Source organism: Pseudoalteromonas sp. CST2 (genome assembly GCF_028599385.1).
Classification (GTDB): Bacteria; Pseudomonadota; Gammaproteobacteria; order Enterobacterales; family Alteromonadaceae; genus Pseudoalteromonas; species Pseudoalteromonas atlantica.
This window is the reverse complement of record NZ_JAQREO010000003.1, coordinates 173015-230685: the sequence shown is the minus strand read 5'-3', so window position 1 is coordinate 230685 and position 57671 is coordinate 173015. Positions and strand designations below refer to the sequence as shown.

The following is a 57671-nucleotide window of genomic DNA, read 5'->3' as shown; positions in this document are numbered from 1 at the left end:
CGTGTTGTATTTCGAAGCGCGAGTGAGTTATTTACATCATTCAGACCAAGTCATGGTGATAATTCGCGACATAACAGAGCAGCATGAGTCAGACAAACTTATACGTAAACAAGCCTATTACGATAGCTTAACGCTACTTCCTAATCGTTTTTATTCTTTAAAACGACTTACTCAGCTGATTAGCACTGCGAGCGAAAAAAATACTTTAGCCGCTGTTATTTTTATCGACTTAGATGACTTTAAAAAAGTAAACGACACACTCGGGCATGAAATTGGCGATTCATTACTTATCAGCGCCGCAAATAAACTGAGCCAAATAGTTAATGAAAACGCGACCGTAGGCAGGTTAGGGGGAGATGAATTTATTATTCTACAATCAGAGCTTCGCAGTAAAAAACAGCTAGATGCGATTGTTACACGCTTACTTAAAAGCTTTAGAACTCCTTTTGAAATAGATGGTCGCGAATTGTTATTAACGTTAAGTATTGGCGTGGCTTTGTACCCTGATAATGGGGTAACAGCCTCTGATTTATTACGCCATGCAGACACAGCAATGTACCAAGCAAAAGCGCTTGGCAGAAACACCTACGCCTGCTTTACCAGCGAAATGAATACCGCCATAAAAAGGCGGTTAGCAATAGAAGCGCAGATGCATGTTGCTCTTGAAAAAAACGAATTTGAATTGTATTTCCAACCTAAATGCGATGCTAAAACACTTAAAATAATTGGGGCTGAGGCGCTATTACGCTGGAACAATAGTGTGCTTGGTAAGGTTATGCCAGATGAGTTTATTCCGTTAGCAGAGCAAACAGGTTTAATTATTCCTATTGGAAAGTTTGTTATTGAGCAGGCATTAGCATTTTTAACGCAGTGGCAGGCAAGCTCTCAACAAAACTACAGCATGGCAATTAATTTATCACCAAGCCAATTTAGAGATTCAGAGCTGCTAAGTTTTATAGCAAGCACGTTAGAAAAAACCGGAGTAAGTGCTAAAAATGTCGAGCTTGAAATAACCGAAGGCGTGTTAATGAGCGTACAAACCAATATAACAGAGTCGTTGCATGCACTTAATAAGCTCGGTATTAAACTATCTATGGATGACTTTGGCACAGGCTACTCATCGCTTAGCTATTTAAGGCAATATCCGTTTAAGGTATTAAAAATAGATCGCAGCTTTATTTGTGGTATTACCGAAAACCAAGAAGACTACAGCTTAGTTAAAGCCACAATTGCAATGTCGCATAGCTTAGGATTAAGTGTGGTAGCTGAGGGCGTAGAAACATCAGCACAACAAAAATTACTAGCCGAGCTAAATTGCGATTTGATTCAAGGTTACTACTTTAGTAAACCGCTGCCTGCGCTACAGTTACTTGATTTTAAAGCGTTATAAGTACATTTATTATAAGTGTTAACCTAAAACTCATTGAGCTTTAAATAGCGTAAATTGAGCCGCCCACCGCATTTAGTATTTAAACCCTTTAGCCAAATAACGCTACGCATTAATATGATAGGCTTTACTGCTACTGCTTTGGTATTTTGATAAAACAAAACCTACGTAGTTAAATAAAACACCCACTAGATTGAGTAAAACTCATCCCGCAAACTTTAATTCCGCTGACACTCATAATTCATTAATTTAATTCATGTGCATTTTATAAGCTAATGATGCTAGGTTTAATCATCACAATATTGAAGGAAATAATTATGAAATTAGAGTCATTAGCACTGCACCATGGTTACGAGTCTGAAGAAACCACTAAATCAGCAGCAGTGTCTATTTATAATACCTCATCTTACACGTTTGATAACACGCAACACGGCGCTGATTTATTCGACTTAAAAGTACCAGGCAATATTTATACCCGCATAATGAACCCAACCAATGCCGTGCTTGAACAGCGTATTGCTGCAATGGAAGGGGGCATTGGCGCGCTAGCGGTAGCCTCGGGCATGGCAGCTATTACCTATGCTATTCAATGCTTGTGTGAAGTAGGCACTAATATTGTGAGCACCAGCCAAGTATATGGCGGTACATATAACTTATTTGCTCATACGTTACCGCGCCAAGGTATTGAAGCACGCATGATTAAGGCTGATGATTTTAGCGCCTTTGAAGACGCGATTGATGATAATACCCGCGCAGTATTTTGTGAGTCCATTGGTAACCCGGCAGGTAATATTGTCGATATTGAGCGTTTAGCTAATATTGCTCATAGTAAAGGGGTGCCACTAATTGTTGATAATACTGTGGCTACCCCGTATTTATGCCGCCCATTTGAGCTAGGTGCCGATATAGTGGTTCATTCACTGACAAAGTATATAAACGGACACGGTACAGCTATTGGCGGTATGATTGTTGATTCAGGTAAATTTGATTGGAAAGCCAATGCCACATGCTTTGCAATGATGAATGAGCCCGATCCGTCTTATCACAATGTGGTCTATACCGATGCCTTTGCAGAAGCAGCCTTTATTGGTCGTTGTAGAGTAGTGCCACTTAGAAATACCGGTGCAGCACTTGCGCCCAAAAACGCATCTGACATTTTAATTGGCCTAGAAACCCTAGGCTTGCGAATGGATCGCCACTGCGAAAACGCGCAGCAACTAGCTGAATACTTAGAAAATCACCCTAAAGTTCTTTGGGTTAACTACGCTGGTTTAACATCAAGCCCATATAATGCAATGAGCCAAAAAATCACCAGTGGTAAAGCCTCAGGCATTTTAAGCTTTGGTATCGCGGGCGGCCTTGAAGCAGGCACGCGCTTTATTGATGCGCTTAATATGATCTTGCGTTTAGTTAATATTGGCGATGCTAAATCGCTGGCTTGTCACCCAGCGTCAACCACGCACCGCCAATTAAATGATGAAGAGCTTGCAAACGCAGGTGTGAGCCGTGATTTAATTCGCCTATCGGTCGGCATTGAAAACATTGCCGATATTATTGCCGATGTAAGCCAAGCGCTCGATAAAGCATAGTTATAAAATTAAGAACCTTGCGTGAGTAAAGAAGGTGCTTTTGTAGCGCCTTTTTTATAAGGTTTAATTTGCTTGGTTTGTTTTATAAATGCATTTGTATAAAGTTTATTTAAAACGCCGCTGTGTAATTGTTGAAACTTACGTTTAAAAAAAGCTTTTTTAACCTTGGTTTTACTAGCGCAGCTTGCAATATCGCTCTGTATGTCTGTATTTTGCGAAACAGGGTATGGCATAAGCGAAAAACCATTTACGTGGGTTTCCCAAATATGCTGTAAGTCGCAATCTACAGGGCGGCCAAATTGAGCTGTGGCTTTAAGTAATTGCTTAGCCCCTTCATAGCTTATTGCCGTAGCACAACAGCCAGTCATTAGCTTTTTATGTATGACTAATTGCTGGTGGTTATTTAGGTTTTGCTGATAGGCAATAGGGCGAGTGCGGTTTTCATAAGCGGCGAGTTTAATAAGCTGCCAGGGCTGCTGTAGCTGCTCAATATTTTTTATCGCGTCATGAATGCTGTCATCAATATAAAAGTCATCCTCGAGCACAATCGCGTAATCTAGTTTTTCATCAACTATTTTTTGCCATGCTTTACGGTGGCTTAAATAGCAGCCGATTTGACCATTGCTAAGCGGATAGTGATACTGCTGTTTATTCAATTGCGGGCTGTAATGTAGGAACTTTTGTTGTGTACTTAATTGTGCGCCATCTACGGCATCAATCCGTTCAAATGGCAAGTTAACACGTGCCAGTTGCGCTTGAGTATTTGCGAGTCGCTGCGCGGAGCGCGCTAAGTTTATTACAAATAATGCTGCCATGATGTTCACCCCCTACCGTTTTTAGTAATACTAAAGGGGGGCTGTTACACGCAAGTGGCAAATTTATGGCTTTTTTAAGTCAGCTCGCGGCTGCGCTAATATGGCGTTTTTTTCTTCTTGGCTGAGGATGATCCAATCAAATATTTCTTCGTTAGTTCGCCCGCAGCCAGTGCAATAACCGCTGCGGCGCTCACATATGCCTAAACAGTCTGTTTTTAACTTAGTGTTTGAGTGTGTGGGTTTTTGCATTTAATTTCCTAGCGGTGGAGCAATTTCAAAACGGGTAATATAGCGCGTTCTGCTTTGAGAGGTAAATAAGGTGATAACTGGGTGAGCTTCATCCAAAACAAAGTTACTACTCATTGAGGTTGCTGACTCTTTCGTATTTTCGTACCAGCCTTGTGACGCTACACATTGACGTATTTTATCCACTGTTTGTATATGTAGATTTGTGGCATGGGCTTGTTTGTTTTCACTCGTGCATTGATAACTAAACTGCTTATTATGTTGAGTAATGGTGCAGGTATTGCCTATAAAATGGGTATTAGCATGCCACTGGTTTATAAAATCATTCCCCACTTTATTTGCTTTTACTGCATTAAAGCCATTAGCGTGCGCCTTAAGTAATGTGTTTAGTGGGCTACACGTGTTTTGCGTTTTTACTATTTTGGGCGCAGGGGCTTTTTGGCTTACACAACCTGTTAATACCAATAAGGATAAGGCTGTGATAATTGATTTATTCATAAGCAACGCTAAAAGAATTAGATAAGCTGCACCATACGCAACCTATGTAAAAAAATAAATACCATAACGTAAAAAGGCCCATAAAATATGGGCCTGTAAATGCGCTAAAACAAAGCAGCTGTATTATTTATGGCGACCTTGTAGGCATTTTACAACGTCTTCAAGGGCTAAGCCTTGGCGTTGTAGCAATACAGTAAGGTGATAAATTAAATCAGCCGATTCGTTAGTAAGTTCATCGTTATCGTGTTTCATTGCAGCAAGCGCTACTTCTACGCCTTCTTCACCTACTTTTTGACAGCTACGGCTTAAGTCGTTAGCAAACAATGAAGCTGTGTAGCTTTTTGATGGGTCGTCGTTTTTACGCTCAACAATCACATCTTCTAATTGCGCTAAAAAGCTTAGGCTAGGTTTTGCGTCATCACCAAAGCAGCTTTGTGTGCCTAAGTGGCATGTTGGGCCTTCTGGATTAGCCAGTACTAAAATTGAGTCGAAGTCACAATCGGTATGCACCGATACTACGTTTAAGTAGTTTTCTGATGACTCACCTTTGGTCCATAAACGTGACTTTGAACGCGAGTAAAAGGTTACTTTGTTACTTTCAAGCGTTACCTTTAGTGCTTCGCTGTTCATGAAGCCTTGCATTAAAATAACACCAGAGCGAGCATCTTGAACAATCGCAGGGATCATTTCGCTTTTAGCAAAATCTACTTGAGTTTGGTTTTGTTGTGTTATTTGCATAGTCTTGCTGCCACTTGGTTATCAGTTAAAAATTGTTTTAATTCGCCAATGTTAATCACATTTTTGTGAAAAACGCTTGCTGCTAATGCGCCATCGACTTCGCTTTGTTTAAATACATCAACAAAGTCTTGCATACTGCCTGCACCGCCTGATGCGATTAAAGGAATATTACATAATGCGCGCATTTTACTTAGCTGCTCATTGTCGTAACCGTTTCGTACGCCATCTTGGTTCATACAGTTTAAAACAATTTCGCCTGCGCCTAAGTCTTGTACTCGTTTAACCCATTCCTCGGTTTTGTAACGTGTACGGCTTGATGCATTAGGATCGCCGGTTAATTGATACACTAAATACTCGCCGGTCACTTCATCGTAAAAGCTATCAATACCTACAACAACACATTGCTTACCAAATTCATCGTGTAGCTCTTTTATAAGCTCAGGGCGGGCAATAGCAGGGCTGTTAATACTTATTTTGTCAGCGCCACGCTCTAGTACACGTGCTGCATCGGCTACCGATTTAATACCGCCAGCCACACAAAATGGAATATCGATGTGGCGGGCAATGCTCTCTACCCAATTTACATCAAGTAGGCGTTTTTCAACACTTGCGCTGATTTCATAAAAAACCAGTTCATCGGCGCCGGCATCGCTGTATGCTTTTGCCATTGTTAAAATATCGCCCACTATTTCGTGGCCTTTAAATTTAACGCCTTTTACTACTTGGCCGTCTTTTACATCTAAACACGGGATTATGCGTTTTGATAACATGCCAACGCCTCCTCAACACTAAATGCGCCATCAAGTAGTGACTTACCTAAAATAACGCCACCTACACCAAGCTCTTTAAGCTTTTTAATGTCATCAAGTGAACTTACGCCACCCGAAGCTTGCACTTTAATGCTGCTGTTATGGCGAGTTAAATCTTCGTAAAGCTCAAACGATGGGCCAGTCATGGTGCCATCTTTACTGATGTCCGTACATAAAAAGTCAATAACGCCCAAGCTTACATAAAAATCAACAAGCTCAAGTAAACCAAACTCAGATTCGCTCAACCAACCGTGCGTAGCAGGTGCCCAGCCAGTGGCTGTTTTATTTACATCAAGAGCAATAACAAAGTGCTCGGCGCCAAATTGTTGAATCCAGGCTTTTACTTGCTCGCGTTTTTCTACCGCCATAGAACCAATAACAACTTGGTTAGCACCGGCTTTTAGCCAATCGCTTACATCTTGCTCTGAGCGAATACCGCCGCCCACTTGATACGGTACGTTAAGCGCTTTAGTTGCAGCTTGAATATGTTGCCACTGTTTTTTACTTGGATCGCGTGCGCCTTCTAAATCTACAAGGTGCAATTTACCTGCGCCGCTGTCGGCGTATTCTTTTAAACGTGCGCCAAGCTCAAAAGGGTAAAACTGAGCGGTGTCGTACTTACCTTGGTATAAACGAACAATTTGATTTTGTAATACGTCTAATGCTGGAATAATCACAAATAATCTCTTTATTGTTGGTTAATGGGCCGTTTATAACTGCCAATCAACAAAATTTTGTAATAAACGTGTGCCTACTTTTGCACTGCGCTCTGGGTGAAATTGCATGCCAGCGTAGTTGTCTTTTGCAACAATGGCTGAAAAGGTTTGGCCGTATTCGCCGCTTACAAGTGTTGCATCGTTTACGGTGTGCGCAAAGCTATGTACAAAGTACACTTGCTCGTCTTGTGTTAAGCCTTTGGTAAGTGCATGCTCTTTATTAATGCTTAAGTTATTCCAACCCATATGCGGCGATGTTAAATTGCCAACATCAAGGGCTTTTACTTGGCCTGGTATTTTACCTAAGCATTGTACGTTACCTTCTTCGGTGCTTTCGCACAGTAACTGCATACCTAAGCAAATTCCCATAAGTGGGCGCTGGTATTCGTTTATAGCTTGTTGCCAGCCGTTATCTACTAGACGCTTCATGGCAACAGATGCATGGCCAACGCCTGGTAATATAGCACGCTCAAAGCCGGCTAATTGCTCTGGCGAGGTAATGACTGTTGGCGTTTGACCTAAACGTTCAAAGGCAAAACGAACTGAATTTATATTGGCACACCCGGTATTAATTATGGCAATCATAAACATCCCTTAGAGCTGGCTGTTTGTTGGGTCGTGTCTTGTGCTACTGCCATACGAAGGGCACGTGAAAACGCTTTAAATAAGCCTTCTACTTGGTGATGACAGTTACCGTCGCTCACCGATAAAATAAGGCTAATAGCGGCATTATCGCTTAAGCTTTTGAAAAAGTGCTCAACCATTTGTACGTCTAAATCGCCGGCTTTTTCACGGCTAAAGTTAGCGTTTAATACAAATGAAGCGCGGCCCGATAAATCGATTTGTGCTTCAGCTTTACACTCATCCATTGGCAGTGCAAAACCATAGCGCGCTATTTGCGATTTAGTACCCAGCGCTTGTTTAAGCGCAATACCTAGGGCAATACCAATGTCTTCAACAAGGTGGTGCTCGTCTATGTGTAAATCGCCTTTCGCTTTAATATTTAAACCAATGTTGGCGTGGGTGCGAATTTGATCAAGCATATGATCAAAAAAGCCAAGGCCGGTTTCAATGCTACCGTTTTTAGTTTGATCTAGGTTTATGGCTACATCAATTTGGGTTTCTTTGGTGTTACGCGTAACACGGCCTTCGCGATTGGCAGTTGTAAGCTTTGTAACAATGGCAGGCCAGCTGCCATCATACAAAATGCCTTCACAACATAAGTTTTGAGCAAGGCCAATATCTGTTTGGCGATCGCCAATCACGTATGAGCGAGCTAAATCAACCTTGCCTGAGCGCATAAGCTCAGTTAATAAGCCTGTTTTAGGTTTACGGCAATCACAGTTTTGCTCGTCAAAGTGTGGACAAATTAATACCTCGTCAAAGCTAATGCCTTGGCTTTGCAGTATGTCCATCATTTTATCTTGTGCTATATCAAAGTCAGCAGTCGGGAAGCTGTCTGTGCCTAAGCCATCTTGGTTAGATACCATTACTAAGCGGTACCCTGCGGCTTGTAATTGTAATAAAGCCGGGATAACACCAGGTAAAAACGCTAATTTTTCTAGGCTGTCTACCTGTTTGTCGGTGATAGGCTCTTCAATTATGGTGCCGTCCCGGTCAATAAATAAATAGGGGTTACTCATGATACTTCTTGTCCTGATAAAAGAGGTGAGGTTGCTGGCTTATCAAGGCCATCTAACCAAATTTTTACTTGCTCAAGTTCTTGCTCATTACCAATGGAGATACGTAGCCAATCGTCTTCACCGTATAGGGTAAACGCGCGCATCACTAAACCTTGTTCAAGTGCTACTTTAAAGTAGTTTTTGTCGGCTAATTTTAAGGTAACAAAGTTACCTTCACCAGTGAGAATTTTTAATGCAGCTGGGGATGCGTTTAACCACTGTACAAGTTTAGCTTTTAAACTATTTAAAATAGTCACTTGTCGGCGCATTGATGTAATTGCATCAGGCGCTATGGCTTGTGCTGCAATACTTGCTACCACACCCGATACCGGATACGGCGCAATCACTTTACGAATAGGTGCAAGTACAGTTTCTTGTGCAAGTGTAAAACCGGTTCTTAGCCCTGCAAGCGCAAACGCTTTAGATAAAGTGCGCAGTACCACTACATTACTATATTCGTTAATCAGCGCTGTAGCACTTTGCTCAGGGCAAAACTCAATGTAGGCTTCATCAACAATAACTAAAGCTTTACCGGCAAGCGCTGTTGCTATTGCTTTTACTTTTTCAAGGGGGGTTATGCTACCGGTTGGGTTATTTGGATTACAAATAAACACCAATTTTGAGCTGCCCACTGCCTCAACTATTTCATCAACACTGCCATCAAGTAATAACGCTTGGGTTAAGCCATTGATTGCAACGTTGTGCGTATCAGCGGTTACTTTGTACATACCGTAGGTTGGCAAAAATAACGCGATACTGTCTTTTGCAGGTTCGCAGTAGGTACGTACTAAAAGCTCAATGCCTTCATCGGCGCCGCGCGTCATTAATACGTTTTCGCTTTCAAGCTCTGCATACGCAGCATAGCGGTCAATAACCAGTTGCGGTTGTGGATCTGGGTAGCGATTTAAATCTTCAATACTCAGTTCAATATTTTTAGCGTACGGGCTTTCATTGGCATTTAACCACGTTGACCCTGTTAGCTTTTCACTTTTAGCAGAGCTATAGGCAGCAAGTGCTGCAATATTTTGTGGTAATAAGCTAGTCGCTTGTGCGCTCTCATTGCTCATTTTTAATTGCCTCTAAACGAATTGAAACCGCATTTGCGTGTGCATCAAGGCCTTCTGCATCTGCTAGTGGCAAAATAGCTTTTGACAGCTGTGTTAGGCCACTTTTACTTATAGTTTGTACTGTGTAAGTGCGGAAAAAATCAAGCAAGTTTAAGCTTGAATAGGTTGCACTGTAACCGTAGGTAGGTAACACGTGGTTAGTACCCGATGCGTAATCGCCCGCTGATTCTGGCGTGTAGTCGCCAACAAATACCGAGCCTGCATTTTTTACTTTATCTAAGTAAGGTGTTGAATCTGCTAATTGCAAAATTAAGTGCTCAGGGCCATATTGCGCTGATACGTCAAATGCTTGCTCAACAGAGTCGACTAAAATAAGTGATGAATTAGCCAAAGCTTGCTCGGCTGTATCTTTGCGGCTTAATTTAGCAAGCTGGCGTGTAAGTGCCTGCTGCGTTTGCTCAATGATACTTTCGCTGTTACACAATAAAATTACTTGCGAGTCTGCGCCGTGCTCAGCTTGCGAGAGTAAATCTGCGGCTATAAATTCTGGATTTGCACGCTCATCTGCAATCACTAATACTTCAGAGGGGCCTGCTGGCATATCGATTGCCATTCCAGGAATTGTTTGCGCAACAAGCTGTTTGGCCATCGTTACAAAGCTATTACCTGGGCCAAAAATTTTGTTCACTTTAGGCACTGATTCGGTGCCGTAGGCCATTGCGGCTATAGCACCTGCGCCACCACTTTCAATTAAAGTTGTAATGCCACATAACTTAGCTGCATATAATATCGCAGGGTTAATGCTTTCATCACCTTGCACAGGTGTTGCAAGTACGACGGTTTTTGCACCACTTAATTGTGCAAGTACACCTTGCATAATAACCGATGATGGCAGTGGAGCACTGCCACCTGGTACATAAATACCCACAGCTTCGATGGCCTGATATTTCAGTTCACATTCAACGCCAGGTTGGGTTGATAACTTAATATCTTTAGGCAATTGCGCTTCGTGAAAACGTTTAACGTTTGCATAAGCGGTGTCAATTGCGTATTTAAGCTCTGCGCTTAGTGCTTGCTCTGATGCGTTTATTTCATCAAGCGGTACACGTAAACGAGGGTTAGCTCTATTATCAAACTTTTTAGCCATATCAAGTAAGGCTTTATCACCTTGCTCTTTCACATCGCTCATAATTGTTTGGCATATAGCTTCAACCTTTGCGCTGGCAGAAACCGCAGGGCGCATTAGCGCCGCTGCTTGTACTTGTGAAGATTCCTCATTCCAACGAAGCATGGTACTTACTCCATCATTTTTTCAATTGGCATTACTAAAATAGAGTTAGCGCCTAGGGTTTTAAGCTGCTCCATTGTTTCCCAAAATAATGTTTCGCTGCTTACCATGTGTAGCGCTACGTACTCTTCGTTACCAGCAAGTGCAAGTAGAGTAGGTTGGCCAGAGCCCGGTAAAATTTCGCAAATTTCATCAAGTTTAGTTTTTGGCGCGTGTAGCATAATGTATTTGCTTTCTTTAGCTTGTTTAACACCACGAAGGCGCGGCATAAGCTTATTGATTAGTGCTAGTTTGTCTTCATCTTGCAGGTCTTTATTTTGAATTAAACACGCGTTTGATTCTAAAATTGTATCACCTTGAATCAAGCCGTTCGCTTCAAGCGTTGCACCGGTAGAAACTAAATCACAAATTGCATCTGAAAGACCGGCACGTGGGGCTACTTCTACTGAGCCTGTAAGCATTACAGTGCTTGCATTAATGCCTTCGCGCTTTAACCATTGCGTTAATATTTCTGGGTAGGTTGTTGCAATACGTTTGCCTTCAAACCAGCTTTTATCACGTGGGCCAAGCTCTTGTGGCCATGCAAGTGCAAGGCGGCAGTAACCAAAGTCTAGTTTTGCTAGTTTGCTAACTTCGCTTGGTACACCTTGGCGTTCGCGTTCGGCTTGTACTTCTACTAGTACGTTTTCGCCAACAATACCTAAATCACAAACACCGTCCATTACTAAGCCCGGAATATCGTCATCGCGCACACGAAGTACGTCAATTGGCATATTGGTTGAGTGTGCAATTAAGCGTTGCTCACGTAGGTTTAATTTAACACCTAGTTGCTTTAGTAAATCTTGACAATCTTTAGACAGGCGACCGCCTTTTTGGATGGCGATACGTAGACGATTTGTGTTACTCATTATTCATTTTCCTTTAATTTAAAAACTAAAAACCCCGAGGGGAACCTCAGGGCGAAAATGAATCAATGTGTTTTGAATCGCCAGAGGTTCCTTTTAGGAATAACCTCTCAGCGAAAGACCTGACAGGTTATTCCGGTGAATGGTGGTGATGATGTACTGTTGTCAGGTTTAAGCGCATTTTTGTATCCTATTTTGCTTACCGCTATTTAGTGAGCGTTAAGCTTTAATCTGTTTCAATAAATTTCGCATTCATAAAAACATAAACCGCCTAGCTAAGGCAAGTTTTTTTTTACCAAATTAAAGCATATCTTATAACTGCCGATAATATTGAGAGCTAATCAGTATTTTTAGTTGTTTTAATGTTTGAATTGTAGGCAAATTGGGCTTTGTTGGTCAATTTATCTAATTTTTAATAAACAGGTTAAGGAGGGGAGTATGGATATAATGATCCCTTTTTTAGGGAAAATTTCACGGTTAGAGCTTGAGCCTAAAAGTACATTTCATATTGCAGGTGTGCAAAATATGCCGCAAGCGCAAAAAATTAAGCTTGAAAATGAAAAAAAGCAGACGCTCAACAAAAAAAGATTAGCGCAGGCGCAGGGCAAAAAAAGTGCAAGTGCAGCTAATGAAAAAGCAATCACCGTAGATGACGAAGGGAATAAACATTTAGATACGTGGGCATGAGCTAAACCCTTAATAGTAAAAAGCCACGTACAACTTTTTACTATTAAGGATGTGTTTGCTAGCGTTTTTTAGCTTTAATAATGTAAAAGCTAAATATAACAGCTACGGTAAGTTGCGCTATAAAGCCTTGCCACGTAGATTTTAAACCCAGTAGTGCAATATCAAAGTTTATCGGCATTACACTAATTGCGACTATATCAGCCTCTTGTAATGCAATGACAGCTTTACCCATTAATACAAAGGCAAGTGCAAATAATAGGTAAGTTGTATACGCAAAAAACTTAGCAATAGGTAATTTAATCGAATATTTAACTAACACCCATGCAATAAGCGCTAATAAAACCACACCCAATGCAAACCCAATAGCCACCGATGAATACTGTGCTTGCGAGCTTTGCGTTAATAACGACTGATAAAATAATACCGTCTCGAACACTTCACGATATACCGCTATAAACGAGAGGCCCGCGAGCCCCCACAGTGTGCCAGACTCTAAACGCGTATTAATATTTTGCTGAATATATGCCTGCCACTGCTGAGCACTGGTTTTACTGTGCATCCATACCCCAACATATAGCAAAATAATAGCTGCAAATAGGGCGCCTATCCCTTCCATTACTTCGCGGCTTGCACCACTTATTTGTATTAATGTTTGCGCTGCTGCCCATGTTAAGCTACCTGCTATGAGGGCCATTCCCCAGCCAATATGAACGTATTTAAGCGCATCTTGGCGTTTGGTTTTTATAAGTACGGTCATTAGCGCTATAACAACTAATAGTGCCTCTAGACCTTCGCGCAGCAAAATAACTAAACTGGCTGATAGCAAGGCGCCATCACTAAGTGTGGTGTCATTAAGTAGGTTGTTTGCTTTTGTTAATTGTGCAAGTACAGCGTTAACTTGCGCACTGACAAGCTCGGTGTTTTTTTCATTTTTGAATGTGTTACGTAAGTTCATCAATTGTACTTCAATGCTTTTACGCAAGCTTTCATCGTATGCATTTAAGTTATTTTCTATCAGCTCAAAACCATCTAAATAGGCACTGATAGCCAGTTCGCTGGCTTTTGCATATTCACCATTAGCATGTGCATTTTGCGCTGCAATAAGTTGCGAGCGTGCAACGCTAAGTGGCTGAGCTTTGTTTTTAAATAAGTGTTCTGGATTACCGCGCAGCCACTTAATAAATTGAACTTGGGCAGGGGATTGATTTTGTGAAAGCTGCGCAGGGTTAAGATTAATGATGTCTGAAGTGCTGATTGTCTGGTTATTGTGTTGCGGCTTAGTTATATCTTGAAAAGCTAAACTTCCTACATAAAAGGCGAGTGACCAACGTTGTTGCTCATTAAATTGGCTAAAAGCAACCATTGGCGTATCGTCTATGCCATTGGATACAGCTTCATATAATCCCATAATTGTGCGATTTGTGGCTCGCTCTTTATCCGTAAAGTTGGTGGGCTGTGGTGTTAAACCTTTAGCAAGTGGGCCATCACCTTGTCCATTTATGCCATGGCACATAGAGCAATTTTCTGCAAAAAGTGCTTTTGTTTGTTTTAGGGGTAATAAAGATGTAGGCAAAGAAAGCTGCGGCATAAATTCAAGCAAAGACTCCCTAAGCTTTGAGCTGGCAGCACGAACACTTTGTACGCTTTGTTTATTTATAATGGCGTTATGTAAGGCGCCAACTTGTATTTTTATATGACTGTATTGATTATTAGCACTGCTTAACTGTGTGGCTAGCGTGCTTATTAAATTTGCAAACTCAGACATTTCTTGAAATTCGTCTTTACTGACTACCTCGCCTTTTTGCACCGCGCCAACGTAATCAACCCCTACGTACTCTGCAAGTTGTGATATTTGTTTAATCTTAGCTTGCTCAGCAGGCGTTGAGGCAAAAGCAGAAAAACATAAAAAAGTGAGTAAGAACAAAGGAAAGAGAAAAACGTGGCGACGTGTAATGCCATAAAATAACGAAAAAACACTGGTATACTTACTGGACATAATTAGCCCTATAAAAAACATTTAAAATTAAAACTATTTTTATTACGCTTAAAATAAATAAAACCGTGCTAAAAATAATCCCCCATAAATAACTAACCCGCAGTGAATAGACTGCGGGTTTAATAAAGAAAACTTAGTGACTTTGCTCGGCAGATTTAATACTACTTTGAATGAGAGGAGAGATAGTTAAACCTTGCACAATAATAGAAAATATAACCACAACATAGGTCACAATAACGATTAAATCATGCAGATCACTGCCTGATATAAATACTTGATCCCGAGGAATAGCTGCAGCCATAGCTAATGCTAAACCGCCACGTAAACCACCCCATGTTAAAATTTTAACGCTGTGTTTGTCGTAGTTTTTAAAGCGCTTAAATATTACAAATGGCGCACCAACACTAATAAAACGTGCTAATAAAATAGCAGGGATCATAACAAGGCCTAAGCCAATTTCACCCATTGTTACTGGCATAGTGACAATCAGCATACCAATAATCAAAAACAACAAAGCGTTTAAAAAGCTGTCGGTGGCGTGCCAAAAGTCTTTAATATAGCGCGTGTTTTCAGGCCCTGTGCGCTCGGTTGCTTTTGCGCGAGTAATATTACCTAAAATAATACCACTGGTTACCATGGCAAGCGCACCAGATATTTCCCATACATTGGCAGCGGCAAAGCCCGCAGTTGGAATGGTTAAGGTTATTAATAGGCGTATATTTACATCTTTACAGTTAATAATTAAAAAGTGACCCACAAGGGCCATTGCTAAGCCAAACACGATTCCACCTATGGCATCAACAAAAAACAGCTCTGCAATGTCGGCTGGGTTGGCATCGGTGCCAAAAAATGCAACAGAAAACAGCGTAGTAAAAATTACCAAACCAATACCATCGTTAAATAAAGACTCGCCTTCTACCTGTACCGAAATACCTTCAGGGGCGCGTAATTGTTTAATAATTGCCAGTACAGCAATTGGATCGGTTGGGCTTATTAAGGCGCCAAAAAGTAAACAATAAATAAAAGGGACGGGCCAGCCGAGTGCGGCAAAAATATAAAAACTTAAATAGCCAATTAAAAAAGTAGAGACTACGGTAGAGAACAAAACTAAAGCGGTTATTTCCCATCGTTGTTTACGCAGTGCCAACAGGTTAATTTCTAAAGCACCTGCAAATAACAAAAATCCAAGCATGCCTTTTAAAAGCAATTCATTAAAATTAATACTGGCTACAACTTGCGTCATTTCTAATGCAGTTGTATCGCCTAATAACTTAACTGAAATAATTAATAACAACGATATAACAACCGAGCCCGTTGTTATAGCAATCGTTGTTTGCATTTTAAGAACATACTGGTTTGCATAAGCAATAAAAATTGCGATAGCAGAGAGAAAACAAATGAGATACCAAGCATTCATTGGCTAACCTTAAATTTATTTTAGAGAACAAAAAAGAGCGAATTAAACGAGCCGTATATTACTCCTGTGACTAGGCTGTGTCACAGTATTTATGGGGCTTTTAGCACTTTTTTTATGTCTTTAGGAGACATATAGTTAATGCAAATTTACTGGTGTTATTGCTTGTAATGAAGAGATTAATACAAGGTTGCCTAGGCAACGTAATGACTGATTAATGCCGTTAATTGAATAAAGTAAACGCGGCTATTTTGCGGGTGTAGATAGTGTAATTTAGTGTAAATATATGTATACAAATTGTATCTGTTTAAGGTTTTACTGATTTTGTGTGTTTTTTAACCTGCTGTAATTTCAGTTGTTCTTACGTTTCCTAATACTTTACTTGTAAATTAAATGTTTAATTTTCATAACTCAAATTTGTAACATAAGCTTGATCCTTAATCGGGTACAAGTAGTTCCGATTAATACAAATCCACTACAAACTAAATATTTTGACGGAGCGTAAACGTGAATTTATCAAAAATCACATTAGCAACTTTTGCTGCTTTAACCTTGGTTCAAGCAACAGATGCAGTAGCTGCGAACAAGAAATACCTAAATCAACAAACGGCTTTAAATAACATGATGCAATCAAATTCGGCATCCATTTTATCTACTAGCCCTAAAGACTTGATTGGGTTAAGTGTAAGGAACGAGTTAGTTGTATTAAAAGAGTTTATAAGTAATAACGGTGAAGTAACTCGCCGTTATCAGCAAACATATCAAGGTTTACCAGTAATTGGTGACACTTTAAGCCTTTCATTTAAAAATGGCATGCTTAAAAAAGCCCATGGGGCTGCGGTGTACGATATTGAAGGCGATATAAACGATGTAAGCGCTAAATTATCTGTAAAACAAGCCATGCTTCAAAGCCAAAATGTAGGCATAGCTGCAAAAACTAAAGGTTTAAAAAAACACAATGAGAAATCAAGGTTAGCGATTTGGGTTGATCAACAAAGTAAGGCGCATTTGGTGTATGAAGTATCGTATGTAACCTACGGCAAATCGCCATCACGCCCTTATCAAATAATCGATGCTAATACCGGTGAGGTTTTGCTCAGCTACGATAACTTACAACATGCTGATGCTACGGGACCAGGGGGGAATCTCAAAACAGGTAAATACATTTACGGTACTGACTTTAGCAACCTAGATGTGTCTCAATCTGGTAACACCTGTGTTATGGATAATGCCAATGTAAGAACTATAAATCTCAATGGCGGCACAAGTGGCTCTGCTGCCCATTCATTTACTTGCCCTGAGAATACAGTAAAAGAGATAAATGGGGCTTATTCGCCGCTTAACGATGCTCATTATTTTGGTAACGTTATTTTTAATATGTATAACGACTGGGTGGGATCGCCACCGCTAAGTTTTCAGTTAAAAATGCGCGTACATTATTCAAGTAATTATGAAAATGCATTTTGGGATGGCAGTGCAATGACCTTTGGCGACGGGCAAAGCACTTTTTACCCACTCGTAAGCCTTGATGTATCGGCGCATGAGGTAAGCCATGGCTTTACCGAACAGAATTCTGGCTTAATTTACAGCGGTAAGTCTGGTGGCTTAAATGAAGCTTTTTCAGATATGGCTGGTGAAGCGGCTGAGTATTACATGAAAGGCACTAACGATTGGTTAGTTGGACAAGATATTTTTAAAGGCAATGGCGCGCTTCGCTATATGAATAATCCATCACAGGATGGACGCTCTATAGATAATCAAGGTAGTTATACCTCTGGCATGGATGTGCACTATAGCTCGGGTGTATTTAACAAAGCATTTTATAACCTTGCTACTACATCCGGCTGGGATACTAAAAAAGCATTTGTAGTCATGGCACGTGCAAATCAGCTTTATTGGAGTGCGAGTACAAATTGGGATTTAGCTGGTAACGGCGTTATGGACGCTGCGTGTGACTTAAATTACAACCCAAGCGATGTACAAGCTGCTTTGGCGGCAGTGGGAGTTACTTCAAACCTAAGTGCAGGGAGCGATTGCTCGAGCACGCCTGTGCCTACGGATGAAGCGTTAACAAATAAAGTAGCACGTACGGGGATCAGCGGCTCTGCAAAAGCGCAGATGTTTTTTACACTCGATGTACCAGCGGGGGCAACAGATCTTGAGTTTAATACCGCTGGTGGCTCGGGTGATGCAGATTTATATGTAATGTTTGGAAGTAAACCCACACTGAATACGTATGACTGTAAAAGTACCACCTCTTCAAGCACTGAAAACTGCAGTATTTCGAACGTTCAAGCAGGCACCTACTATGTAATGGTAGAAGCATGGAATGCTATAGCTGATGTATCGCTTACTGGGAGTTTTAACAATTCAACAGGAGGCGTAACACCGATTAACAGAACCGAGTCTAATATTAGTGTTTCAACTAATAGCTGGGCTCGATTTACTCAAGACTTAGGAGCGGGCTATAGTAATTTAACCGTTATTATTTCTGGTGGAAGTGGCGATGCCGATCTTTATGTAAATTATGGTTCAGCGTCGAGTACGTCAACTTATTTGTGTAGACCTTATAAAAATGGCAACAGTGAAACGTGTTCGTTTGATAACCCACAATCAGGTACTTGGTACCTAGATTTAAGAGGGTACAGTAATGCAAGCGCAGTAACACTGAGTGTGGCTGCTAATTAAACATTGATACCAGGGGCCTAGTGCCCCTTTTTAATTTTATGGATACCAGTATTGCCAATTATAAGGAATACCAATGAAACCTTTTAAACTACTAAGTGCGCTGAGCTTATTTACTACAATGGGCGTTGTAGCACAAAGTGAAACAAACAAAGTGTGGGTAAGCATAGATTCAACTGCAGCGGCACATTATGAGTATACCCAGCATGGATTAGTACAAAGATTGCCCTTTGCACAGCGCTCAACAAGTGCGCTTGAAAATATAGACTTGGTAAATATACCTGCTGATCAGGTAAATAATCTAAGCGAATTTATGCACCACAATTATAATCGGTGCGGTGGGTTTGTGGCACATGATTCATGGCAAGAGGCGAGCAGTTACGTAACACAATTAGCCGCGGCGCATACTACACAAAATACATTAGCATTTAGTTATTCTATTGATAACGAACAAACAGTACAAAATTTAATGTCATCAATTAGCACCGTTAACCTCGATAGCACTGTTAACTCTTTAACCAGTTTTAATAATCGTTATTACACCTCACAAACAGGGATAGATGCTGCAAATTGGTTAAACACATATTGGCAACAAATAGCGCAAAGTCGCAGTGATATTAGCATTGCAACTTACCCGCATAATTGGGCGCAATCGTCGGTTATAGTGACAATTGAAGGCAATGAAAAAGCAGATGAAATTGTTATTATTGGCGGCCACCTTGATTCGATAAATCAGTCAAACCCAAGTAATGGACGTTCACCCGGTGCTGATGATAACGCCTCAGGCATTGCTGTGCTATCAGAGGCGCTGCGCGCTATTGTACAAACTAATTACAAACCACAGCGTACGATTCAAATTATGGCGTTTGCAGCGGAAGAGGTCGGCCTTAGAGGTTCAAGTGATATTGCAAGCAGCTACCAATCGCAGGGTAAAAATGTAGTGGGCATGGTGCAGTTTGATATGACAGGCAATAATGGCAGCCTTGAAGATATAGTTATGATGACTGATTACACTAACAATGCACAAAATCAGTTTTTAGCAGCGCTTTTAGATACCTACTTACCGCAATTAAATTATGGATTTGATCAGTGTGGTTATGGGTGTTCTGATCATGCGTCATGGTATCAGCAAGGGTTTGCAGCCTCTATGCCTTTTGAATCAAAAATGGGCGATATAAACCCGCTTATTCACACCCAAATCGATAACCAGTTTGATGCTCAACATGCCAGTAAATTCGCCAAGTTGGCAGTAAGTTATATTGCCGAAATGGCAAAAAATGCCGGCGATACTTTGCCTCCTACTAATAACCAATTAACCAATGGGCAAACACTCAGTGGGATCACAGGGGTTGCAAAAGAGCAGTTTATTTACACATTAGCTGTGCCACAAAGTGCGAGCAATTTAAATTTTATTACGACTGGGGGCACAGGCGATGCAGACTTATACATACGCTACAACCAAGCACCTACACTGAACGATTATGATTGTAAAAGCACTACCTCAAGTAGTAATGAACGTTGCGATATTAATCCCTCTAGTGAAGGAGTTTACTATGTGATGGTACACGCATGGAATGCGATAGAAAATGTATCCCTAACCGGAAGTTACAATGAAGGGGGGAGTATTGAGCCTATCAATCGGAGCATAACAAACATTAGTGTTTCTGCTGGGAGCTGGCAACGCTTTAGCCAAAGTTTAAATACGCAGTACGCATCATTAGATATAACAATGTCTGGTGGCAGTGGCGATGCTGATTTATATGTAAACTTTGGCACTCCTTCTAGTGATTCTCAGTACTTGTGCAGGCCATATAAAAATGGCAATAGCGAAACCTGTTCGTTTTCTGCGCCACAAACAGGTAATTGGTATATCGATTTAAAAGGGTATAGCAATGCCAGCAATGTCACGTTATCAATAAATGCACAATAACGTGTAAAGGGGTGTGAGCCCCTTTACAAAATTCTAATTTCAATTGGCTTGCCCTTATAGCCAGGCTTACGTAAAATCTCGCTATTATTTTTTGTAAAGTGACTGGTATTATCAAACAGCTGTTTAGTGCAACCGGGCCGTTAGCGTTATCTTTAGATGGATACACGCCTCGCCAACCTCAAATTGATATGGCCGTTGCCGTTAACGATGCATTAAAAAATAGCACGCAGTTAGTGGTTGAAGCGGGCACTGGTACAGGTAAAACGTTTGCCTATTTAGCGCCTGCCCTTAAATCTAAGGGTAAAACAATTATCTCAACAGGCTCTAAGGCCTTGCAAGAGCAGTTATACCACCGCGATTTACCTCAGCTAGTAAAAGCACTTAATGCATCTAAAAAAACCGCATTATTAAAAGGGCGCGCTAATTATCTGTGCACTTATAGGCTAAATCAACATGTAGCCCATGTACCAACAGACGATCCTGATGTAATGCATCAACTTGCTATGGTTGCAAAATTTGCCAGTGAAACACACTCGGGTGATTTAGCTGATTGTATTGGTATTGAAGAAGATGCCAAGGTACTGCCTTATGTTAATTCGACAGCCGATAATTGTTTAGGCAAAGAGTGTCCAGACTTTCAATCATGTTATATACGCAAAGCGCGTTTGAATGCAGCCGAAGCGGATGTCGTGGTTATAAACCATCATTTATTTTTTGCTGATATGGCAGTAAAAGACTCCGGTTTTGCCGAACTTATGCCCACCGCCGACGCTTATATCTTTGACGAAGCACACCAGCTTAGCGAAATTGCCAGTGACTACTTTGGTGAAAGTATTAGCACTAAAAAGCTGGTGGATTTAATTAACGATTTACGCGCTATTTACCGTGCAGAAATTCCCGATATGCTGCAGCTTGGGAAAAGCCTTAATAAGCTAGAAACCAGTGTGGCTGATTTACGTTTACAGTTTGGTGTAGATGGTAGCCGAGGAGATTGGCGCGAAAAGCTCAGTGATAAATTAATTTGCGCAGCGCTGCATCGGGTAATTAGCGATTTAGACTTTGTTTATCAGGTATTAAAACTGTGCCTAGAGCGAAGTGATAAAATAGAGCACCCGTTTGAGCGCACTTTAGCGTTTAAAGGTCAGTTAGAGCGTGTTTTTGATACTGCACAAACGGGCTTTAGCTATTGGTACGAAACCACGCGGCGCTATTTAACGGTTAATATTACGCCCCTTAATGTCTCTGCTAAATTTGCTCAAATGATGAAAGACACCGGCGCAGGGTTTGTATTTACCTCAGCCACGTTATCGGTTGATAATAAGCTCGATCACTTTAATGCAAGCTTAGGTATTACTCCTGCGCAAAGTATGATGGTTGATAGCCCCTTTGATTATCCTAATCAGGCGCTTTTATGCTTACCACGATATTTGCCAGAATCGCATGCAGAGAATATGCCTCATGCAATTATAAAATTAACCCTAGAGCTGATTAAATCGGCTAAAGGGCGTTGCTTTGTGCTGTTTACAAGTTACCGAATGATGCATTTGGTGGCTGAGGGTTTAACCACACAAATGGACTACCCAGTTTATATGCAAGGGCAAATGTCTAAGCGTATAATACTGGAAAAATTTACGCGCCATGGTAATGCGGTATTGTTAGGTACTGCCTCGTTCTGGGAAGGGGTTGATGTACGTGGTAGCACGCTAAGCTGTGTTATTATTGACAAGTTACCTTTTGCAGCACCGGATGACCCATTACTGCAAGCCAAAATGCAAGATTGCCAAATGCAAGGCAAAGACCCGTTTGCTCATATACAGTTACCGCAAGCTGTTATAGCGCTCAAGCAGGGCGTGGGGCGTTTAATACGAGATAACAAAGATAAAGGCGTGCTGGTTATTTGCGACAACCGATTAGTAACGCGCCAATATGGCCAAGTATTTTTAAAAAGCTTACCGCCGATGCGCCGCACGCGAAGCTTAGAAGATGCAAACACATTTTTAAAACACATTAACTAGAGTACTAAAATGATTAAAAGTAATATTCTTGCCCTAGACGCCTCAACCGAAGCGTTATCTATAGTTTTACACTTTGAGGGGCAAACATTTCATCATTTTGAAGAATGCCCACAGCAACATAGTCAAAAAATACTCCCTTTAGTTGATGAGCTTCTTAATAAAGCACAGTGTAAATTAAAAGACTTAGACGTTATTGGCTTTGGCCAAGGGCCAGGTAGCTTTACCGGTGTACGCATTAGTGTTGCTATTGCACAAGGGTTAGCTTATTCAGCCAATTTACCATTAGTGGGCGTATCAACCTTGGCAATTATGGCCCAGCAAGCGTACGAACAAACGCAGGCACCAGTAGTGTATTCAGCTATAGATGCGCGCATGGGAGAAATTTATTTTGCCCAATACCAGGTAAATAACGCACGCATGGAGTTGGTAAATGAAGAGTGTGTTATAAAACCTGATTTATTAAGCAAAGAGCACATAAGCAGTGAAGATTTACACGCGATTGCCGTTGGCACGGGATTTAAAAGTTACCCTGATGCACTTAAAAACGTTAGCAATATAACCATAAATACAGCCATTACTTTGCCAGATGCTCGCTATATGCTTAGCCATGTAGACACGGGCTTTTTGAAGGGCGAGGTTGTTAAAGCAAGTGATGCGCAACCTAAATATGTGCGCGATACAGTAACATGGAAAAAACTACCGGGTCGCGAATAAGCACAAGAGTTGCAAATTGGGTGTTTTTAAATCATAATTTTTAATATGTTTATTGTTGGAAGTTATCTATGACTTTGCCAATTGGCGCTGGTTTTTTTACTGGAGATATTCCTGCAAAGGTTACCTCTACAAAAATTTTACCCTCTAAACCACAAGGTTTAGCGGATGATAGCGCCAGTCAAAAAACAAACACAGATTATGTAAAAACTAGTAAAGCGGGTGTAGAGCTTGCTAATCAATACTTTAGTCAAAACACTAGTAACGCAAAGTACAGCCAAACTATTTATGACCAACCAAGCCCAACGGTGAGTAAAGCAATTTCAACATATACTGAATTTGCAAAGTTAGAGCGTCGCGCCGAAGTACAAGATTTAATAGGCGTCGATATATACGCTTAGCCCCAGTAACAGTAAAAAATAAAAAGCCCGAACACAGGTTCGGGCTTTTTGCGTAAGCTTATGGCTACTGTTTAATAAAGCCAATTAGTTTATCGGCAATATCTGTATTATTTTGAGCACCGTTAAAGTGTTCACTGCCTTTACCGTAGGCAAATACTTGTACATCTACAGCGGTGTGTCCGCCTGTTGTCCAACCAGTAAAGCTGGCATCACTAATAATACTTTTAATGGCTAAATTAAGCGCTGTTTCGCCCATTTTTTTCGCTTGTTCAAGTTTTACTTTATTAGCCGGTGTATATTCAATACCTGTGTTGGCGCGCCAAATAGGCTCTAGGTCATCAGCAGCGAGTAATTGCTTTGTTAGCTCAACGGCTGTTGCTTTAACGCCTTTAATAACTTCTGTATCCCACTTATATTGTCCGTGCGCACCGAGGGTTAACCCACCAGTTGAATGATCTGCAGTAACCACTAATAAAGTATCAGGGTTTTTATCAATATAGGCTTTTGCTTTTTCAATCGACTGTGCAAAGTCATCCATTTCGGCCATGGCACAGGCTACATCGTTAGCATGTCCACACCAATCAATTTGGCTGCCTTCAATCATGACAAAAAAGCCGTCTTTATTTTGGCCGTCGAGTAAATCAAATGCTTTAGCTGTTAGTTGCGTTAAGTGGTTTGAATTAGCATCAAGCGCAAACGGCAGGCCCATTGGGGCGTATAAGCCAAGTGCCGGTACTTGCGTAATCTGACCAAGGTTTTTTATATCATCGCTATATTGATAACCAGCTGCTTTAAATTCATCAACGAGGTTACGGTCTTCTCTAATAAAATACTGCGTACCGCCGCCTAGCATTAAATCAACAGGGAGTTTACCGGCAATTTTGTTATCTATGTATTCATTAGCAATGGCATCGTAATTTCGACGTGATTCGTTATGTGTAGCAAAACTAGCTGGGGTGGCATGGTTAATTTGCGAGGTAGCGACTAATGCCGTTGTCATACCGCGTTCTTTTGCTATTTCTAGCATGGTTTTAACAGGCTTTTTGTCTGTATCGACTGCAATAGCACCATTATAACTTTTGTGGCCGCTACTCAGTGCGGTTGCACCTGCAGCACTGTCGGTAACATAAGTGTGATCGTCAGGGTAAGTACGCGCCATGCCTGTTAAAATAGTATCAAATACGGTTGTTTCAATCTGCTTGGTGGTTGGATCATCTTTAAAATAACGATAAGCGGTTGTATAGGCAGGACCCATCCCGTCACCAATCATATAAATTACATTTTTAGGTGCATCGCTTGCATAAACACTGGTAGATGCACATAAAAGCGCTAATAAGCTAAGTTGGTTTTTCATTTTTATCCCTATGAATGTGCTGTTTAAATAGCACCACAATTATATATGGTTACGGCGTGTTGAATTTGCAGCATAAATACCAAACATGCGCTGCCCAAAAATTCTTTCTAAGGCGATTAAATTTTTTGCTAGGTTTTTACTCAGCCCACAAGGTTACAAACCTCGTACCAGGATTTAACCGCCCGTAGATTGAACAAGTTTCAATCCACAAAGTTCAATACGCCTTCGTATAATAATGAAATGAAGTAAGAATAAAAAGCAAAGTATATAAACAGGTTTGGCTAATTGTCACTAAAACAATACAACCATTTTTTTAGCTTATGTTAATTATAGTGTAATGAATATAGTGGTATACATTACCTACCTGAAGAGTATTTAAGCTCTGTTTGTAATTATTTATTGAATTAATGAAACTTCAAATGTTTTAAGTTATTGAAATTAAATACATAATTTAAATTCAAAAGTTAACCTTACAATTCAAGTGGTCTTTATAAATATAAAAAATATAAAAACTTTTGGTATTAGAGGTCTGACAACTAGTATGTTATAAATAATGTCGCACGTTAAAAAGAGGTGTCTGTTGCAGCCATTTGAAATAAAAACAAGAAATATAACATTGCGTGGCTTACAAAAAGGCACTGGCGATGAGCTGGTTATAGCCTTGCATGGGTGGCTAGATAACAGTAATAGTTTTACACCTATGTTGGATAAGGTTAATCCGCAGCATACTTGGTATTGTGTTGACTTTGCTGGGCATGGGCTATCTGATTGGCGTGCACAGGACGCTCATTATTATTTTGTTGATTATATTGACGATGTGTACCAACTTATAAAGAGCTTAGGGGCAAAAAAGGTACATTTAGTCGGCCATTCAATGGGCGCAATGGTGGCAGGTTTATTTGCAAGTTGTTTTAGTGAGTATGTGTATTCAGTTACCTTTATTGAAGGGATTGGCTGTGTTACAACCCCCAGTGATGAAGTATGTGAGCAATTAAAAGGGGCGATACTGAACAGAGAGCGCGCCTACAATAAAAAAAAGCGCGTTTATAAATCGCAATCAGCCATTATCGAAGCGCGTGCAAATACAACAGATTTAAATAACGAACTGATCACCTTATTGATGAGTCGTAATATTAAGCAAAGTGAACTAGGTTATGAGTTAACAACAGACCCTAAGCTTAAAAATCACTCAGGTTTTAGGTTTGATGAAGCGCAATGTATTGGTGCAATAAAACAATTAATTGCACCAAGCCAATTAATTTTAGGTAACCAAGGTTATTCGTTTGTAAAACAAAATTTGGCCAAGTATATTAGCTATTACAACAACTTGAAGGTAATTAATGTAGATGGCGGGCATCATTGCCATATGCAAAGCAGTGGGTTATGTTTTGAGCATATTCAAGCCTTTATGCTGCAAAATGGTGCATGTTAATTGTAAATTAGCGCCAAATGTGGGATTATTCCTGCATTAGAGTATTTGCTCAATTGTTAAAGTGCCTTACTTAGATTAAGGTTAATAAAAATATAATTATAAACAGGGGCTAAGAGTGGAAAAAATCTGGCTTAAGCGCTACCCAGAAGGTATGCCTGAAACAATCGATCCTGAGCATTACAACTCGTTACTCGAAGTGTTCGAAAAAAGTTTTACCGATTACAAAGATTTACCTGCATTTACGAATATGGGTAAAACATTATCGTATGATGAAATAGATACAGCGACACAACGTGTTGCCTCGTATATTCAAAATGATTTAGGTCTTAAAAAAGGCGACAAAGTTGCCGTAATGATGCCTAACTTGTTACAAACGCCTATCGCTATTTTAGGTATTTTGCGTGCAGGTTGTGTGGTGGTTAACGTAAACCCACTTTACACAGTACGAGAGCTTGAGCATCAATTAAAAGACTCTGACGCGTCAGCTATTTTTATATTGGCTAACTTTGCAGACACGCTTGAAAAAGCACTTGCAAAAACTGATGTAAAACACATTGTTGTTACCCAAGTGGGCGACATGGTGGGTGGTATTAAAAAGCATATCGTTAATTTTGTGGTTAAATACATAAAAAAAATGGTACCTAGCTACAGCCTACCAAATACAATTAAGTTTTCAGATGTGCTAGCAGGTGACCCTGCAAAGTATACGCGCCCAGAAATGAGCTTATCTGATCTGGCCTTTTTACAATACACAGGTGGTACAACTGGCGTATCTAAAGGGGCGATGTTAAGTCATGGCAACATGGTTGGTAACCTTGAGCAAGTATCGGGCTGTTTAGATAAAGTATTAGACCGTGGTACTGAAGTTGTTGTTACTGCATTACCGCTTTACCATATCTTTGCGTTAACGGCTAACTGCTTAACGTTTATGAAATACGGTGGTTTGAATGTATTAATTACAAACCCACGTGATATGCCAGCATTTGTTAAAGAGCTTAATCAGCATAAATTTACTGCTATTACCGGTGTAAATACCCTGTTTAACGGGTTACTTAATACACCAGGGTTTGCAGAGCTTGATTTTAGTCATTTAAAAATGTCATTAGGTGGCGGTATGGCGGTACAACGTCCTGTAGCTGAAAAATGGCAAAAAGTGACTAATTCTAAATTAATGGAAGGTTACGGTTTAACTGAGTGTGCACCGCTTGTAACTGTAAGCCCGTACGATCTAGAAGCTTATAATGGCTCTATTGGTTTACCTGCTCCTAATACCGAAATTAAGCTAATGCTTGAAAACGGTGAAGAAGCGGCAAAAGGTGAACCCGGTGAGCTATGGGTTAAAGGCCCACAAGTTATGCTAGGTTACTATAACCGCCCAGATGCAACCGCAGAATGTTTGCAAGATGGCTGGTTTGCTACCGGCGATATTGCCACATACGACGATGAAGGTTTCTTCTATATTGTTGACCGCAAAAAAGACATGATCATTGTATCGGGCTTTAATGTGTTCCCAAATGAGATAGAAGAAGTGGTTGCCATGCACGACGGCGTACTAGAAGTAGCGGCTATTGGTATTCCGCACGATGTAAGTGGCGAACAAGTTAAAGTTTTTGTTGTTAAAAAAGACCCTTCTTTAACTGAAAAAGATATAATAAATCACTGTCGTGATAATTTAACTAATTATAAGGTGCCTAAACTCGTTGAGTTTAAGGATGAGTTACCTAAAACAAATGTAGGTAAAATTCTCAGAAGAGCCCTAAAAGATTAGTAAACTATAAAAAAGCCGGCATTAGCCGGCTTTTTTATTGTAGGAGATTAAGTGCAATACCAATTGATCGAAACACAAAATCAACTCAATACCTTTGTTGAGCAAATAAAAAACAAGCCTATTTTAGCCATAGACACAGAGTTTATGCGCCGCCGTACTTTGTACCCTGAAGTTGCACTTATTCAAGTATATGATGGCGAGCATCTTGCCCTTATAGATCCACTGGCCGAACTCTCGTTATTTGAATTTTGGCAAATATTACAAGATCCATCAGTACTGAAAGTGTTGCATTCACCCTCAGAAGATATTGAAGTATTTCAAAAATATGCAGGCTTTGTACCCGCTCCATTGTTTGATACACAATTTGCTCTTCAGCTTTTAGGCGAAGGCAACTGTATGGGCTTTGCGCTAATGGTAAAAGAGCTTTTAGGCATAGAAATAGACAAAAGTGAATCGCGAACTAATTGGCTACAGCGCCCATTAACTAAAAAGCAGCTCGATTATGCAGCCGCTGATACGTTTCATTTACTGCCTTGTTTTGAACTAATAATTGAGCGTATAAATAAAGCTGAGTTATTTGATATTGTCATAAATGAGAGCGAGTTAATTGCAAATAAACGCGCCTTTCAAACCCCAGATGAGCTGCTTTACAAAGATATAAAAAACGCATGGCAACTAAAACCACACGAGCTCGCGGTATTAAAAGAATTAGCTGTATGGCGTCGTAATAAAGCTATTCGTAAAAATTTAGCGCTTAACTTTGTGCTTAAAGAGCACAACATGACGGAAATTGCTAAACGTGGGCCCTCGAGTTTAAATACGCTAAGACAAATTCCGGGTGTTGAGTCAATGGAAGTAAACCGCTCTGGAGTTGAAATACTAAAGTGTATTGAAAAGGCCAAAGCACTCCCGGTTGATGAGCATCCACCTGTACTTAAACGTTTAATTGATTTTCCGGCTTATAAAAAAGTAGCTAAAGATATTAAGCAAAAAATCACGAAAGTGGCAAAAGAGCAGGGTATACCAGAGGATGTAATGGCCTCTAAAAAGCAAATTAATCAGCTTATTAGCTGGAATTGGAAACTCACCGATGAGCAAAAGCTAAATCATATTAAACCTGATTTACTTAATTCTTGGCGCTATAGTTTTGTTAAAGACGCACTTAAAGAGTGGGATAATTAAACCCACTTTTTAAGCTAACAGGCTATGTTATACCAATTCGCAATAATATTTAATCATTTTTAGGGGCTAAACGTGTCGCTATCTGCGTTAAAAAATTCTTATTTAGAACAACTAAATAGCGATTTTTTTGCCTTGCTATCAACACGTTTTTTCATCCTCAAAATAGATCACTTAATTATGCGAATTGGTATTAAAAATCGGGCGCTACGCTGAACGTTAAACGCTTATGTGTAATAGGGTGATCTAGCGCCAAATACTCGGCATGTAAGTGTAACCTGTTGGCTTTTTTACCGTAATGTGTGTCACCAATAATAGGCATATTCAGCCCTAAGTGATGAGCACAGTGTACCCTTAATTGGTGAGTGCGTCCTGTTTTAGGGTAGAGCTGTAGGCGTGTAATATTGTCTTTTCGTTCAAGTACCTGCCATGTAGTAAGTGCGGGTTTGCCGTTTTTATAACAAACAAGCTGGCGTGGCTTATCGTCAAAATCAAGTCGCAATGGCAGCTCTATCTTGCCACTGTCCTTAGGCACAATACCATCAACCAGCGCAATGTAACGTTTATCAATAGTGCGGGCAATAAATTGCTTTTGTAGTGCTTTGTGGGCTCGTTTATTGAGCGCCACCACTAATAAACCTGATGTAGACATATCTAGTCTGTGCACAATTAACGGGCCTGTAGCGTGTGGAAATTGCGTTTGAATACGTAAATACACAGAATCTTCAATATTGACACCTGGTACAGATAAAAACTCGCTGGGCTTGTTTACAATAACAATATCATCGTCTTGATAGACTATCGGCAACGTTTTACCTTCAGCAGGGTTAACGAGTAGCGGGTTATCTTCTATGCTGAGGCCTTTTAACATGTGCGATAAAATAGGTTGGCACTTACTGTAGCAAGAAGGGTAATAGTTTTTATGTTGGCGTATTGCCGATTTAGGTGCGGCCCCCCACCAAAATTCAGCCATAGCCACTGGCTTTAAATTATTAAGATAAGCGTATTGTAATAGCTTGGGTGCAGCGCAATCTCCCGCACCTGATGGCGGAGTATGCTCTGGCAATGCTGCAAATATGGCATTGAGATCTTTAACTTCATGCTCTGCATTTAAAAACTGGTACTGTGCAAACACTTGCTTTTGTAAGTTTTTAGATAAAACTTTACGGCGTTTTTTTAACTGTTTTATTTCGTCGTGTAGAGCATTAAGCGCCTGCTGTTGCTGAGTTATTTTATCGTGCCAGTGATCTTTTATGCTTTGATAGTATTTTTTATCTTCTATGCTTTGTTTGGCCAGTTCATTCAAGCTTGCTTGTTGCTCAGGCGTTATTGCTTGGCTGTGCTCAATTACAAGTGCACTGCGCGCCTTTTTACGTGTTTTTCTATTGGCTTGCATTACGCTTTGTTGAGCGTGTAACTGCTTATCAAACGCGGCTTTATCGGCATTTAATGACGCTGTTAATTTATTCAATGTACTTGCATTTTCTAGGGCATGTATTTGCGCATTTATCTCGTTAATTATTTTACTTTCTTTTAAATAACCCACATCTTCAAGTGCCATTGTAGATACATTAGGCACGCATTTTATATCGGTATTTAAATTTTCAAGCTGGCCTGAATACGCCGCTAAAAAGCCAAGTTGTTGTTGCTGGTTTTTTACAACCAGTACACCAAACATTTTGCCATCATTCGTTGCTGCATTGCTGCTGTCATTTTCGTTATACGGTAAATGCGTTTCAAGTTGCTGCTGCAATTGTGTTGCGGCTAAAACAGATAACGGATGAGGCTGGTAGTAAAACGGAAACGTAAATTTATCTGGAAGCGCTATAGAATCTACAGAGCAATCAAATAAAGTAAAACAAAAAGCGTGATTTAACATAGCAAAGTAATAGCAGGCATAAAGCAAAGTAATGGGCCCATAATAACATATTCACTTAAGGGGTACTTGCTTAATCCTCTGCGGTTATTAAACCGCGCTTAGCTAAAAAGCGCACTAATAATAGTGTTAGGTTTTCTCTGCGTGCATTATTTGGCCATACCGCATAGTATCCAAGCGGCTTGAGTTGCCAGTTAGGTAAAATGTGAATGAACTCTTCTCCTGCTAATTGTTTTTTTACTAGGTTTTCGGGCAATATGCCAAGACCCAAGTTTTCAGATACAAAGTGACTTATTGCAAGCGCACTATTTACATTTACGCGCGACTTTTCACAAATACACACCACTTCGCCATTTGGAGAGGTAAAATCTACAGTGCTGCCGCGCATACTAAAATGAACCCAATCCCACTGTTTTAAATCGTTTGGGTGCGTAGGGGGTTGATGCTTACTCGCGTACTTACTTGAGGCAACTAAAAAGCGTTTACTCTCTCCAATTTTACGCGCCATGAGTGAGCTGTCTTCTAGCCAGCCAACTCGAATACTTAAATCGAGTCCTTCATCCATTATATTTATTACTTGGTCTGTGTAATTAAGAGACAAGTTCACTTTTGGGTAGGTTTGCACAAATTCTGCTATCGCGGCTGAAATTTCGGAGCTTGCTAAAAAGGCGGGCAGCGATATTTTTAAAGACCCTATAGGCTGATCACCCACAGAGTTAATTTCGTTCAAACCTGCCTCTGCGTGTTTTGTTATGTTTTCTACGTGGGCGTAAAATTTTTCACCTTCAGGGGTAAGCGACAATTTACGGGTTGTTCTATGTAATAAAGTGACGCCTAAAAACTGTTCTAAGTCAGAAACACTATGGCTAACACGTGAAGGTGCTATGCCAAGCTCCTTAGCTGCAATACGAAATGAACCGCCAGCAACCACTTTGGCAAAAATAGCCATGTGTCGTAAATAGTTAATCATTGTTCTGAAAGTCGGAATTGTATTGTGCCGTTATTGTATCTATTCGCTTGTGTATCTAAAAGTTATATTAACTGCGAATTCAACATTAGCCTTACAGTCCAATAATTTGGTTGTTAAAAAAATCAGGAATGACAATGAACACATTACAAAAAACTATAGTTGCCGCAATTGCTTTAGCGTGTACCACGCCTACTTTAGCTAGTGCAGAGGGATTTTATGGAACTGCACATGTAGGCTATAGTTCGCAAGCAAATGACTCTCAAGCCATTGGTAACAATATTGCCGTAGATAGTGATTTTCCATCTGAATTTGATGCCGGTGAGGGCAGTGTAGGCAGTATTGGTTTAGGTTATCAGTTCAATCCTCAATTTAGAGTAGAGGCGCGTATTAGCTATCATGATACTGACTATAGCGATACAAAAGTTGGCGTGGGTGCACGCGAAGGTGAGCAGTATGTATTAAAGGGGGATTTAAAAACTACCACTTATACAATTGAAGGCTTTTACGATTTTGATAACAGTACCGCGTTTACGCCTTATATTAAAGCGGGGTTAGGGGTTGCCGATAACAGCTATTCTGCAAAATTAGGTGGTGCAGGCATTAGCGCCTTCGACGCATTCGATGGAAATGTTGATGGCTATTACGATGCGTATGCTGATGACGATTCAACTGAATTTACATGGAATATTGGTGCAGGGGTTAACTATCAAATAACTAAAACTATCTCGTTATACACTGAGTATCAATACATTGAATTTGGTGATGTGCAAACGGGGCAAGATGCATTTACTGATGGCTTTAAAATTGACAGTGCAGCAAGTCATGAGTTTTTACTTGGTTTACGTGTAAACTTTTAAATTTAAAACACAACACAATGCACCACATACGTGTAGTGAGTGTGCAAAGCAAAAAGCGGCATTTAAAATGCCGCTTTTAGTTGTGCTACTTTTTTTCTTCGTCAGGTAATGTCACGTTGAGCTCAAGTACCGCTAAATCATCTTCGTTTTGATCAAACTGTACCTGCACTGCATCAGTGTTTACATTTACGTACTTACGGATCACATCTAAAATATCTTGTTTTAATTGTGGTAAGTAATCCGGTGTTCCGCGTTGCGAACGCTCGTGCGCGACAATGATCTGCAATCGCTCTTTTGCTAATGACGCGCTATTTTTCTTTTCTGAGCGGAAGTAGTCAAGTAAAGACACATTAACCTCCAAAAATCCGTTTAAATAAGCCTTTTTTCTCAACATCTAAGAAGCGAAAATCGACTGTTTCACCAAGTAAGCGATTGATTGCATCAGCGTATGCTTGCCCTGCATCTGAATCACCATCAAGTATTACTGGTTGGCCTGAATTAGACGCACTTAATACCGCTTGCGACTCAGGAATAACACCAAGTAAAGGAATCGACAGAATATCTTTAACATCTTCTACCGATAACATTTCGCCTTTTTCAACTCGCTCAGGGTTGTAGCGTGTTAATAATAGGTGTTCTTTAATATTTTCTAGGCCTTCTTCAGCACGTTTTGATTTGCTGTGTAAAATACCTAAAATTCTGTCTGAATCTCGAACCGAAGATACTTCAGGGTTTGTTGTTACAATTGCTTCATCAGCAAAGTACATCGCCATCATTGCGCCGGCTTCAATACCTGCAGGTGAATCACACACAATGTAGTCAAAGTCTTCTTTTAGTTCGTTTAAAACGCGCTCTACGCCTTCGCGGGTAAGGGCGTCTTTATCACGTGTTTGTGATGCGGGTAGTAAAAATAATTTTTCAACCCGTTTATCTTTAATAAGCGCTTGATTTAGGTTGGCTTCGCCGTTTATTACGTTTACAAAATCGTATACTACGCGGCGCTCACACCCCATAATTAAATCTAGATTACGTAAGCCAATATCAAAATCGATAATAACTGTTTTATAGCCTTTTAAAGCTAAACCGGTGCCTATTGCAGCACTTGATGTTGTTTTACCAACACCGCCTTTACCAGAGGTAACGACAATTACTTTTGCCATGAGATTTATCCTTTAACCAAAGCTGAAATTTCTAATGATTCGTTTTTTTGTTGTATTTGTACTGCATTGCCCCAGTGCTCACCTTGTAATGAGTCGCTGATCCAGTAATTGCCATCAATTGAAACCAATTCGGCTTCGAGCTTTTGGCAATAAATGCAGGCGTCTTTAATCCCTTTTGCACCTGCAATAGCACGCCCGCGTAAGGTGCCATAAATATGCACATTACCATCGGCTATTACTTCTGCACCATGGCTAACTGCACCAAGTACAATTAAGTCTCTGTCTTTTGCATAAACTTGCTGCCCTGAGCGTACCGTGCCATTAATTACTTGCGCAGGTAGGTACACGTTTTTTTCAACTATAGAGGTATTAGGCGCCTCTTGTTTAACGGGTGCACTTTTAGCATCTTGCGAGTAATTTAGTACAGAAAGGCCAGCGGCTTTAGCTTGCGTGTGTTGCTCATCTGAGCCATTACAAACACCTACAGCATTAAAGCTCATACGCTCAATGAGAGATTTTAAATGTACAAAATCAAGTGAGCTGTTTTTAATTTCTTCTAAATTAACAACAATAGGCGCTCCTTCAAAAAAACGAGGAGCTTGGGCTATTTTTACATACAACTGTTCTGCTAGAAGGGCGATATCAGTGCTATAAAGATGCAATACTGACAACGTGAAAAGGTTCCCTTTTAGCTCAAAAATTTGTTCCGACATACACGCTCAATTGATTTGTCTGATTAGAAATTAATTTTAGATAAACGTAGGCTGAATAAGGCCTTTAATGAAATTTCTAATCTAATTTTTCTAACTTATTATTACTCTCATGTTATAGTGTGCGGCAATGTTAAGCAAGATTAAATAGGGCCATTATGCTCACTGCGGTATATAAAAGTAAGAAAAAAGCGGATACCTTCTTATTTGTTGAAAAAAGAGATGATTTTAGTAAAGTGCCTGAACCTTTACTGGCTATGTTTGGTCAACCTATTTATGTAATGATTATCAATTTAGCAAAGCGTGATCATTTAGGCGGTGCCGACCTTGAAACAGTAAAAGCAGCGTTAGCTGACCCAGACAAGGGTTACTATTTGCAAATTCCGCCGCCGGAAGAAAATTTACTTAGCCAATTACGAAAAGAAAACGGAGTTGATAGTGATTAAAAAGTTAGCCGTAATTTTATGCTCAGTGTGTTTAAGTGGCTCTGTAGTTGCTAAAACGCAGGCCGAATTTCAAACTTATTTAAGTGACTTAAAACAAGAGGCCATTGCTAAAGGGTACGATAGCAAGTTAATAGATGATGCATTTGCGACTGCCTCATACAAAGAAAAAGTTGTATCGGCTGATAAAAACCAGCCAGAGGTTAAAGAAACTCTCGAAACCTACTTACCAAAACGTGTACCGCAATGGAAAATTGATCGTGCACGTAAACTCTACGCAGAAAATAAAGATGTACTTGAACAAGTTGCAAAAGAGTTTGGCGTACAAGCACGCTTTATAGTGGCATTATGGGGCCTTGAAAGTAACTTTGGCACAATACAAGGTGGCCATAATGTTATTTCATCGCTAGTGACGCTTGCCTTTGATGGTCGTCGTGAAGCACTTTATAAGCGCCAGCTTTGGGCAGCATTAGATATTTTAAAGTCAGGCCATATTACGCTTGATAAATTTAAAGGCTCTTGGGCTGGAGCAATGGGGCAAACTCAGTTTATGCCTACCTCTTTTAACGCCTACGCTGTTGATTACAATAACGACGGCCGTAAAGATATTTGGACCACCAAAGAGGATGCATTTGCATCGATTGCAAATTATTTAAAACAAGAAGGTTGGGATGACTCACTAACTTGGGGTCGCCAGGTAAAATTACCTGAAAATTTTGACAGTAAATACGTGCTAAAACGTGGCACTAAAACACGTAAGCAATGGTTAGAATATTGGAACGACTCAGAGCGCTCGCTTGCAGACTGGCAAGCACTGGGTGTACGCAAAGCTGACGGCTCTGACTTACCTAATGTTGATGTACGCGCTGCACTGGTAATGCCTGATGACATTAATGGGCGTATGTACTTAGCGTACGATAACTACAAAGTGTTTATGCACTGGAACCGCTCATATTACTTTGCCACCAGCGTGGGCTATCTATCAGATAGAATTGGTTATCCAAAAATATAATTTATACGCTGTTGTGTAATAAAAAAAAGCCGCTATGCGGCTTTTTTTATTTGTTTAATCATGTTCTTTTTTAAATATTTTATCTTTTAAATCGATAACCTTGCCAATTCCTGAACCAAGCTTCATTAGCTTATTAAGCTGCTCTGGGCTTAAGCGTTGTAACTCAGAAGACCACTTAGTAACCGTTTCGAGTAGGTTGTGGATTTCGCCCATTTGCTTTTGTGCATAGCGCTCTTCTTCGTTGTTTGCTTCGTCTAAAAGGTTATCACGTAGCAAACTTAGGGTAGGGTCTATTTCACGCTTTTTACGTTCTTCAAATACGCGATTAGCCATATCCCAAATTTCACCCGCTGGGGCGTAATATTCTTTACGATCACCAGGGATATGATGCACTTTAATTAATTGCCATGACTGGAGCTCTTTAATTCCCATGCTTACATTGCCACGCGAGATACTTAGCGCATCGGCAATCTCATTTGCGGTCATGGGCTCTTTGGTGATGATCAGTAAACCGCACATTTGGCCAATCGTACGATTGAAACCCCAACGGCTGCCCATTTCACCACAGTGCATAACAAAGGCTAAGTTTTTTTCAGATAGACTCATAGCTTTTTAAGTTTCAGTAAATTCAGAAAGTAATGCTAGCACGCTTATAAATTATAGCAACGTTTAGCCTGGTATCTTTTGTAGAGTATTAAATCAAGATTAGGTTTAATTTACTCCTACTTTTTGTAGGAGTAAATTAATTGCTTAGGCAGGGTTAAAGTGTGTAGCTAAAGCTGAGCTTAGCGTTGCGCTCTTCGCCTGGCATACCACCTAAAAACATGGCTTTAGAGTAGTACTTTTTGTTAAACAAATTGTTTAAATTAAGCTGCATGTGCCATTTATCAGTGGTGTACGAAACTGCTGCGTCGTACACCGTGTAGCTTGGTACATAGCCATCAGGAATACTAAACGAGCTAGAGTTTGTGCTTCTGTTATCTACAAAAGTAACACCGCCACTGATGTTAACAGCTTCAGGTAGGTTAAACATATCTGCATAGTAGGTAACCCACGTACTTGCCGTTACATACGGTACGCCTTTTTGGCGTGTGTCGTAACTGCTGCTATTTGGGTTAGATTTATCGCGGGCATCTTGGTATACGCCGTTTACATTTACTTTCCATTGCTCGTTTAAGTGCGCATTTAAATCGAGTTCAACGCCTTTGGTTTGCTCTTCACCATCGTAGTAGCTCTCTACTACATCAGGCCCAGACACACCGGCTTCATACAGTGGGTTTGTGTATTCAAGGTTTGTACGCGCGCTTTCAAATACCACCAGTGATGCTAAAAGCTGATCATCAAATGCTTTAAATCTAAAGCCTAAATCGTTACTGATAGACTCAGAGTCTTCACGGTCGGCCTCTGTACCTGCTACTGAGCCTAATACACTGTAGGCAGTACGGCCTTTCGCGTGGTTTATAAACACGGAAAAGTTTTCAGTAGGCTGATACGTTGCGCCTAAGTTATAAGTTAAGCCACTGTCTGATGTGTTTGCTTCAGGCGTTGGCTCAGCGCGGCTTGAGCTATAACGCTCATCTACACCATAGTGCTCATATGTTTGCTTAATGCGATTATAAGCAACACCAACTCGAGTTGTAAGCTGCTCAGTAATATACCCTACGTGTTGAATACCTAAGCCCCACGCTTGTACTTTTTTGTTGTAGTCACTGGTTTTTAGCGGGTCGTAGTCATCAAAACTGCCTGTTGGCCAATTTGGCGAGCGCATATCATAAATATATGGCAGCGTGCCTTGGTAAAGTACATTTCCTTCGCTGTCGTAAATAACTTTGTCTGCATCGTAAATAGAGTACTGTTTAAAGCGAATGTCTCTGTCTTCGTAGTTTGCATTAACCAGTAATTCGTTATCCACGTCGCCTAACATAAAGTCATAGCGCAAATCTAAGAAATACTGCCATGACTTTTCATCAGCCTCTACTTGACGGTATTCTTGGCGTCGCGCTGCAAATGGGTAAAGCACACCGTCTTCAACTAACGGGGCACGCGGGTCGTTATTTATAATGCCATCGCGTGTTGAATACACATAATTAAACGCGCCAGTTTGACGAGCAAAGCTTGATGTGTAGTTACGGTACTGTAACTGCTGATTTAAAAATAAATCATCTGTAATAAAGTAATTATGGGTTAGCTTAAAGCGAAGCTCTTCACCTTCATTATCATCCGCCATAGGAGAGATAATACCGTTAGTACCAAAATCGTACGGGGTAAGGCCATCGGTTGATGAAAGCGACTGTGCCAATTGTGTTTGTTGAGCCGCAGTTAATTGAACACCATTACCAGATGGGTCATTTACTAAATCTGCGCCAGTTACTTCACCTGCAGTTAAACCATTGGCGGTTTCTGCGTTATAAATTCGAATAGGGTGGCCAATAGAATCTACTGCAATTGAGTCTTTAATATAGGCAGCAGAGAGCATGATATCTTGCTTGTCGCTTAGTATGTATTTAAGCGAGGTATAAATTTCGTCGCGGTCTTCTTTTAAATCACGAAAGCCATCGCTTGAGGCCGTTTTAGCCATTACGCGATACGCTAGGTCATCGGTAATCGCATTGGTGCTATCAAAGGCAAGTGAATAACTATCCCATTGGCCAAGTTCGGCAGATATTTTATGTTTTTCTTCAAACTCAGGCTTTTTTTCTATCAGATTTATAACACCACCAGCACTGCCTATACCATATAAACCGGTAGCAGGGCCTTTAAGTACTTCTACCGACTCAACATTAGTGAGTGAACGAGTTGGGTTAAATGTATTACCTAAGCCTGCACCGCCATACATACCATCGTAAGTGTAATTAGCATCAAGACCACGAATGACTAAATTGTCGCCTATACCGTAGTTATTACCGGCTTGAGTTAAACCACTTACATTACGTACAAGTTCTTGTAGGCTATCTACACCTTGTGACTCTATAAGTTCACGGTCAATAATAACAACCGGTGCCGGTGTTTCCATTAACGACATGTCTGATTTAGTTGCAAGGCCTGAGCTCATTACAACTTGGTTTTGCTTTTCGTAAACGCTGATGCGCTCAATGTCTTTTTCAGCCGTTGTTGCAGCAACCGCTAATGATGCGTTTAAACACGCAAGTGTAACAAGAGAGTATTTGAATTTTTTCATATTGATAATTATTCGCATTCCATAAAGTGTGCGAATAGTAATAGTTATTATTCGTTAAGTGAATAAAAAATTCTAAAAAAGTGAAATTAATTGCGTAGTAGGTGAGTTATTGTTCTGAAAAGTAAATTTAAGGTTAAATTAATGCGGTAAATAAAAAGCATGAAAGTGTAAGCTTTCATGCTTTTGTAAAATAATACATTAATTAATGACTATTTTTTATAAACAACGCCTGCTTTCATAACAAAAGGAATGCGCTCAAGCACAGAGATATTTTTAAGTGGATTACCTTTTACGGCAATAATGTCGGCTGCAAACCCTGTTTTTAGCTGACCCAGTTTATTATCCATTTTTAATAGCTTTGCACTGTTAATGGTGGCAGCCTGTATTGCTTGTAGTTCGCTCATGCCAAATTTAACCATACGGCTAAATTGTTTGGCGTTATCGCCATGAGGGTAAATAGCAGCATCGGTACCAAATACCATATTTACACCTGCTTTTACTGCGCGGTTAAAGCTGTCGCGCTGCTTTTTAGACACTTGGCGTTCTTTATTGAGATTTTCTTCATCTACCCCATTTTGCTCACCAAAGCTCAGTGTGTATTCTGTATTATAAATATCCATTGATAACCACGTGCCATGTTTTTTAGCAAGTGCGATGGCTTCATCATCTAAAAAGCTGGCATGTTCAATACTATCTACGCCGGCTTTTATAGCTGTTTTAATACCACTTGTGCCATGCGCGTGAGCGGCTACAGGTAAATCACGCATGTGGGCTTCATCAACAATGGCTTTCATTTCTTCAAATGAATACTGCTGTACACCTACTTTTGTACCTTTAGAAAAAACGCCTCCCGTGGCGCAAAACTTAATGGCATTAGCGCCATACTTTATGTTTTCACGTACTTTTACACGTGCAGCCCATGGGCCATCGGCTACCCCTGTTGAAGTGTATTTTAGCTCTGGTGGTAAGCGGTTATTATCGCAATGTCCGCCTGTGATCCCAAGCGAAGGGCCAGCTGCCCAAATACGCGGGCCTACAATATCTCCGGCGTTAATACCATCACGCACTGCAATCACGCTATAGCCTTCGGCTCCTACATTTCTTAGGGTAGTAAAACCAGCAAGCAATGTTTTTTTAGCAAAGTGCGCGGCTTTAATGGCCATGCGCGGTACCGACTGACTTAAACGCTCACTTCGAGATACCGTAGGGTCGCTGGTCAAATGTACATGCATATCCATAAGGCCCGGCATTAAAGTGAGCTCGGGTAAATCAATATGCTGATCGTTTTTGCTCATGCTCGGCTTTTTGTTTTGTGCAACGTTAGTGATCACCCCATTATCAATGGTGATCAGCGGCGATTGAATAACCTCGCCAGTTTGTACATCTACCATGGCTTTAGCAGATAAATAAGTAAGGGCTTGCGCGTTAAAGCTTCCTAAACACATAAGTGCAACGGAGGCGCTGAGTAGCTTTTTTTTCATTGTTTTTTCTTCTGGTGGCGGTTTAATTAATTGAAATGTAACAACCTAATATAAAAGTGTAAATATAATAGGTTAATCGCCACTTATCGTAATTTCTTTATTAACGCAGGTTAAATGCGCATAATCGGCTGACGATACTAAAAAGGATTACCATGAAATCAATTAAATTAGCCTTAGTTGCCAGTGGCGTTATGTTTGCTTTAAGTGGCTGTATGAACACACAAACCAGTAATAACACTGGCAATAGTGCACAGCTAAACACGTCAAACGCACCTGCAGCTATTGTTTCAGAGCTCTCTTATGAGCAGCAATTAGATGTACTTGTAGCACAGTACTACAACGAGTTACTCAGCTTTAAACCTATAAATGCAACTTATAGTGGTCGCAGTGAATTTAATGCTAAGTTTACCCCCGCAATTTCTCAAAAAAATAGGGCAAAAAAAGCCGCGTTTTACAAAAAGTATCAACAACGTTTAACACTTATTGATAAGGCGCAGTTAACAGGGCAAGCGTTACTCAGCTATGAAATATTACAAAGAGATTTAGCACTTAATTTAGAGGGAATGCAATTTCCAAGCTATATGCTGCCTATTAACCAAATGGCGGGAGCGCATAATACCTTTGCAGGTTTTGGCTCGGGGCAAAGTGCGCAGCCATTTAATACCGTAGAAGATTACAATAATTTTATAAAACGAAGCGAAGGCTTTATTACGTGGCTAAGCAGTGTAGAGCGCGCGATGGCGAAGGGGATTAAAGCGGGCATTACCTTACCAAAACCATTAGCTAAAAAGCTTCAGCCACAATTTGCTGCGCATGTGGTTAAAAATGCAGAGGATTCGTTATTTTGGGGACCAATTAAAAACTTACCAGCCTCATTTACCGCACAGCAAAAGCAGCAAATAACGGCGCAATATAAAGCACTTATTATGCAGCAATTAGTGCCTGCATATAAAAGTATGAGCGACTTTTTAGCCAATCAATACATTCCTCAAAGCCGAGAAACGGTAGGCTATAGCGACTTGCCTAATGGTAAAGCTTGGTATGAATATCAAATTAAAAAAAATACCACGTTGAGCCTTTCTGCAGATGAAATACATGAGATTGGTTTAAGTGAAGTTTCGCGTATTTTAAGCCAGATGAAAAAAGTAAAACACGAGGTAGGTTTTAACGGCACTTTGGATGAATTTTTTCAGCACTTACGTGATTCGGACCAATTTTATTACGATACGCCAGAGGCATTAATTGCAGCATATGAAGATATAAAACAAAAAATAGATGCGCGCGTCCCTTTACTGTTCGATGTTGCGCCTAAAGCCCCTTATGTTGTAAAAGCGGTTGAACCTTATCGAGCCCAATCTGCAGCGGGTGCATCTTATGCAGCGCCGGCACCTGATGGCTCTCGACCAGGTATTTTTTACATCAATACTTATAACCTAAAAGCGCAGCCAAAATTTTTATTAGAAACGCTCTCTATACACGAAGCCGCGCCAGGCCACCACTTTCAAATTGCTTTACAGCAAGAAATAGATGGCCTACCAGATTTTAGAAAATTTGGTGGCTACACGGTATTTGCAGAGGGCTGGGCGTTGTACGCAGAAAGCCTAGGAAAAGAGCTGGGTTTATTTACAGACCCTTATATGTGGTACGGGCGTTTGGCCGATGAGCAACTTAGAGCTATGCGCTTAGTGCTTGATACAGGCTTTCATGCAAAAGGCTGGACTCGACAGCAAGGTATCGATTACATGCTGGCAAATTCGTCAATGGCTAAAAGCGATGTGATAGCAGAAGTTGAGCGTTATATTGCATGGCCTGGCCAAGCACTGTCGTACAAATTGGGGCAATTTAAAATTCAACAATTACGTGACTACTCTAAAAAAGAGTTAGGTGATAAGTTTGATATTAAAGCGTTTCATACGCAAATATTGATTGATGGCGCCTTGCCGATGCCTATTTTAGAGGAAAAAATTAAACGTTGGGTTGCTGCCAGTAAATAGCAAAATGCGCAAAGCCCGTACAAATAAAGGCACGGGCTTTGCGCACGCTGTAGCAATACGTTAGAATGCGCGCTCTTTAGGGGCGCGAGTAAATTATGTTTGATCAAGAGTTAGCAAATACACAGTTTTGGCTTAAAAAAAGCTTAGCCGATATGAACCAAAACGAATGGGAAGCGATTTGTGATGGTTGCGGAAAATGCTGTTTAAATACCTTTATTGACAGTGAAGATGAAGACGAATTTACCGCCACCGATCAACTACGTGAAGGTGAAGAGCTTATTTTCACCAACATTGTTTGCCAATACCTTGATAACAATACCTGTGGTTGTAGCGAATACGAAAACCGCCAAACGCTGGTCCCTTCTTGCGTTAAACTGACCAAAGCCAACCTTAAAGATATCTTTTTTATGCCGCAAAGCTGTAGTTATCGCCGTCTCCACGAGGGGCGAGGTTTAGCTTCTTGGCATCCGCTATTAAATCAGGGTGACAAAACCCAAATGCATGCGCTTGGTATTTCTGTTAAAGATAAAACCGTAAAAGACTGTGACGTAAAGCTCGATGACTTTGATTTATACATTGCTGAGTGGCCAACAAAGGATTGCGACTAATGAGCGAGCTTAAGGCTGTAATAGGTTTAATTAATCCTAAAAGCCCTACAAATGTTGGCGGCGTTTTACGTGCCGCGGGTTGCTATGACGCTAAACAAGTATTTTTTACCGGTAGTCGCTACTTAAATGCTAAAAAGTTTCATACCGACACTAAAAATGTTGTTGAGCGTATTGCGCTTACGGGCACTGATAACCTACTCAGTGTAAAACCTGAAGGCGCAAAGGTTGTGGTTATTGAGCTGATTGAAGGCGCCACTGCGTTACCTGATTTTAAACACCCTGAAAACGCATTTTATGTATTTGGGCCAGAAGACGGCTCAGTACCAAAAGAGGTTTTAAAATGGTGCGATGAAGTGGTTTACGTACCTACAATTGGTTGTATGAACCTTGCGGCCACCTGCAATGTGGTACTTTACGACCGTTTAGCCAAACTTGGCGGGGTGGAGAGCAGCGACTCAACTATTATTAATTCTCGTGATACCAATAATAAAATGAAGTGGGTAAAAGCTTAAGCACCCACAGCTGTAATTTTAATTAAAATTTCTTTTACTTTATGTACTAAGTTCTACACTTTAGGAACATATTGTAAATGAAATTTAATTATGCGTTTATTTTTAATCCTCATACTCTTTTCATCTTATTGTTTTGCTGAGGTTCCTGTGACCTACATGCAAGATGATACTCGTCACACTATAATAGGTGAGCGCTATAAATCGGGTTACCTATTTAGCGCGCCTAACAGTAAAGGCACTATCCATGTGGTAACCGAAGATTGGCCGCCTTACATTGGGAACAAACTTTGTAACAAAGGGTGGGTATACCAATTTGCGGTATCTACATTTAACAGTGCCGGCTATAATATTTATATTGAATTTGTACCCTGGGCTAGAGCTGTCAGAGCCGTTGAACTAGGCAAAGCGGATATTTTATTGCCAGAGTACTTTATTGAAGATACAGCCCCTTCTGATTACGTACCAAATCATACTCGTCGAAAATTACTTGGCCTTTCAAATTCGTTTTCGGGCGGCAATATCGGTTTTTTAAAACGCAAAGGCGAGCCCGACAGGTTTAATGGCAATTTAAAGTCGCTTAAAGGCGCGCGTATTGGTGTTGTAAGAGGGTACCAAAACACCCCTGAGTTTGATGCCATGATGGATAATAATGAGTTTATTATTATTCATGCCGTAGACGACTTACAACTTGTAAAATTACTCGCTGCGGGACGTGTAGATTTAATAATAGGTGACCCTGAAGTGCTAACTTACTCAGTAAAGTATGCCTCTTTAGCTGAAAATGAAAAACGCGCTTTACTCAGTGCCGTAGAGCCAGAAAGTAAGGTAATTCAATATAACCCTTTATATTTTGCGATAAGTAAAAAAACACCAAACTGGCTCACTGTTTTAGAAGATATTAATACAGCTTTATACAAATTTAAAAATAGCGGCGAAACCCAAAGGATGAAACAGGCCTTATTAAATGAATGTGATTAATTGTAACGTTCCAATTATTTTGTACTTATATTATGTCGCAAACGTGTAAAATCATTTTCAACTTGTTAATGGAGTGAAAATGACGTGAGTGAAATAAATACCAATCAATCATTTGCGGTCAAAGAGCAACAAAATAAAAATTACCTGTTACCGCTGACTGCAATGACCACACTGTTTTTTTTATGGGGTTTTATTACCGTTTTAAACGACGTACTAATCCCTCGTCTGAAAGGCGTTTTTGACCTAACTTACTTTGAAGCAATGCTCGTACAGTTTTGCTTTTTTGGCGCCTATTTTATTGTCTCTATTCCAGCTGGAATTTTGGTTAAACAATTAGGTTATAAAAAAGGCATACTCACTGGCCTAGTGGTTGCCTCAATTGGCTGTATGTTGTTCTACCCTGCGGTAGTGGTGCATGAATACTGGTTGTTTTTAGGTGCTTTATTTGTACTGGCTGCTGGTGTAACTGTTTTGCAGGTTTCTGCGAACCCGTATGTAGCTGCTTTAGGGCCAGAAAAAACCGCCTCATCTAGGCTAAATTTAGCGCAAGCACTTAATGCCTTAGGGACAACCGTAGGCCCGTATGTTGGAGGTATCCTGTTTTTTGGTACCGCAGGTACATTAGCGGCAAGCGCTGCTTCTGCTGAATCTGTAAAAGTACCTTATTTAATGTTAGCAGCGGCCTTACTCATTATTGCTATCGTATTTGCCTTTATTAAGCTTCCTGAAATAGAAGGCCATAAAGAAGAAAATAACCCGGTTAATGAAACTCGCTCACTAACACAGGCACCTCATTTAACAATGGGCGTATTTGCTATATTTTGTTATGTCGGTGGTGAAGTGGCTATTGGTAGTTTTTTAGTTAACTTTTTTGGCGAAGCACATATAGCTGGACTTGAAGAACACGCTGCTGCTGCACTGATCAGTTACTATTGGGGCGGAGCAATGGTTGGCCGTTTTATTGGCTCTGCTGCGCTACAAAAAATAGCGCCATCTAAAGCATTGGCTTTTAATGCCTGCATGGTAATTGCCTTATTACTTGTAACTATATTTACGCAAGGCAATGTAGCCCTGTACGCGGTACTGGCCATTGGTTTATTTAACTCAATTATGTTCCCGACTATATTTTCTGTAGCGATAGAACGCTTAGGCTCATTAACCAGTAAAGGCTCTGGTTGGTTGTGTTTGGCAATAGTAGGGGGTGCCTTGGTGCCGTTATTACAAGGTTACATTGCTGATGTTGTTAATATTCAGCAAAGCTTTTTTGTTCCGCTAGTGTGTTATGTATTTATTGCTTGGTATGGCTTAAACGTGGTTCGTTTAGCTAAAAAGTGGTAAATACTCCCCGATGAAAGAGCGACTGAATACGTATTCAGTCGCTTTTTTATTGCCATTTTATAGGAACGTTCCAAGTGCGGGTTTGTTTTTAAAAAAATAGAGTTGTTACAACTATATACCGAATAGAGCTGGTTCTTTATTCTTATTTTAAGTACATAACCTGCTTATCTACCTCATTAACGACGACATACCTTTAAATTTTTGCTAAAAATATAATTAATAACAAAAAAATAAAAAAGGGCAGTCATGCTTAACTCACTTAAATTCACCTCAAAAGTGACTATTGCAGCATCTATGGTACTGGTTATTGTACTGGGTTTATTTGCTATAAATAATTACATCGCTATGCGTAACCAAACGCAACAGCAGCTCGACTTAGTCCTTAAGCAAAATTCAGAATCTACCTCACAAAACATTGCAAGCTGGCTTAACGCTAAACTCACCATAGTAAAATCGATTGCGCAAACTCACAAAAACAGTGATCCAAAACAGTTAACCCTTGCTCAGCTTAATACTGCCAAATACGCTGGTGGCTTTAAAAACACGTATATAGGTAAACCAAGTGGTTTATTTATACTTAACGATCAAAGCATTGTGTTACCTTCTGATTTTGATGCCACCTCGCGACCTTGGTATAAGTTAGTTGAAAATAAAAGCTATACCGCATTTACCACCCCGTATATTGATGTAACCACCAACGAGCTGACTATATCTGCAGTTGTGCCCATTCAAAGCAATGCCCGCTTTAGTGGTGTAGCGGGTGCAGATATAGACATGCACGCAGTGACTGAAATAATTAACGATATTGATTTTTTAGGGTTAGGGTATGCTTTTTTAGTAGATAAAAATGGCCAAGTGCTAAGCCATCCTAATAGCGAACTTAATTTAAAAAACACCTCCGAATTATTTGGCCAACCTACCGCGCTTAATAGCGAATTTACACAATATGATATAGCGGGTGAGCCGCATTTGATATCGTTTACTAAAATACGTGGCATAGATAATGTTGACTGGTATTTAGGTGTCGTTATTAATAAAAACCAAGCCTATGCAGAGGTGTCTCGCTTTGGTGTTAACGCGCTTATTTACATGTTAGTGGGAATTGTGGCCATTATTGTGTTTATGCAATTTTTACTGCGTTACTTAATGCAACCTATGGCGCGCCTAAATGATGCACTAGAAGATATTGCAAAAGGCGAAGGCGATTTAACCAAACGTTTAAAGGTTGAAAACAATGATGAGTTTGGCCAAATTAGTCACTCGTTTAACATTTTTATTGAAAAAATTCAGCACTCTATAGAACACGTTAAATTAACGACTGAACAACTCGATAGCGTAATAGCCAGTGTGGTGTCGCAAACACATTCTTCACTAGCCATGCACCATGACCAAACAAAACGTACTGATAGTGTGGCCATGGCGGTTAATAATTTTTCGCAATCGGCTATGGCTATTGCTAATAACGCCAGTGACGCTTCTGTAATAGCTAAAAATGCAGATGAGCATTCAACACAAAACCAGCAAACCTTATTGCACAGCGTTAATAGTATTCATCAGTTATCAGCCAATATGGAACAAGCGCAACACACTATTAATAGCCTTAACGCGCATACAATTAGTATTGGGCAAGTGCTTGAGGTGATAAAAGGTGTGAGCGAGCAAACCAACTTACTTGCATTAAATGCGGCAATTGAAGCTGCAAGAGCAGGCGAGGCTGGGCGCGGTTTTGCTGTTGTGGCTGATGAGGTACGCCAATTAGCACATCGTACTCAGCAATCAACCCAAGAGATTGAAGATACCGTAGGGCAACTACAAAGAGGCTCAAACCAAGCGGTAGAGCTGATGAAAACAAGCATTCAAGACAGTGAAAAAAGCGTAGAGCACGCTGAAGGTGTGAGCGTGTTAATGGGCCAAATAATAGAGTCAATAAAACAAATTAGCAGTGCTAATCATAGTGTTGCCAATGCCACTGTTGAGCAAAACGACCTTGTTAAAGTGCTCGACGCAGACATTACAAGCATGAGTGAGTTATCGGTACAAAGCCAAGAAAATTTAAAAAACACCCTCAATGAATGTACTAAACTTAAACAACAATTTAGTGATTTAGAGCAAATGGTTCAAAAGTTTAGAGTTTAAAATATGCCAAAAAAATCGGTTACAGGACAAAGTTGGTTAAGCCTTATTAACATAGATAAGGTGTATAGCTCGGATAAACAGCGCCAAGCATTTTCACTATTCACCATGATAGCCATTGCTATTATTGTTATCTCTATGTTGGTGGTGTTTAACTACACGGTGTATTCGCCTATTCTTACCACGTCGTTAATAGCGGTTAATATTACGCTTATTAGCGGCACTTTTTATTTTATAAAAACAGCCAAGCTGGAAATGGTTGCACTTATAAGTATGTGTATAGTGTTTATTATGTGTGTGGCCCTTACGTATACCGGCGGAAAAGAAAATACCGCGCTTTATTGGCTAATGTTTTACCCTGTAGTGTGTTTTGCCTCTTTAGGTGTAAAGCATGGCTGCAGGCTTGGCTTAGGCTTATTACTGTGCTGCAGTGTTATTTTATACGGGCCTGATTTTGGGCAAGTTAACTATGGCGGTATTGAAAAGTCTCGGTTTTTAGCCTCTTTTACACTGGTGTTTATTTTTTCGTTTATAGGTGAATATTTCAGGCATAAAAGTCACCTGGCAATTGCTGATATAACCCTTGCGCAAACGCAAGATGCCTATACAGATCAGTTAACGGGTGGCGCTAACAGGCGTTTCATTACCGCTCACTTTTTAAAATTAGCTGCTAAAACGCCCGAAAACTACCTGCCGTTTTCTATTTTATTACTTGATTTAGATTATTTTAAACGACTAAACGACACCTATGGTCATGATTTTGGCGATACAGTGTTGATAGAATTTACCAAATTACTTGATTCACAATTTCCAAACTCCGCAGTTAAAGCCCGTTATGGAGGCGAAGAGTTTGTGGTGATTTTACCTAAAGAAACAGCCCCAGTGGCTACAAAATTAGCCGATGATTTTAGACAATGTGTCGCAAAACAAGCTATTTTAACCAGCGATAATAAACGGGTATTTATTACCTGTAGTATTGGTGTGGCACAGGTTGATGATGTGGATCATTACAGCCGTGCACTTAAACAAGCAGACGAATACCTGTACCTAGCTAAAGAGCAAGGGCGTAACAAAGTTGTATCAAATCACACAGGAACACTATGACTCAAACTAAACTTATATATGTACACGACCCTATGTGCAGTTGGTGCTGGGGATATAAACCGACGTGGTTAAAACTAAAAGCCGCATTAGCTTCGCAGCTGACTATAGAATACAAAGTAGGGGGGCTTGCTCCAGATAGCCAAGAGCCCATGCCAGAAAATATGCGCGCCATGCTCCAAAGCACGTGGTATAAAATTAGTGAGATGTTGGGCACACAGTTTAATTTTGATTTTTGGCAGGTTTGTCAGCCAAGGCGCTCTACTTACCCAGCCTGCAGAGCGGCGATTATTGCCAGAGCGCATAATAAAGAGCCACAAATGATAGAGGCAATTCAACATGCTTATTATCTACATGCTCAAAACCCATCTGATGAAAGTACTCTAATTACCTTAGCTGAAAAAATAGGCATAGATAAACAACAGTTTACCGAGGAACTTTGCTCTGAGGCTTTGAATCAAAAATTACATGAGGAGTTAGCATTTAGTGCAAGCTTGCCAATACAAGGCTTTCCTTCGTTAGTATTAATAACTGATAATAAAGCCATTGCAATTAAAATAAATTACACCGATCACCAGCAAACACTAAACACAATTAACGCTTTATTAGCTTAACAACTAGCCAAAATGCGTGTATTTGCTGCTTTAATACACGCTTTGCATATAAACACCCCGATATAAGACGCAAATGTTACAGCTGTAACAAAATAGACTTTTTTGCGCAACATGCCTGTCATTATTCATCTATACAATTTCACTCATTGAAAATCTTTAGCCTAAAACAAGTTAGTTTAGGCTAAAACAACAAACTAGCAAATCCGCTAATTAACGAGTAAAGGTGTATGCGATGAAAGGCGTTAAACCATTGATCTTAGCTGGTATTGTAGCAGCAAGTGCTGCAGTACATGCCAATGATTTAGAAAAGGTTATCGATAAAAGCAGTGAAATAAATAAATCAGCTGCGCAATCACAAACAAAAATAGACAAGATTGCTGATTCAATGCAAGGACGTCTTCAACAGTTTAAAACCCTTAATAAAGAAATTGATGGTTTAACTGTTTATAACGCGCAATTAACTAAACAGTTAAATAACCAAATTGAAGAAATGGAGTCACTTAACCTTTCAATGGATCAGGTCTCTATTATTGAGCGTCAGATCACACCACTAATGCTGCGCATGATTGAAGGGCTTGAGCAATTTGTAGCACTTGATGTGCCATTTTTGCAAGAAGAGCGCACTAAGCGTATTAGCTCTTTAAATGCCATGATGGACCGTGCAGATATTAACTCAAGCGAAAAATTCCGCCGCGTATTAGAAGCATACCAAGTAGAAGTTGATTACGGACGCACTATTGAAGCCTACACCTCACTGTTAACGGTAGACGGTAAAGAGCGTGAAGTAGACTTTTTACGCATTGGCCGCTTAGAGCTTATTTATTTAACACGTGATGGTAAGCAAGCTGGTAGCTGGGATGAAGAAACAAAGTCGTTTGTTACTTTACCAGACTCAACAATTAGCCAAATCAACAAAGGTTTACGTATCGCACGTAAGCAACTTGCCCCAGATATGTTAACTCTGCCAGTACACGCAGCAGAATAAGAGGTTGAAGATGAAACTGTTTACTCAAATGACAAAAATGGCCCTTTTTGCTGCAAGCCTAAGCTTTGCAGGCGCAAGTGTGGCAGCTGAGCCTATGGACTTAGACTCACTATTAAAAACACTTGAAGAAGGCAAATCGGCTCAAAGCGCGCAAAACAAGCAACGCGAACAAGAATTTATGGCGCGCCAAAACGAACAAGTGCAAATGCTTAACAACACACAAGCAAAACGTAATCAAATGCTTGCTGAGTCTGAGCGCTTAGAAACACAGTTTGAAGAAAACGAAATTAAACTTGCTAACTTAACAGAAACACTGTCTAAACGAATGGGTTCTTTAAAAGAGCTATTTGGTGTGCTTCAGCAAGTTGCAGGTGATTCTAGCAATAAGTTTGCTACCTCTGTGGTATCAGCTGAAATTGCGGGTCGTAGCACATTTATGGATGAGCTAGCACAAAAAATGGGCTCTACTTCAAAGCTTGCCTCTATCGAAGATATTGAAAAAGTATGGTTTGAGCTACAACGCGAAATGACAGAGCAAGGTAAAGTAAGCCGCTTTACTACCGATGTAATTGTACAAGGTGGTGAAAAAGCACAACAAGAAGTGGTACGTGTAGGTGCTTTTAACTTAATCTCTAACGGTAAATACCTAGAATTTAACCCAGTAACAAATACCTTAAGCGAGTTAAATCGCCAGCCTGTAGCACGTTTTACTGCAACAGCTGATGAGTTACAAAATGCAAAAAGTGGTGTTGTGCAGTTTGCACTTGACCCAACGGGTGGCTCAATTTTAGGTTTATTAGTGCAAGCACCAGATACCGAAGAGCGTGTACACCAAGGTGGTACAGTCGGTTACGTTATTTTAGGTGTAGGTGTTATTGCTTTACTTATCTCACTTGAACGTTTTTTCTCATTACTGATTATGGGCGGTAAAATTCGTCGTCAACTTAAAGATGATGTAGCACGCGATGACAACCCACTTGGCCGCGTAATGAAAGTAAAAGATCAGTTCCCTGATGTTGCCCACGACACGTTAGAGCTTAAATTAAGCGAAGCTATTTTACGTGAAATGCCAAAAGTAACGCGTAATTTAACGCTTATTAAAATCATCTCGGTGGTGGCGCCGCTGCTAGGTTTACTAGGTACAGTAACCGGTATGATCAACACCTTCCAAGCAATCACATTATTTGGTACAGGTGACCCTAAACTAATGGCTGGTGGTATTTCGCAAGCATTGGTAACAACGGTGCTTGGCTTAGTTGTGGCAATTCCTACGGTATTTTTATACACCCTACTTAATACACGCGCTAAAAACATTCTGCTTACTATTCAAGAGCAAAGCGCAGGTATTATCGCACAGCGAAGCGAGAAGGGAGCATAAACCATGGTGCTATTGATTGACTCAATCAATGCTATCCGTGATTTTCTCGACACTGGTGGCCAAGTCCTCTTGGTCATCGGGGTGTTAATCTTCGCGATGTGGTTATTGATACTCGAGCGATTTATTTATTTTTTCAAAGGTTTTCGTAGTTACAAGCAAAACGTAAAAGCGCAGTGGAAAAACCGTGCAGAGCGCAATAGCTGGAATGCTGAGCAAATACGGCAGGCGATGATTTCACGTGCTTCAATGCGTTTAGACACCAACTTAGCACTGATAAATGTAATGGTTGCATTGTGTCCGCTACTTGGCCTGTTAGGCACAGTAACGGGAATGATTGAAGTATTTGATGTAATGGCAATTACCGGTACGGGTAGTGCGCGCTCTATGGCATCAGGTGTTTCTAAAGCAACTATTCCAACCATGGCAGGTATGGTTGGTGCACTTTCGGGTGTATTTGCCTCTACGTTTTTACAGCGTAGAGCCAAGCGCGAAGTTGAACTACTTGAAGACAGCATGGTTTTAGACCATTAAGTAACATTTTGATAAGCGGCTTATAGAGTCGCTCATCCTAGGAGAATAAAAATGAGAGCCCCGTTAGGAAACCTATTACAAGAAGACGAAGCTGAAGAAATTAACATGACCCCAATGTTAGACGTTGTATTTATCATGCTTATTTTCTTCATCGTTACCGCCTCGTTTGTTAAAGAAGCCGGTATTGATGTAAACCGCCCAGAAGCCGCAACAGCGGTTAAAAAAGAACGCGCTAATATTTTAGTGGCTATTTCTGATACAGGCGAGATTTGGATTAATAAACGTCAAATCGATGTACGTGCAGTGCAAGCCAATATCGAACGTTTAAAAGCAGAAAATCCACAAGGGAGCGTGGTTATTCAAGCTGATAAAAAAGCCACCACTGATATGTTAATCAAAGTAATGGATGCGTCGCGTGCTGCAGGTGCGTTTGATGTTTCAATTGCTGCACAAGATGCGTCTTAAGGGTTAGCCATGTTGCGATATTTAGTAGCATTAATAGTAGCGGGTGTAGTGACCTTTATGCTGTTTTTAGGCATGCAGGCACTGATCACCGGTGGTGAAGGTGCCATGTCGGAGCCAGTAAAAGGAAACGTTTTAGACTTTGTACGTTTGAAAAAAGAAGAAACGGTACAAAAGAAAGAGCGTAAACCGCAAAAGCCACCTACACCAAAAGAGCCACCACCGCCTATGGAGTCGCCGCAAATGCAAAATAATGATGCAAACGCGGCCAGCAATAATTTTGATTTTGGTGCGGATGTAGGCAGCGACGTTGACCTAGCGGGTGGCTTAGCGCTTGAAACAAGTGATGGTGAATACCTACCCATTGTAAAAGTAGCTCCAGTGTATCCGCGTCGTGCTTTGTCGCGTGGTATTGAAGGCTATGTAATTGTTGAATTTACAGTAACTAAGCAAGGTACTGTACGTGACCCGCAAGTAGTAAAAGCGGTCCCTGAGTCACTGTTTGATAGAGCAGCGATGGATGCCGCACTTAAATTTAAATATAAACCGCGCGTAGTAAATGGTGAAGCCGTTGAAGTAGCGGGTGTTCAAAACAAAATATCTTTCCAAATTAATGGTTAACTTATCTTAATTGGATGAAATAGCGAGGCGATTATGAAATTACTACCTACAGCTAAAAATTTAAAACTGGCATTATTTTGCACTGCCGCGATCGGTGCAAGTATTGTTGTGCCAAGTACGCTAAGCCTTGTGCCGGGGCTAAACGTAGCAACTGCTCATGCAGAGCAAGAGCAAAAAACAAGGCGTGTACCTGCACTGCGCGAAAAGGTTTATAGCCAGCTTGCTCGTGCGCAAAAGCTCGCTGACGATGGCGATGTAAAAGGCGGCCTTGAAGCACTTGATAGCATTCAAGAGCGAGCTTCAAGTATGAACTCGTACGAAATTGCGATGATGCATAACTTTTATGGCTTTATTTATTACAACGAAAATGATTTACCAAAAGCCATTGCCTCGTTTGAAAAAGTGGTAGCCGAAGAGGCTATTCCTGAATCATTACGTTTAAGTACCACGTTTAGCCTAGCGCAGCTTGCAATGGCCAACGGCGAGTATAAAAAAGTTATCGCGTTTTTAGATAAGTGGGATGAAATAAATACCAAACCTATTACAGAAGGGTATTACTTACTTAGAGCGCAAACTTACTACCAGTTAAAAGAATACCCAAAGGGGCTTGAGTACATTAATCAAGTTATTGCTCTTAGCGACAGCGAAGGTAAAACCCCTAAAGAAAACTGGCTGGTACTACAGCGCGCTATGTATTACTCACTTAATCAAACAGATAAAGTAGTGGCAGTGCTTGAGCGCATGGTTAAACTTTACAATAAACCAGAGTATTGGGTTCAGCTAGCTGGTATGTACGGAGAAACCGGCAAAGAAAAAGAGCAACTAGCAGTAATCGAAGCGGCGTATCAACAAGGCTTTTTAAAAACCAAGTCTGATTTAAGACAATTATCGCAAACTTACCTTTATAACGGCCTGGCATACAAAGCAGCAAAAACAATGAGTGATGCGATAGAAAAAGGCATTGTAGAAAAATCAGCGAAAAACTATGCCTTTATTGCAGAGGCCATGATTCAAGCTAAAGAAGATGAAAAATCGATTAGCTACTTCGCAAAAGCGGCTGACCTATCAGAGCATGGTAAGTACGATCAACGCCTAGCAGAAGTGTTTGTTAACACTGAGCAATACGAAGAAGCGGCTGATGCTGCGCGTAAGGCGCTTGATAAAGGCGGTCTTGATTTTGAATCAAACGCTTACGTTGCGCTAGGTATGGCACAGTACAATATGCAAAATTTTGATGCGTCTATTTTAGCGTTTGAACAAGCCCAAAAGCATGATAAATCACAACGTTTAGCAAAGCAGTGGATTAAATATGTTAAGCGTGAAAAAGTGCATGCGCAAACACTTAAAGCCGCGTTACTTTAACTTTATACCCTAACGCTATTTTACAAATAATAAAGCGTTTACCTATTTCATAATCGCAACACCAAAACCGCCTTAGGGCGGTTTTTTTCGTTGTTAAAACATTTAAGCTATTGAATTTTAATTAATTACTATTGTCATCTTATGGTTACTAAACTGTAACTGCTTTGTCATATCTCTACAGTATCTTATTTGCATCCGATAACTCAGGTCACCTTAATGCATGAGTATCGTGCCTTAAAGTGACTTAAGTTTTTACTTAATGCACTAACAAAATAATTAAATACTTTAACGGAGTGAACAATGAAATTATCTGATTTATTTAAGGTCAGCCTAGTAGCAACTGCAATGACACTAGCTGGCTGTGGCGGCGATATCGAAATTACACCTACTGTAAACGATAACAGCTCGTCAACAGATAACAGTGTTAATAATTCAAACAATACAACTGGTTCAACAACTGAAGAAGAAGCTGTTTGTGCAAGCTACGAATCAGATGCAGGTACGGTAACAGGCGTAGTAAGTGGCATTGATTGTTTATACAACGACTCGTTTGCAAGCAAAACAATTTCTATCACAAGTAACATTACTTTCGCTGAGCTACCTGATGGCGGTGTTCACGTTTTTGAAGATGCATTACAAATTGGCGAAGATGGCAGCACTGTAGATGGCTTTGAAGTACCAGCAAATGGTCCAACAATGACCGTTGAACCAGGTGCCGTTTTAGCATTTGGCTCAGGTGAAGCAATTGTACGTATTGCACGTGGTGCAAAAATTCAAGCGGTAGGTACTGAAGAAAAGCCGGTTGTATTTACTTCGGCAAACGCGTTTGACCGTTTTGATACAGCAGGCGAAGGCGCACGCTACGCAGATTGGGGCGGTATCATTATTAATGGTAACGGCATTACTGACCAATGTACTGATGCAGAGCGTGACGGTGGTACGTGTAACGTAGCCTCTGAAGGTATAACAAGCTACTTTGGTGGTAACGATAATGCAGACTCTAGCGGTAATATTAAATGGGCTAAAATTTGGTACGCAGGTTCAGGCCCTCGCGTTGGTGGTGAAGGCGATGATTTGAATTCACTAACACTAAATGCAGTTGGCTCTGGTTCTGAGTTTGATTACCTACACATTCACCAAGGTTTTGATGACGGTATTGAAATTTTTGGTGGTGCTACAACGCTTAAACACGTAGCGGTAACAGATACACAAGATGATTCGTTTGACTTTGACGCAGGTTGGCAAGGTAAAGCTCAGTACTTATTTATTCAACACGGTACTGTGACACTAAATGACGGCACTGTTGTTAACATGGGTAACAATGGCTTTGAGTCTGATGGTGTTAAAGGTTCTTCTACCGAGCAAGTGTCTCCATCTAACCCAACGGTTGCCAATGTAACGGTTGTAACTACCGATGGTAACTCGGTACGTGATGACGACCCTTCACAAGCTTACAAGTTTGATGACCAATTTAATTCAAGCATTTACAACACTGTTATCGTTAAGCAAAACGCAACTAACACGCAATGTATTGAGTTCTCAGGCGACGGTGAAGCACAAGCAGATAAAATCTCATTCACAAGCTCTGTAATGGCGTGTTCTGCAAACTTTACTGATACAGATACGTTTGCAAGCGGCCCATTAGAAGGTCAAACAAAAACAGCGTGGTTTGAAAATGATGGTGCTAACCAAATCTTAACTGATGATGTTGCAGTACTTGCAGATAACGGTTTTGCAACGAACACAGCAGCTGCAGAAGTAACGGTTACTGCAACAGACTTAAGCACAAGCGATTCATTTTTTGAAAGCGTAAACTACATTGGTGCGGTATCGGATCAGGATACAGACTCTAGCTGGTATAAATGGGTTGAAGCGGCTGTTACAGCAGCAAATGCTGACTAAATAGCACACCATTATAACCTCTGATTAAAGGCGCCTTGTGGCTTGTTATTTAAGCGTCAGGCGCCTCTTTTGTATAACCTGATTAGGATTATCTCATGTCTAAAAAGCATAGACTCAATCAAATTACTTGGGCAATTGGTTTAGGTTTAGTCG

The 57671-nt window shown here is 40.5% G+C and carries 52 protein-coding genes (2 of these 52 running past the window's edge); 30 read left to right on the top strand and 22 right to left on the bottom strand.

Features of this window, described 5'->3' with window-relative positions; translation table 11 throughout:
- On the top strand, positions 1–1390 hold the 3' portion of the coding sequence (locus tag PSH41_RS05870; RefSeq protein WP_273588497.1) for a sensor domain-containing protein. The gene continues 683 nt to the left of window position 1, outside the view; only the last 1390 of its 2073 coding nucleotides appear in the window; its start codon lies beyond the left edge, outside the window; it ends in the stop codon at positions 1388–1390.
- A gap of 314 nt (positions 1391–1704) precedes the next feature.
- Positions 1705–2976, top strand: coding sequence for an O-acetylhomoserine aminocarboxypropyltransferase/cysteine synthase family protein (locus PSH41_RS05865; protein WP_273588498.1), 1272 nt, complete (start codon positions 1705–1707; stop codon positions 2974–2976).
- 8 nt (positions 2977–2984) lie between these two features.
- On the opposite strand, the gene PSH41_RS05860 is transcribed toward PSH41_RS05865, so the two are convergent.
- The 11 genes from PSH41_RS05860 to hisG form a co-directional block, all read right to left on the bottom strand.
- Complete coding sequence (locus PSH41_RS05860; protein ID WP_273588499.1) at positions 2985–3791, bottom strand: glycosyltransferase family 25 protein; 807 nt, start codon at positions 3789–3791, stop codon at positions 2985–2987.
- 63 nt (positions 3792–3854) lie between these two features.
- Positions 3855–4040 carry a DUF1289 domain-containing protein gene (locus PSH41_RS05855; protein ID WP_024031736.1) on the bottom strand — a complete coding sequence of 62 codons (186 nt, stop codon included), beginning with the start codon at positions 4038–4040 and terminating at the stop codon, positions 3855–3857.
- Entirely contained in the window at positions 4041–4535 is a 495-nt protein-coding gene (locus tag PSH41_RS05850) for a lipoprotein (protein ID WP_273588500.1), read from the bottom strand. It lies immediately after the preceding gene.
- Positions 4536–4658: 123 nt separating this feature from the next.
- On the bottom strand, positions 4659–5273 hold the full coding sequence (hisIE, locus tag PSH41_RS05845; RefSeq protein WP_273588501.1) for a bifunctional phosphoribosyl-AMP cyclohydrolase/phosphoribosyl-ATP diphosphatase HisIE: 615 nt from the start codon (positions 5271–5273) through the stop codon (positions 4659–4661).
- A complete protein-coding gene (gene hisF / locus PSH41_RS05840) occupies positions 5264–6043 on the bottom strand; it encodes an imidazole glycerol phosphate synthase subunit HisF (protein WP_006793443.1) in 780 nt (259 codons plus the stop codon). The genes hisIE and hisF overlap by 10 nt, the downstream gene beginning before the upstream one ends.
- Complete coding sequence (locus tag PSH41_RS05835; protein ID WP_273588502.1) at positions 6025–6759, bottom strand: 1-(5-phosphoribosyl)-5-[(5-phosphoribosylamino)methylideneamino] imidazole-4-carboxamide isomerase; 735 nt, start codon at positions 6757–6759, stop codon at positions 6025–6027. The genes hisF and PSH41_RS05835 overlap by 19 nt, the downstream gene beginning before the upstream one ends.
- A gap of 33 nt (positions 6760–6792) precedes the next feature.
- The gene (gene hisH / locus PSH41_RS05830; protein ID WP_273588503.1) at positions 6793–7383 is read right to left on the bottom strand and encodes an imidazole glycerol phosphate synthase subunit HisH; all 591 of its coding nucleotides are present in this window, start codon (positions 7381–7383) and stop codon (positions 6793–6795) included.
- Positions 7380–8441 (bottom strand): bifunctional histidinol-phosphatase/imidazoleglycerol-phosphate dehydratase HisB, encoded by a 1062-nt coding sequence (hisB, locus tag PSH41_RS05825; RefSeq protein WP_248450198.1) that lies wholly within the window; start codon positions 8439–8441, stop codon positions 7380–7382. Before hisB ends, hisH begins: the two co-directional genes overlap by 4 nt.
- Positions 8438–9547, bottom strand: coding sequence for a histidinol-phosphate transaminase (hisC, locus tag PSH41_RS05820; protein WP_273588504.1), 1110 nt, complete (start codon positions 9545–9547; stop codon positions 8438–8440). Before hisC ends, hisB begins: the two co-directional genes overlap by 4 nt.
- Positions 9537–10838: a histidinol dehydrogenase gene (gene hisD / locus PSH41_RS05815; RefSeq protein WP_055019036.1), complete on the bottom strand. Its 1302-nt coding sequence runs from the start codon at positions 10836–10838 to the stop codon at positions 9537–9539. The genes hisC and hisD overlap by 11 nt, the downstream gene beginning before the upstream one ends.
- A 5-nt stretch (positions 10839–10843) precedes the next feature.
- Positions 10844–11743 (bottom strand): ATP phosphoribosyltransferase, encoded by a 900-nt coding sequence (gene hisG, locus PSH41_RS05810; protein WP_273588505.1) that lies wholly within the window; start codon positions 11741–11743, stop codon positions 10844–10846.
- Between the two features lie 435 nt (positions 11744–12178).
- Between hisG and PSH41_RS05805 the strand changes: the two genes are divergently transcribed.
- Positions 12179–12427: a hypothetical protein gene (locus PSH41_RS05805; protein WP_004586377.1), complete on the top strand. Its 249-nt coding sequence runs from the start codon at positions 12179–12181 to the stop codon at positions 12425–12427.
- Positions 12428–12485: 58 nt separating this feature from the next.
- Here PSH41_RS05805 and PSH41_RS05800 read toward each other — a convergent pair whose 3' ends face one another.
- Entirely contained in the window at positions 12486–14423 is a 1938-nt protein-coding gene (locus PSH41_RS05800; RefSeq protein ID WP_273588506.1) for a cytochrome c/FTR1 family iron permease, read from the bottom strand.
- A 133-nt stretch (positions 14424–14556) separates the two neighbouring features.
- On the bottom strand, positions 14557–15840 hold the full coding sequence (locus PSH41_RS05795) for a cation:proton antiporter (RefSeq protein WP_064387250.1): 1284 nt from the start codon (positions 15838–15840) through the stop codon (positions 14557–14559).
- Between the two features lie 504 nt (positions 15841–16344).
- On the opposite strand from PSH41_RS05795, the gene PSH41_RS05790 reads away from it, so the two are divergent.
- The 5 genes from PSH41_RS05790 to PSH41_RS05770 all read left to right on the top strand — a co-directional run bounded on the left by PSH41_RS05790 (position 16345) and on the right by PSH41_RS05770 (position 23579).
- Entirely contained in the window at positions 16345–18525 is a 2181-nt protein-coding gene (locus tag PSH41_RS05790) for a M4 family metallopeptidase (protein ID WP_273588507.1), read from the top strand.
- Between the two features lie 73 nt (positions 18526–18598).
- A complete protein-coding gene (locus PSH41_RS05785) occupies positions 18599–20452 on the top strand; it encodes a M20/M25/M40 family metallo-hydrolase (RefSeq protein ID WP_273588508.1) in 1854 nt (617 codons plus the stop codon).
- A gap of 98 nt (positions 20453–20550) precedes the next feature.
- Complete coding sequence (locus PSH41_RS05780; RefSeq protein ID WP_029772969.1) at positions 20551–22467, top strand: ATP-dependent DNA helicase; 1917 nt, start codon at positions 20551–20553, stop codon at positions 22465–22467.
- Between the two features lie 9 nt (positions 22468–22476).
- Positions 22477–23181: a tRNA (adenosine(37)-N6)-threonylcarbamoyltransferase complex dimerization subunit type 1 TsaB gene (gene tsaB / locus PSH41_RS05775; RefSeq protein ID WP_273588509.1), complete on the top strand. Its 705-nt coding sequence runs from the start codon at positions 22477–22479 to the stop codon at positions 23179–23181.
- Between the two features lie 68 nt (positions 23182–23249).
- Positions 23250–23579, top strand: coding sequence for a hypothetical protein (locus PSH41_RS05770; protein ID WP_273588510.1), 330 nt, complete (start codon positions 23250–23252; stop codon positions 23577–23579).
- A gap of 64 nt (positions 23580–23643) precedes the next feature.
- Here the strand turns inward: PSH41_RS05770 and PSH41_RS05765 are convergent, their stop codons facing one another.
- Positions 23644–24933, bottom strand: a complete 1290-nt coding sequence (locus tag PSH41_RS05765; protein ID WP_054981946.1) for an alkaline phosphatase — start codon at positions 24931–24933, stop codon at positions 23644–23646.
- A 580-nt stretch (positions 24934–25513) separates the two neighbouring features.
- On the opposite strand from PSH41_RS05765, the gene PSH41_RS05760 reads away from it, so the two are divergent.
- The 3 genes from PSH41_RS05760 (at position 25514) to rnd (ending at position 29315) form a co-directional block, all read left to right on the top strand.
- A complete protein-coding gene (locus PSH41_RS05760; RefSeq protein ID WP_054981947.1) occupies positions 25514–26365 on the top strand; it encodes an alpha/beta hydrolase in 852 nt (283 codons plus the stop codon).
- A gap of 115 nt (positions 26366–26480) precedes the next feature.
- Positions 26481–28133, top strand: a complete 1653-nt coding sequence (fadD, locus tag PSH41_RS05755; RefSeq protein WP_004586367.1) for a long-chain-fatty-acid--CoA ligase FadD — start codon at positions 26481–26483, stop codon at positions 28131–28133.
- A 51-nt stretch (positions 28134–28184) separates the two neighbouring features.
- Positions 28185–29315 (top strand): ribonuclease D, encoded by a 1131-nt coding sequence (gene rnd / locus PSH41_RS05750; protein WP_064387254.1) that lies wholly within the window; start codon positions 28185–28187, stop codon positions 29313–29315.
- Between the two features lie 190 nt (positions 29316–29505).
- Here the strand turns inward: rnd and PSH41_RS05745 are convergent, their stop codons facing one another.
- Both PSH41_RS05745 and PSH41_RS05740 read right to left on the bottom strand, forming a co-directional pair.
- Complete coding sequence (locus tag PSH41_RS05745) at positions 29506–31191, bottom strand: RluA family pseudouridine synthase (protein ID WP_273588511.1); 1686 nt, start codon at positions 31189–31191, stop codon at positions 29506–29508.
- 70 nt (positions 31192–31261) lie between these two features.
- The gene (locus PSH41_RS05740) at positions 31262–32158 is read right to left on the bottom strand and encodes a LysR family transcriptional regulator (RefSeq protein WP_273588512.1); all 897 of its coding nucleotides are present in this window, start codon (positions 32156–32158) and stop codon (positions 31262–31264) included.
- A gap of 134 nt (positions 32159–32292) precedes the next feature.
- Here PSH41_RS05740 and PSH41_RS05735 point away from each other — a divergent pair, with 134 nt between their 5' ends.
- Entirely contained in the window at positions 32293–33015 is a 723-nt protein-coding gene (locus PSH41_RS05735; RefSeq protein ID WP_273588513.1) for an outer membrane protein, read from the top strand.
- Positions 33016–33100: 85 nt separating this feature from the next.
- Here the strand turns inward: PSH41_RS05735 and minE are convergent, their stop codons facing one another.
- The 3 genes from minE to minC are packed head-to-tail and all read right to left on the bottom strand — an operon-like array spanning position 33101 to position 34888.
- The gene (gene minE / locus PSH41_RS05730) at positions 33101–33364 is read right to left on the bottom strand and encodes a cell division topological specificity factor MinE (RefSeq protein ID WP_004586362.1); all 264 of its coding nucleotides are present in this window, start codon (positions 33362–33364) and stop codon (positions 33101–33103) included.
- A 1-nt stretch (position 33365) separates the two neighbouring features.
- Positions 33366–34175: a septum site-determining protein MinD gene (minD, locus tag PSH41_RS05725; RefSeq protein ID WP_024031716.1), complete on the bottom strand. Its 810-nt coding sequence runs from the start codon at positions 34173–34175 to the stop codon at positions 33366–33368.
- Between the two features lie 5 nt (positions 34176–34180).
- Positions 34181–34888, bottom strand: a complete 708-nt coding sequence (gene minC / locus PSH41_RS05720; protein WP_004586360.1) for a septum site-determining protein MinC — start codon at positions 34886–34888, stop codon at positions 34181–34183.
- A gap of 155 nt (positions 34889–35043) precedes the next feature.
- Between minC and PSH41_RS05715 the strand changes: the two genes are divergently transcribed.
- Both PSH41_RS05715 and PSH41_RS05710 read left to right on the top strand, forming a co-directional pair.
- Positions 35044–35331: a YcgL domain-containing protein gene (locus PSH41_RS05715; RefSeq protein WP_004586359.1), complete on the top strand. Its 288-nt coding sequence runs from the start codon at positions 35044–35046 to the stop codon at positions 35329–35331.
- Positions 35324–36340 carry a lytic murein transglycosylase gene (locus tag PSH41_RS05710; protein ID WP_024031714.1) on the top strand — a complete coding sequence of 339 codons (1017 nt, stop codon included), beginning with the start codon at positions 35324–35326 and terminating at the stop codon, positions 36338–36340. Before PSH41_RS05715 ends, PSH41_RS05710 begins: the two co-directional genes overlap by 8 nt.
- Before the next feature lie 54 nt (positions 36341–36394).
- On the opposite strand, the gene PSH41_RS05705 is transcribed toward PSH41_RS05710, so the two are convergent.
- The 3 genes from PSH41_RS05705 to PSH41_RS05695 all read right to left on the bottom strand — a co-directional run bounded on the left by PSH41_RS05705 (position 36395) and on the right by PSH41_RS05695 (position 40999).
- Positions 36395–36946: a GbsR/MarR family transcriptional regulator gene (locus PSH41_RS05705; RefSeq protein WP_004586357.1), complete on the bottom strand. Its 552-nt coding sequence runs from the start codon at positions 36944–36946 to the stop codon at positions 36395–36397.
- 154 nt (positions 36947–37100) lie between these two features.
- Positions 37101–39518: a TonB-dependent receptor gene (locus PSH41_RS05700; protein WP_273588514.1), complete on the bottom strand. Its 2418-nt coding sequence runs from the start codon at positions 39516–39518 to the stop codon at positions 37101–37103.
- Positions 39519–39727: 209 nt separating this feature from the next.
- Entirely contained in the window at positions 39728–40999 is a 1272-nt protein-coding gene (locus PSH41_RS05695) for a Xaa-Pro dipeptidase (RefSeq protein WP_273588515.1), read from the bottom strand.
- Between the two features lie 152 nt (positions 41000–41151).
- Here PSH41_RS05695 and PSH41_RS05690 point away from each other — a divergent pair, with 152 nt between their 5' ends.
- The 16 genes from PSH41_RS05690 to PSH41_RS05615 all read left to right on the top strand — a co-directional run.
- Positions 41152–42993 carry a DUF885 domain-containing protein gene (locus PSH41_RS05690; protein WP_273588516.1) on the top strand — a complete coding sequence of 614 codons (1842 nt, stop codon included), beginning with the start codon at positions 41152–41154 and terminating at the stop codon, positions 42991–42993.
- Between the two features lie 95 nt (positions 42994–43088).
- Positions 43089–43601, top strand: coding sequence for a YcgN family cysteine cluster protein (locus PSH41_RS05685; RefSeq protein WP_024031710.1), 513 nt, complete (start codon positions 43089–43091; stop codon positions 43599–43601).
- Complete coding sequence (locus tag PSH41_RS05680; protein WP_004586351.1) at positions 43601–44113, top strand: RNA methyltransferase; 513 nt, start codon at positions 43601–43603, stop codon at positions 44111–44113. The genes PSH41_RS05685 and PSH41_RS05680 overlap by 1 nt, the downstream gene beginning before the upstream one ends.
- A gap of 90 nt (positions 44114–44203) precedes the next feature.
- Positions 44204–45091, top strand: coding sequence for a substrate-binding periplasmic protein (locus PSH41_RS05675; protein WP_273588517.1), 888 nt, complete (start codon positions 44204–44206; stop codon positions 45089–45091).
- 84 nt (positions 45092–45175) lie between these two features.
- Positions 45176–46429 carry a sugar MFS transporter gene (locus PSH41_RS05670; RefSeq protein ID WP_004586349.1) on the top strand — a complete coding sequence of 418 codons (1254 nt, stop codon included), beginning with the start codon at positions 45176–45178 and terminating at the stop codon, positions 46427–46429.
- Between the two features lie 246 nt (positions 46430–46675).
- Complete coding sequence (locus PSH41_RS05665) at positions 46676–48565, top strand: methyl-accepting chemotaxis protein (RefSeq protein WP_273588518.1); 1890 nt, start codon at positions 46676–46678, stop codon at positions 48563–48565.
- 3 nt (positions 48566–48568) lie between these two features.
- On the top strand, positions 48569–49666 hold the full coding sequence (locus PSH41_RS05660) for a GGDEF domain-containing protein (RefSeq protein ID WP_024031705.1): 1098 nt from the start codon (positions 48569–48571) through the stop codon (positions 49664–49666).
- The gene (locus PSH41_RS05655; protein WP_273588519.1) at positions 49663–50277 is read left to right on the top strand and encodes a DsbA family protein; all 615 of its coding nucleotides are present in this window, start codon (positions 49663–49665) and stop codon (positions 50275–50277) included. The genes PSH41_RS05660 and PSH41_RS05655 overlap by 4 nt, the downstream gene beginning before the upstream one ends.
- Before the next feature lie 232 nt (positions 50278–50509).
- Positions 50510–51262 carry a DUF3450 domain-containing protein gene (locus tag PSH41_RS05650; RefSeq protein WP_004586345.1) on the top strand — a complete coding sequence of 251 codons (753 nt, stop codon included), beginning with the start codon at positions 50510–50512 and terminating at the stop codon, positions 51260–51262.
- 10 nt (positions 51263–51272) lie between these two features.
- On the top strand, positions 51273–52640 hold the full coding sequence (locus PSH41_RS05645; protein WP_273588520.1) for a MotA/TolQ/ExbB proton channel family protein: 1368 nt from the start codon (positions 51273–51275) through the stop codon (positions 52638–52640).
- Positions 52641–52643: 3 nt separating this feature from the next.
- Positions 52644–53171 carry a MotA/TolQ/ExbB proton channel family protein gene (locus tag PSH41_RS05640; RefSeq protein WP_029772985.1) on the top strand — a complete coding sequence of 176 codons (528 nt, stop codon included), beginning with the start codon at positions 52644–52646 and terminating at the stop codon, positions 53169–53171.
- Between the two features lie 51 nt (positions 53172–53222).
- Entirely contained in the window at positions 53223–53636 is a 414-nt protein-coding gene (locus PSH41_RS05635) for an ExbD/TolR family protein (protein ID WP_004586342.1), read from the top strand.
- A 12-nt stretch (positions 53637–53648) separates the two neighbouring features.
- Complete coding sequence (locus tag PSH41_RS05630; protein ID WP_029772986.1) at positions 53649–54254, top strand: energy transducer TonB; 606 nt, start codon at positions 53649–53651, stop codon at positions 54252–54254.
- A gap of 33 nt (positions 54255–54287) precedes the next feature.
- Entirely contained in the window at positions 54288–55616 is a 1329-nt protein-coding gene (locus tag PSH41_RS05625; protein ID WP_273588521.1) for a CDC27 family protein, read from the top strand.
- A 300-nt stretch (positions 55617–55916) separates the two neighbouring features.
- Positions 55917–57518 (top strand): hypothetical protein, encoded by a 1602-nt coding sequence (locus tag PSH41_RS05620; RefSeq protein ID WP_004586339.1) that lies wholly within the window; start codon positions 55917–55919, stop codon positions 57516–57518.
- A gap of 95 nt (positions 57519–57613) precedes the next feature.
- Positions 57614–57671, top strand: partial view of a TonB-dependent receptor plug domain-containing protein gene (locus tag PSH41_RS05615; RefSeq protein WP_273588522.1) — the start only. Its footprint extends 2660 nt past the window's final position; only the first 58 of its 2718 coding nucleotides appear in the window; its start codon is at positions 57614–57616; the stop codon falls past the right edge of the window.

Coding starts and splice junctions, on each gene's coding strand:
- PSH41_RS05865 (WP_273588498.1), top strand. CDS start 1,705: ATGAAATTAGAGTCATTAGCACTGCACCATGGTTACGAGTCTGAAGAA.
- PSH41_RS05860 (WP_273588499.1), bottom strand. CDS start 3,791: ATGGCAGCATTATTTGTAATAAACTTAGCGCGCTCCGCGCAGCGACTC.
- PSH41_RS05855 (WP_024031736.1), bottom strand. CDS start 4,040: ATGCAAAAACCCACACACTCAAACACTAAGTTAAAAACAGACTGTTTA.
- PSH41_RS05850 (WP_273588500.1), bottom strand. CDS start 4,535: ATGAATAAATCAATTATCACAGCCTTATCCTTATTGGTATTAACAGGT.
- hisIE (WP_273588501.1), bottom strand. CDS start 5,273: ATGCAAATAACACAACAAAACCAAACTCAAGTAGATTTTGCTAAAAGC.
- hisF (WP_006793443.1), bottom strand. CDS start 6,043: ATGTTATCAAAACGCATAATCCCGTGTTTAGATGTAAAAGACGGCCAA.
- hisH (WP_273588503.1), bottom strand. CDS start 7,383: ATGATTGCCATAATTAATACCGGGTGTGCCAATATAAATTCAGTTCGT.
- hisB (WP_248450198.1), bottom strand. CDS start 8,441: ATGAGTAACCCCTATTTATTTATTGACCGGGACGGCACCATAATTGAA.
- hisC (WP_273588504.1), bottom strand. CDS start 9,547: ATGAGCAATGAGAGCGCACAAGCGACTAGCTTATTACCACAAAATATT.
- hisD (WP_055019036.1), bottom strand. CDS start 10,838: ATGCTTCGTTGGAATGAGGAATCTTCACAAGTACAAGCAGCGGCGCTA.
- hisG (WP_273588505.1), bottom strand. CDS start 11,743: ATGAGTAACACAAATCGTCTACGTATCGCCATCCAAAAAGGCGGTCGC.
- PSH41_RS05805 (WP_004586377.1), top strand. CDS start 12,179: ATGGATATAATGATCCCTTTTTTAGGGAAAATTTCACGGTTAGAGCTT.
- PSH41_RS05800 (WP_273588506.1), bottom strand. CDS start 14,423: ATGTCCAGTAAGTATACCAGTGTTTTTTCGTTATTTTATGGCATTACA.
- PSH41_RS05795 (WP_064387250.1), bottom strand. CDS start 15,840: ATGAATGCTTGGTATCTCATTTGTTTTCTCTCTGCTATCGCAATTTTT.
- PSH41_RS05785 (WP_273588508.1), top strand. CDS start 18,599: ATGAAACCTTTTAAACTACTAAGTGCGCTGAGCTTATTTACTACAATG.
- tsaB (WP_273588509.1), top strand. CDS start 22,477: ATGATTAAAAGTAATATTCTTGCCCTAGACGCCTCAACCGAAGCGTTA.
- PSH41_RS05770 (WP_273588510.1), top strand. CDS start 23,250: ATGACTTTGCCAATTGGCGCTGGTTTTTTTACTGGAGATATTCCTGCA.
- PSH41_RS05765 (WP_054981946.1), bottom strand. CDS start 24,933: ATGAAAAACCAACTTAGCTTATTAGCGCTTTTATGTGCATCTACCAGT.
- PSH41_RS05745 (WP_273588511.1), bottom strand. CDS start 31,191: ATGTTAAATCACGCTTTTTGTTTTACTTTATTTGATTGCTCTGTAGAT.
- PSH41_RS05740 (WP_273588512.1), bottom strand. CDS start 32,158: ATGATTAACTATTTACGACACATGGCTATTTTTGCCAAAGTGGTTGCT.
- PSH41_RS05735 (WP_273588513.1), top strand. CDS start 32,293: ATGAACACATTACAAAAAACTATAGTTGCCGCAATTGCTTTAGCGTGT.
- minD (WP_024031716.1), bottom strand. CDS start 34,175: ATGGCAAAAGTAATTGTCGTTACCTCTGGTAAAGGCGGTGTTGGTAAA.
- minC (WP_004586360.1), bottom strand. CDS start 34,888: ATGTCGGAACAAATTTTTGAGCTAAAAGGGAACCTTTTCACGTTGTCA.
- PSH41_RS05715 (WP_004586359.1), top strand. CDS start 35,044: ATGCTCACTGCGGTATATAAAAGTAAGAAAAAAGCGGATACCTTCTTA.
- PSH41_RS05705 (WP_004586357.1), bottom strand. CDS start 36,946: ATGAGTCTATCTGAAAAAAACTTAGCCTTTGTTATGCACTGTGGTGAA.
- PSH41_RS05700 (WP_273588514.1), bottom strand. CDS start 39,518: ATGAAAAAATTCAAATACTCTCTTGTTACACTTGCGTGTTTAAACGCA.
- PSH41_RS05695 (WP_273588515.1), bottom strand. CDS start 40,999: ATGAAAAAAAAGCTACTCAGCGCCTCCGTTGCACTTATGTGTTTAGGA.
- PSH41_RS05690 (WP_273588516.1), top strand. CDS start 41,152: ATGAAATCAATTAAATTAGCCTTAGTTGCCAGTGGCGTTATGTTTGCT.
- PSH41_RS05685 (WP_024031710.1), top strand. CDS start 43,089: ATGTTTGATCAAGAGTTAGCAAATACACAGTTTTGGCTTAAAAAAAGC.
- PSH41_RS05680 (WP_004586351.1), top strand. CDS start 43,601: ATGAGCGAGCTTAAGGCTGTAATAGGTTTAATTAATCCTAAAAGCCCT.
- PSH41_RS05675 (WP_273588517.1), top strand. CDS start 44,204: ATGCGTTTATTTTTAATCCTCATACTCTTTTCATCTTATTGTTTTGCT.
- PSH41_RS05665 (WP_273588518.1), top strand. CDS start 46,676: ATGCTTAACTCACTTAAATTCACCTCAAAAGTGACTATTGCAGCATCT.
- PSH41_RS05660 (WP_024031705.1), top strand. CDS start 48,569: ATGCCAAAAAAATCGGTTACAGGACAAAGTTGGTTAAGCCTTATTAAC.
- PSH41_RS05655 (WP_273588519.1), top strand. CDS start 49,663: ATGACTCAAACTAAACTTATATATGTACACGACCCTATGTGCAGTTGG.
- PSH41_RS05650 (WP_004586345.1), top strand. CDS start 50,510: ATGAAAGGCGTTAAACCATTGATCTTAGCTGGTATTGTAGCAGCAAGT.
- PSH41_RS05645 (WP_273588520.1), top strand. CDS start 51,273: ATGAAACTGTTTACTCAAATGACAAAAATGGCCCTTTTTGCTGCAAGC.
- PSH41_RS05640 (WP_029772985.1), top strand. CDS start 52,644: ATGGTGCTATTGATTGACTCAATCAATGCTATCCGTGATTTTCTCGAC.
- PSH41_RS05635 (WP_004586342.1), top strand. CDS start 53,223: ATGAGAGCCCCGTTAGGAAACCTATTACAAGAAGACGAAGCTGAAGAA.
- PSH41_RS05625 (WP_273588521.1), top strand. CDS start 54,288: ATGAAATTACTACCTACAGCTAAAAATTTAAAACTGGCATTATTTTGC.
- PSH41_RS05620 (WP_004586339.1), top strand. CDS start 55,917: ATGAAATTATCTGATTTATTTAAGGTCAGCCTAGTAGCAACTGCAATG.